Genomic DNA, 57,671 nt, shown 5'->3' with positions numbered 1-57,671 from the left:
AAAGGAGTTGGGTTTTGCCATGGTGTTTGTTACGCACAATCTTGCCGTAGCTGCTTCGATGTGCTCAAAGCTTTGCGTTATGAAAGAGGGAAGAATCATAGAGCGGGGAGACACTTTGCCCCTTTTACAAAACCCGCAAAATCCGTATACACAGTTGCTGATAAGCTCAGTGCTTCCTCTCCCGGATCTTGAAAGGAGCGCGGATTTATGAAAACAGCCTTGCGGATAGAAAATATAACGGTTGCTTATGGTAAGTTCACCGCGCTTGATCAAGTAAGCCTGGAGCTGCAGGAGCGTACCACGCTTGGTCTTGTGGGAGAATCGGGTTCAGGAAAGTCTACCCTCGCGCGGGTAATAGCCGGGCTGATCGCCCCGGATGAGGGCCGGATCATGCTGGGTTCTCAGGTTCTGGGCAAGCGACGGAGCCGGGAGCAGCATAAAAGAATACAAATGGTTTTTCAAAACCCGGATTCCTCGCTAAATCCAAAGCATACGATCAGGCAAATCCTTGCCGAAGCCTTACTTTTTCACAAGATTGTTGACCGAGCTCAAGTGGACAAGAAATGTAGGGAACTGCTTACACGTGTTCACATCGATGAAAGCGCCCTTGGCAGATTCCCTCACGAATTTTCCGGCGGTCAGCGTCAGCGAATAGCAATTGCCCGCGCATTAAGCGTTGAGCCAAGCATACTTATCGCAGATGAACCAACGAGCGCACTGGATGTTTCGGTACAACGGAGTATGCTTGAACTGTTGAGCACACTCAAATCGGAGCTTAATCTTACGATGCTTTTTATCTCTCATGACTTGGGAGTTATAAATGCCATAAGCGATATTGTTGCTGTAATGCGGCAGGGGAAGCTGGTTGAGATCAACCCCAAGGAGAAATTCTTTTCTCGTCCTGAAACGCCTTATAGCCGTGAGCTTTTGTCCGCTGTTCCTAAAATGCCAATATCCCATTCTGCAGGAGGTATTTATGAGTCAAAATAATAAAGGATTTGTACCTCTTACAATATCGGAGTTTGATACGCTAACTAACTTGCTCTCCAAACTCCTGTCCACCCAAGAATCCCCGGTAATCATACCGGGCGAGGCGATCCTGGGAATTGAAGCCATAGCAGCAGGCATATCTGCGCCCGACCGTAAAATTCTAAACATTGTGACAGGTCCATATGGAACGATTTTTGGTAACTGGCTTGCGCGTGGCGGAGCAGAAGTCATCGAACTCAAAACATCTTTTGATGATGTGGTAACTGTAGATGAAGTCGCCGCAGCGATTGAGCGATATAACCCATGTGCGCTTTCTTTTGTGCAGGCGGAAGTGGTCACAGGAGGCTCTAATCCAACAAGGGAAATCATGGAGCTTGCGCGTAGATCAAACATTATAACCGTGATAGATTCAGTTTCTGCAATCGGGGGCGAACCGGTGCTCATGGACGAGTGGGGAATTGATTTTGTAGCTGTAGGGGCGCAAAAAGCACTATCCGGGCCTAACGGGATCAGCGCTGTGGGGATTTCTCCCCGTGGCTGGGAGTTTCTGGCCTCCAACAAAAATGCGCCGCGCAATTCCATACTGTCTTTGCTTGACTTAAAGCGTTCCCCTAATCATGTGACGCCCGTGCGAGTTCCTGCCAACATCCCTGTTTTGGAAGCCCGTGCGCTTATAGAGTCATTAAAGCTTATTGAGAAAGAAGGTCTGGAAGCAGTCAACCGCCGCCATCGCTTAACTACATCTGCTGCAATTGCTGGCATTAAAGCCTTGGGCCTTGAACCGTGGCAGCGGAATAAAGATAGCTACTCAACGTTGACTACAACGGTTCGGATTCCTCAAGGCGGTAATTTCAATATCGAACAGCCCATAGGCATTGTCGCACCCGGAGATGGAGAATTGCATAATAAACTCTTACGCATTAACCATTTTGGGGCGAAGGCAAATCAACAAAGCGTTGAAGAAGCTATCCAAACGCTTGCTGAGCTTGTACATCAAGACCCTTATCATGCGCTTGCCGCCCAAAGGTTAATTTGGGGGAATGAAGATGGAAAATAAAATTCAAAAAGAGTTAACCTATAAAAATATATTTGTGGCGGGGATTGATGGGAAACGATTTGATATAACAATCACCAATGGTCGTTTTTCGTCCATTGCAGAGTCCTTATCCTCGCATACTCAACAAAATGGTCCAGATGGCGACTTATGGATTAGCCCCGGCGTAATTGATCTTCATACGCATTTGGCATGGACGGATTTTAATCATACTGACCAGGAGAAGCGCGATGAACTGGAGATCGAAGTGATGCAGGCGCAAGCCTTTGAGGCTACTTTCCAGGCTGGAGTGACTTCAGTGCGTGATGCAGGTGGGCTTTTGCCAAGTACGGTGAAGCATATAGGTCAGCATTATAGCCAGCCTTTAAGAGTTTATACCAGTGGTGATATGCTTGGAGCCGGAGACGCACGAGGTCTTAAGCATTTGGAACGGCGGGTAACAGGAATTATTGATTCCGGGGCAAGCTGGATTAAAATTCTTGCAACGGGGGGACTAGGCTCGTCGCCAGATACAGTGCTGGACCCGATTTTTTCTGAGGAAGAATTCTCTTTAATTGTGCATAGCGCTCATGCACGCAACATAAAAGTCATGGTTCATACCTGGGGCGGACCTACTGTGGATTGGTCTATTGACGCTGGAGTGGAATCTATAGAGCATGGAATGTATTTGACCGAGGATCAAGCCAACCGGCTTGCGCAATCCAGGACAGCCTTTGTGCCTACTGCTTCCATCTATCGTATTGCTGCAGACCCGTCTGGAGTTCTTTCACTCGACAGGGAAATTTGTGATCGTGCCGCCCGCGCCGCCGAAGCCCACCCTAAAGCCGTTAGCTATGCCAAAAGAGCAGGCGTACGAATTGCGTTCGGTACAGATTTTGCCACACCTTCGTTACATGGACGTAACCTTGAGGAATTAGACACACTCATAGACTGTGGATTAACTCGAAAAGAGGCCTGGCAGGCTGCCACGGAGTTCGCCGCTGAAATTTTGGGATATGGGGACAGATTGGGACGTATAAAAGAAAACTACACAGCAGATACAATCCTTTTTAATGCTGATCCGTATAAGTCACAAAACGCCAAAGCACTCCGTGAAAGTATCGTATCGGTAATTCAGGGACAATTTGAGTGAGACCAATACTCCAGAGAGCATCTTTAATATAGTTAGACAATCCCCTTAACATTCTCCTGACAAAGTATGATTAGACTTAGTTCTGATTGTACAATAAAGTGTCTGGGAGGAAATTGAATGCTAAAATGTTGGGGGATACATACGAAAAAATCGGTGGCAGCACTCGTAGCGACTATGATGCTAGCAGTAAGCGGTGGGACGGCGATGGCAGTCGAAAAAGACACGTCGATTAAAAACGTAATTATTTTGATTCCAGACGGTATGGCTAATGACGCCACTGCACTGGCTAGATGGTACAAAGGATCTTCCTTAACGTTAGACAGCATGGCAAGCGGCATGGTGCGTACGCATTCTGCGGATGCTCCAATTGCCGATTCTGCTCCAGCGGGTACTGCTTTTGCCACAGGACATAAATCTCATACTGGGTATGTAGGTGTCCTTCCTGATGAAGCGACAATGCCCGGACAACAACCCATTGCAGCGGGTGACGCCAAAAAGCCTGTAGCTTCCATTCTTGAGGCTTCCAAGCTGGCAGGGAAATCGACTGGAATTATTGCGACTTCGGAGATTATGCATGCGACACCAGCTGATTTTACCGCACATTATCCTGATCGTAAAAATTATGATGCACTCAGCATGCAGCAAGCCTACAACGGGGTTGATGTAGTGTTAGGTGGAGGCGGCAAGTTTTTGGAGGCAGCAGGGCGTAAAGATGGCCAGGATTTGGTAGCCCAAATTAAAGATCAGGGTTATGACTTTGTCACGACACCTGAAGGGTTGAAAAATTCGACCTCCAGCAAGCTCTGGGGCAGCTTTTCTCCCGAAGCCCTTGCGTATAACCTGGATCGCGATGCATCCAAGGAACCTAGTCTGGCGGAAATGACATCGAAAGCCATTGATGTGTTGTCCAAAAACGATAAAGGCTTCTTCTTAATGGTAGAAGGCAGTAAAGTGGATTGGGCCGCCCATGCAAATGATCCAACCGGAATTATCAGTGACGTGCTTTCATTTGACGATGCAGTGAGAGTTGCTGTGGATTACGCCAAACAAAACCAAAATACAGTCGTCGTAGCAGTGACAGACCACGGAAATGGTGGATTGACGATTGGTAGCAGCGATACAACTAGCAATTATGATAAAACACCTTTAGCTTCTTTTATAGACCCGCTGAAAAAAGCGAAGCTGACGGGTGAGGGCTTGGAAGCCAAGCTGAATGCAGATCGCAGCAATATTAAAGAGGTGCTTTCCACATATTTTGGCATCACCGATTTGACAGACGAAGAAGTAAAAACCATTAAGGATGCCAAAGAAGGAAGCATGAACTATGCTGTCGGACCGATCATTAGCAAACGTGCGAATATTGGCTGGACTACAGGCGGACATACAGGAGGCGATGTCGTGTTGTACACGTATGCGCCGAACGGAGACCGTCCAACCGGTGTAATCGACAATACAGATGTTAATAAATATATGACACGTGTACTTGAACTGGATTTGGATACGGTCAGCAAGCAGCTTTTTATTCCTGCAAAAGCCGCTTTTGAAGCTAAAGGAGCCAAGTTTTCTGCGGACACGAAAGTTATTACAGTGACCAAAGGCAGTAACAAGCTGGAGCTTCCGGTATACAAAAATGTCGCTACGCTGAATGGTAAAAATACCACGCTCAACGGTGTAGTTGTATTTAACGGCGTTGATTATTTTGTACCCCAGCAGGCGATTGATTTGATTCAGTAATAAGCAGAACCATCGACAAGGGCTGTTTCTTCCATTAGAGGAAGAGACAGCTTTTTTGTGTGTTGATATAAATGTGTATTTTTTGGGGCAGAAGTTGGAGGAGGTTTTTATAAAATGGGATTTTTTGTGAAACTAATCACGTTACATCCTCTCCGATATTGCTAGAATAATACATGTACGGTACAAGCCGCTGATGATGTGAAGTCCGGATGGACGAGGGAAGAAGGGATGAGTCACGGACGAATTATTACTGCGTCTGGCTGACGGCAAGGAATGGACGCATACGGAAATGATGGAGCTGCTGACACGTCTGGATGATGAGCCAACGCTTCGGGCTCAACTGCGCCACCTGGCAGCTCGCACCAAATTGGAGCGCTATGGCAAAGGTGTTTTTTTACGGGGATTAATTGAATTCTCCAGTATATGTCGTCAGGACTGCATGTACTGTGGGCTGCGCGCTTCGAATAAACAGGCAGATCGTTACCGTTTGCAGCCGGAAGAAATTCTGGCCTGTTGTGCGGAGGGGTATGAACTCGGTTATCGGACCTTTGTGCTGCAAAGTGGGGAAGATTACTGGTTTACAGCAGCACGGCTGACGAAATTGATTCGCGAAATTAAAAGCCGTTTTGCGGATGTGGCGGTTACACTGTCCATCGGTGAACGGGATGATGAAACTTATGAGCAATTATACGAGGCGGGCGCGGACCGTTTTTTGCTGCGGCATGAGACAGCTTCCCCCCGTTTGTACGCCAAGCTGCATCCGACGATGACGATGGAAAGCAGGCGCAGCCGTCTGCTGGCTTTGCAACGAATCGGCTTTCAGATCGGGGCCGGATGTATGGTGGGGTTACCAGGACAAACGAATAGTGAATTAGCAGACGATTTGGTCTATCTGCACAGCCTATCACCAGATATGATCGGGATTGGCCCCTTTTTACCGCATAGCAACACGCCGCTTCGGGATGCCAGTCAGGGGAGTATGGAAAAGGCACTCGATATTATTTCGTTATCCCGATTGGTCGTTCCAGATGCACTTATTCCGGCGTCCACGGCAATGGGAACGATTCATCCCCAAGGCAGGGAGAAGGCGCTTCAGGCAGGGGCAAATGTGGTGATGCCCAATTTGTCGCCACTAGCGGTGAGACCTAAGTATGCGATTTATGAGAATAAAATATGTTTGGGCGATGAGTCTGCCCAATGTCGACATTGCTTGGAGCTGCGGATCCGTGGAGCGGGATTTGAAGTCGATATGGGGCGTGGCGATAGTTTGAGGGTGCAACGACAGCTTATGAGACAGGAAACTTTGTGAGGCCATAACGGAAACATTGCAGTAACCATAAATAAGGAGATGGGTATACGTGAGTGGAGTACGGGAGAAAGTGTCGGCGGATTTTATTAATGAAGCAGAGATTATGGCAGCAGTGGAGCAGGGGAAACAAGAGGCAACAGATCGAAGCCGTATTTTAGAAATTTTAGAAAAGGGGAGAGCCTGCCGGGGACTGAGTGCGAGTGAAGCGGCGGCTCTTTTGCATGTGGATGATCCTGAATTATTGGAAGAGATGTTCAAATCTTCGAGGGCAGTCAAAGAACAAATTTATGGCAACCGAATTGTGCTGTTCGCCCCTTTATATGTAAGCAACCACTGCGTGAATAACTGTGAATATTGTGGTTATAAACATACCAATGACAGCTTTACTCGTAGCCGTCTGACACCGGAGGAATTGGTACAGGAGGTTAGAGTGCTTCAAGAACTGGGACACAAGCGGCTCGTGCTGGAAGCGGGGGAAGACCCAGTCCATTGTCCCATTGACTATATCGTCGATTGTCTGCGCCAGATCTATGAGGTCAAGGTAGATAACGGCAGCATTCGGCGGATCAATGTGAATATTGCATCCACAACCGAGGAGGACTATCGGAAGCTGGCAGAGGTGGGCATTGGTACGTATATTTTATTTCAGGAAACGTATCATCGGGAAAGCTATCGTAAATTCCACCTGCAGGGACCAAAGCGGGACTTTGATTGGCACACCACCGCAATGGACAGAGCCATGCGTGCGGGTATAGATGATGTGGGGATCGGTGTGTTGTACGGTCTGTATGATTTCCGTTATGAAACCGTAGCGATGCTGAAACATGCCGAGCACTTGGAAGAAGCCTTTGGGTGTGGCCCTCATACGGTTTCAGTTCCACGATTGCGTCCGGCTGAAAATGTAGACCTGGAGCGATATCCGTACCTGGTCAACGATGAGGATTTTATGAAAATTGTATCCGTTCTTCGACTGGCTGTCCCTTATGCTGGTATGATCCTGTCCACACGCGAGGAGCCGGAATATAGGGACCGCGTCATTGGTCTAGGCGTGTCGCAGATTAGTGCAGGTTCAGCTACAGGCGTAGGGGCATATGCAAAACAGGAAACTGATGATAAGCCTCAATTTGAGGTAGGGGATCATCGCTCACCATCGGAAATTATTAAAAGTTTGTGCCGTGGTGGATATATGCCGAGCTACTGCACAGCTTGCTACCGTGAGGGGCGAACTGGAGATCGTTTCATGGAGCTTGCCAAATCAGGACAAATTCATAATGTGTGCCAGCCGAATTCGCTGCTAACCTTCCAAGAATATCTGCTGGATTATGGGGATGAGGAGGCGCGTGAACTGGGAGCTGCCGCTCTGCGAGAGAATTTGGAGCGTATACCACGTGAATCGACGCGCCGTTTGACGCTTGACAGACTGGAGCGACTGGAAGCAGGCGAACGTGATTTGTATTTTTAGCAATTTATATTATTCGTAGTATCATTTCACACTATGAAAATTCTCATGATTTATAATAGAACTTGAAAATAAAAAGCAGTCGCGTTGGAATCAGCGCGACTGCTTTTGTGCGTCTGGAAAAAAATATTAATGATGAGATGAGGTCTTTTAGGAATAACTGCCGGCTTCTACAGCTTGCTCCCATGCCAGCATAGCAGATGGGAAGCATTCAATAGCACGGGGAAAGACCCCCTGTACATAAGCGATGAAAATACCATAGTTCACAATCGGCACTCCGGCAGCTTTCGTTTCCGACATTCGATGAAGCATCGTACGCCGATTGAGCATGCATGCACCGCAATGAATAACCAGTGCATATTCGCTCAGATCATCAGGGAAGCTGGAGCCGGATGCATGCTCGATGATGAGACGTTTGCCTATCGTTTGGCGGAGCCAGCGGGGAATTTTCACTCGACCAATATCGTCAGATTGGCATTGGTGAGTGCAGGCTTCGGCAATGAGTACACGGTCTCCATCCTTGAGGCGATCAATGGCTCTTGCACCTCGTACCAGTTCGTCCAGATCGCCTTTATGACGGGCAAACAGGATGGAAAAAGAGGTGAGAGGCACATCCTTGGGCGTGTCGGCCGCTACTTTCATAAAAACCTGTGAATCGGTAATGACCAAGCGAGGCTTGCGTCCCAATCTCTCCAGCGTCAATCGTAGTTCATGTTCTTTGGTCACTACGGCGATGGCATCGCTCTCTAGTGTATCGCGGATTGTTTGCTGCTGTGGCAGGATCAATCGGCCTTTTGGTGCAGCTTTGTCGATTGGGACGACCAGCACAACAACATCGCCGGGTGACAACAGGTCACCGACGATACGGAAACGATCCTCGTTTTGGGGGAGAGTATTCGTGATAGCCTTTTTCAGTTCCGTGTCTCCCCGGAGCAAAGATGCACTGAAAGGAATTAGGGTGAGATCCAATTCAGTTGCCAGCTTTGTAGCCGTTTTATCTGATTCAGTAAGGGTATCTACCTTATTCAATACCCCAATAACAGGAATCTTTTTGTTGCGGAGCTTTTCGAGTAGCTCATGCTCGAATGGTCCGACTCCAACGGTGGCGTCGATAACGAGCAAGGCCAAGTCTGTACTATTAAGTATTTCTAGCGTTTTGTTGCGGCGCAGCTCCCCGACCTCACCCTCATCGTCCAGTCCGGCGGTATCCACCAGAACAATGGGACCCGCTGGGAGCAGCTCCATCGGTTTGAAAACTGGGTCCGTGGTCGTTCCTCCTACAGGAGATACCACAGCGACGGGCTGACCCGTCAGGGTGTTCAGAATGCTGGATTTGCCTGCGTTGCGGCGACCGAGCAGGACAATATGTGGTCGGTTGCTACGAGGGGTATCATTCATTCCCATGGTGAGTTCCTTCTTCCTGCCCCGGAATTCCGGGTTTGGTTACTGTATAGGGATGGCATAATTGGTCAATCCTCGAACGGGTCAGTAGGCCGCGATCTTCTGCAATATCCTCTGGTGTGCGACCTTGCACAATGGCTGCAGATGCAATGGAGGCAGCTTCATCATAGCCAAGCTCCGCGACCAGCGCAGAAGCCATCACGGCTGAGTTACGCAGATTTGTAGTGCAGCGTTCCTCACGCACGATCAGGCCGCGTACGCATCTTTCCTCGAATAGTCGAACCGCGCTGTTCAGAATATGTAGCGATTCCAGCAGCGATTCGGCAATCAGCGGCAGGAATGCGTTTAGTTCCAACTGACCGGAGGCAGCGGCCATAGTGATAGCCGCATCTTCGGCTATCACACGCATGGCTGTTAGTCCTGCCATTTCAGCTATTACCGGATTGACCTTGCCAGGCATAATAGAGGATCCGGCCTGAACTGGAGGCAGCGTGTATTCGCCAATACCACCGAAAGGACCAGAGGCCAGTAGGCGAAAATCGCCAGATATTTTGTACAGATTCACGGCGGCTGATTTGAGTAGACCGGACACCTCCACAAAGACATCCATATTTTGAATCGGGTCCATCGGGTGGTCGCTGCGACTCAGTCCAAAACCAGTCTCATCCGCCAGCTTTTCGACCATCCGATAGCTGTAAGCGCGGGGCGCGTTCATACCTGTGCCAATCGCCGTGCCTCCAATAGGGATTTCCCGCAGCCGCTCTTCAGCTTTATAGAGACGCCAGCGGTCGCGCGCTATAGCCTTTGCGTAGGCACCAAAGCCCTGCCCGGCCATCATGGGCAGGGCATCCATTAGCTGAGTGCGGCCTAGTTTGAGCAGGTCAGCATATTCCGTTTCTTTGTGCTGTAAAGCATCCTGTAACGAAGACATCGTGTCACATAAAGGCCGAAGCAGCCGTATTGCTGCAATTCGTAGCGCTGTGGGATAGACATCATTCGTAGACTGGCAGCAGTTCACATCATCCAGAGGATGTATAATCTCATACTGCCCTGGTCTGCCTCCTAGCTGTACGATGGCCAAATTAGCAATGACCTCATTTACATTCATATGGGTACTGGTGCCTGCGCCGCCTTGCATGGCATCCACGGTAAACATATGTTGGTGCCTCCCGGCGAGTATTTCGTCGCAGGCATTTACAATGGCAGAGGCCCGTTGGGCAGGGAGCCGTTTCTGCTCACCATTCACTTGAGCGGCTACTTTTTTTACCAACACAAGAGCGTGGATCAGGTTTTGGTTCACGGGTCTGCCACTGACCGCAAAATTGTTCATCGCGCGTGCGGTGTGAATACCGTAAAAGGCATCTGCGGGAATTTCCATCTCTCCTAGCGCATCCCGTTCGGTTCGCGTATTTGTAGACAGAGGGAAACCTTCGGTCATAGACCCGTTGCCGGAATGCGTGTCATATGCAGTAGCTGACGTGCACTTGCAGCGCGTTTTTCTTCAACCCGGGCATGAACCAGATCTGGCTCGACCAGCTTGAGGGCTTGTGTTGGACATTTACCAATACAGGCCGGACCGCCGTCCACGCCTTCGCATAAATCACATTTGCTGGCAATCATGCGCTCTTTGGGTTGCAGGCGTCCTGACATATTGGTATACAATCCATCCTGCACGACAGGCTGCCCGTTTCGATACTCGGGTACCATGTTAATCGCGCCGTAAGGGCAGGCGATCATGCAGGTTTTACAGCCAATGCAGCTTTCGCTATTAATGAGAATGCAGCCATCTGCGTTCGTAATAGAGCCGTTCGGACAAGCGTTGGCGCATGGAGCATCCTCACAGTGACGACACTGAACGGGTGCAGTGACCCCAAATGATTTGATAACCTTCAGACGAGGGTGAAAATGAAACTCATCATCCGGCGAGATAAAAGGGTTCTCCGCTGAATGTGCGATGACACATGCGATTTCACAGGTACGACAGCCGATACATTGATCGGGATCAGCTAAAACAAAACGGTTCATACAATTCGACTCCTCTCTAACTTACGACAAAAATAATGTATACAGCATAAAAATAACTTAATGTATTAATGAATGGAGTAATCCGCATCCCCTTTGGTGGAAATAGTGTTGCTGCGGCTTTGCTTGCCGGGCCCCCGTTGTTGGAAGGTGGTGTGCAGCAGATGATGCGACACATGACCCAGCGGCTCACCTAGAAATTCATCATAAAGTTTGATGATGTGAGGGTTCTCATGCGATTTTCGTACCTGGTGTGCAGCATCATGTCCATAGATGGAGGATTTACGTGCCCGATAAGCTTCAATTCGTTGCTTTTCTAACATGAGCTTGGGTTGTCCCCCTCCGCTGATACATCCAGCAGGGCAGCCCATCACCTCAATAAAATGATAATCACATTCGCCCGCCTGGACACGATCCAGTAGCTGATAGGCATGTTGTAGCCCGGCGACGACCGCTACCTTGAGCTGCAGCTTTCCTACCTGAACCTCAGCTACTCGAATGCCTTCCTCACCACGTACAAAATCGAGCTGGAGCTTCGGCAGTTTTTCATTTGTCAGCAGCTCGTAACCTGTACGGATGGCAGCTTCCATGACTCCTCCAGTGACTCCAAAAATGGAGCCTGCACCTGAATATTGCCCTAACGGTGAATCGAATTCTTCATCAGGCAGGTTCGCAAAATCAATTCCGCGCTGCTTGATCCAGTATGCAAGTTCACGTGTGGTCAGTACCTCATCCACATCACGGTAACCGTCAGATTCCATTTCGGGACGATCGCACTCAAATTGTTTACAGGTACAGGGCATGATGGCAACGCTGTATATATTCGCAGGTTCCACCTCGTCCAGTTGTGCACCATAAGATTTGATTAGCGCTCCTAACATTTGCATCGGAGATTTGCAGCTGGATAGATGGTCTAGCAGATCGGGATATTCGATCTCTGCATATCGTACCCATGCTGGACAGCAGGATGTGAACATGGGTAAGGGACCGCCTTCGGTCACGCGACGAATTAACTCAGTGCCTTCCTCCATGATGGTCACGTCAGCTCCAAAGTTGGTGTCGTATACCCGGTCGAAGCCAAGGCGGCGCAAAGCAGCAGCCATTTTCCCAGGCGTCAAGGTGCCGAACGGCATTCCAAATTCCTCCGCGAGTGAAACACGAATGGCCGGAGCACATTGGACGATCCGAAACTGTCCAGGTTTGGTCATCATATCGGCTACCTTATTCAAGTTGTAGCTATAATAGGCAGCGAATAGCGGCTCTCTGATGTCGGAAGGCATATCGCGTTCTTGGATACGTTCCAGCCGTCTAGCGGCGCCTTCCTGTGGAGATGAACCTGCCCAGTCAGATGCGTATACGCTGCATATTTGTACACATTGACCGCAAATAACACATCGGTCTGCATTAACGGTTTGCGGTTCTCCGGGCAATCCCTCTATGGCATCTACTGGACAAACCCCAGCACAACGTCTGCATCCTGTGCAGAGCGTAGGGTCAATATGAATGACAGGGTCTGTGCAATCAGTCGTCTTCATACAAGGAGGCGAAGAGATCTTGTCTATTGTGGTTGACATGGTTTTCTACCTTTCTGCGGCTGATTTTGACCTTATAGGCGTGGGAAAAAGACTTCCCGCCGAGGCTCTGGAGGTGAGTCGGATATACCTTTGGCCAGCCGTAGGACATGATTCGGGCAGGCCTCTACACATGCAGGCTGTCCGTTCTCTGTTTCCGCGCACAGATCGCATTTGCTTGCTGCGGTGCGGGGAAGGGCGACTCGATTTGCACGGTGAGTCAGGCCGGACTGCGTTACAACGTGTCCTGCCCGGTAGACCGGAGACACCTCAATTGCCCCGAAGGGGCAGGCCAAAACACAGGAGGTACAGCCGATACATCGTTCCTCATCTATCATGACGACGCCGTCCTCCTGACGAATGGCCTGTACCGGACAAGCATGTGCGCAGGGGGCATTTTCGCAATGCCGGCATTGCACCGGCATATACATTTCCCCTGTACGTACAACATACACCTTGGGTACAACAGGTACGCTGACGGTTCCGACCGAAGCTCCTATGCCGTTAGCCTGACTGTGAACGGCGAAGCACGCCAGTTCACAGGCTTTGCAACCGATGCACTGTCCGGCGTCTGCGACTACAAAAGAAGAAGCAACAGCGCTTGTTCTACTGGCTGCTCCCATTCTACTCGTCGAAGCTGACCGGTTATCTGTCAGACGGTGTATCATATTCCCTGTGCCGCTCATCTCGTCACCTTATCAGCCAAAACAGCTTCCTGGACGTTCATCTGTCTGCGAATCCGTTGGTACGATTCATGTACATCACGTTCGGCCTGCGCTTGGTCGGCGATCCGTTCCAGACGGATGGCACAGTATTTTAATTCCGGGGTTTTGGATACCGGATCGAGAAAATCAGCGGTCAGCTCGTTGCATGCTCCAACCCACCAGTGATAGGTCATGTAGGTCGCACCTTGTTGCACACGGTCACTGATTTGTGCCCGTGCCATGATGCGTCCCCGGCGAGAGGATATAGCAACAATTTCGCCATCCAGAATATTCAGATCTGCTCCGTCTTCTGGGCTAATCTGAATAAAGCCAGGCTCATCAGACAACTGGCGCAGCGCGCGGCAATTGCCAGTCATGGTACGAACGGAATAGTGACCTACCTCACGGACTGTGGACAAGACAAGCGGGTATTTTGCATCCGGTTGTTCTTGTGGTGGACGCCATTCGCAGGCGAATAATCTGCCTTTGCCACTAGGTGTCGAAAATTGATTTCCTTTATATAAATACGGTGTACCTGGATGATCCTCAGTAGGGCAGGGCCATTGCACGCCGCCTTGCTGCTCCATTTTTTGGTAGCTGGCACCGGAGAATAATGGGCTGAGACTGCGCATTTCATCCCAAATTTCTTCTGTGTTTGCATAGGACATAGGATAGCCCATGGCGGTAGCAACCTCGCTAATAATAGCCCAGTCTGGCTTTACATCACCCTGTGGCTCAACGGCCTTACGGATGCGCTGAAAGCCCCGATCTGCCGAAGAATATACGCCGTCATGCTCACCCCAGGCAGTAGAAGGGAGGATGACATCGGCGTGCAGCGCTGTTTTGTTCATGAAAATATCCTGAACCACGACAAATTCCAATTGGTCTAGGGCTTCACGCAACTCGGCGGCGTTCGGATCACTTTGTACAGGGTCCTCGCCAAAAATGTAATAAGCTTTCAGCTTGTTCTCCTTCAGAATGAGGTGTGGTACCTCCGTAAGTGGATAGCCTTTTTTACGTGGCAGCTCAACACCCCATGCTTTTTCAAACTTTTTGCGAGCTGTGTTATCTGTTACATCCTGATAGCCAGGATACACATTCGGCAAAGCACCCATGTCGCAGGAACCCTGTACATTGTTTTGTCCCCGTACAGGTCCGATTCCCACATTCGGCTTGCCCAGATTTCCAGTCAACAGTGCAAGGGAAGCAAGCCCCTTTACCACATCAACGGCCTGTGAAAATTGACATACGCCCATTCCGTACAAAATTGTAGCGGTAGGGGCCTTTGCATATTCCCTCATAGCCGCCCGGATATCGGCTGCCTTGACCCCCGTAATGCCTTCCGCATATTCGGGAGTATATTTTTTAATGCTGTCTACGTATTCGGCAAAGCCTTCTGTGTTTGCTTCAACATATCGTTTGTCGTACAGTCCTTCATGCACAAGTACATGACCAAAAGCGTTCACCAAAGCCATGTTCGAACCGCCCTTTAAGGGTAGCCACATATTCGAAATACGAGCTGTTTCGGTCATGCGCGGATCGCATACAATAATTTTGGCGCCTCTTTGCTTGGCAGCTACAATGCGTCTTGCGACGATCGGATGTGTTTCGGGTGCATTATATCCAAACACGAAAATGAGATCAGAGTGTTCAATTTCAGGAATAGAGTTGGACATAGCTCCATCTCCGAGCGAGTAAGTCAAACCTGCTACAGAAGGGCCGTGGCATACACGAGCGCAATGGTCAATATTGTTCGTGCCAATGACCGCTCGCATGAACTTTTGCATGACATAATTGGCTTCATTACCCGGACCGCGTGCGGAGCCCGTTCCCATAATGGAGTCGGGTCCGTATTTTTCCTTAATTGCTGACAGCCGTTCGGCAGTATATTGAATGGCTTCCTTCCACTCGACTTCCTCCATAACTCCATTTTTGCGAATCATGGGCTTGCGCAAGCGTGCAGTCAGAATTTGCGGGTCATTCAAAAAATCCCATCCATAGTGTCCTTTCAGACACAGTGTTCCTTCATTCGTACGACCACCAGCCGGCTCTGCGCCAATTACCTGTCCTTTTTCCACCAGCAAATGAAGCTGACAACCGCTCCCGCAGTAGGGACATACGGTCAATACCTTGTCTGCCATAAGTGCAGCACCTCTTTTATATGAAATAGATGAAACTCGTAACATAAAAAAAGCCAATACAAAAATGCCGCTTTACGCTGCATCCTGTACTGGCTTATCCGCGAGCGAGGAGACAAGCTCCTTCCCGCTAATCCAACCGGTGTATGTGTTGTAGTTCTAGAGTAATGATAATGTGTCCGTCTCCATGGACGGAGGGGCAGACCTCCCAAGTATAAGTGAAGGGACTGCCGAGTGTTTTTTCGGCTTCGTTCATAAACTCCCTTTCTAGATAGGGACGAAGGACGTCCCAATATTCCCTGACCTTGTCCTCAGCCCCTTCATGAACGAGAATTTCGGACAAATTAGACAATGTACCTCGAATTTCTACCGTAATCCGGAGCGGCGAATCCAGTGAAACCTTGACGTTGTCCGGTCCTTTTCCCCGGTAGTGCTTGACAATACACACGGCCAACTTCCTGATGCGCTCACGGTATTCCAATTCGGTATTCAACATCTGGACACTCCGCTTCGAATCAAAATAAAGGCGTACTTGCCGCGCATGCCAGACAGCCTGTGTAGCTGGTTTAGAACAAGACGTAACCGTCCCGACCAAAGTGGTCTGCCCAGCACGGCGTATCACCCTTCTATGGTAGAACAGGTTGACCCGGAAAGATGTGAAATTCATTACACTGAACCAAAATTTTACATAGATTAGACCGCTCTTGAAGCAACTATACCTCTATGGTTTGTATGATGCTTCTCGTTCCATCGCGTTGTTTGTCCAGATCCAATACAAAAGCAGTTGAATGACAAACTATGGGCTGAGATTAGTAAATGTCATTCTCAAAGCCCTCTATACTAAAATAGCACAGTGCGAATCTCAGAGATTTATAGTAAATTATTCATTTATATGATTTGCAATATCAATTTATTATTATTACATTGGACGGAAATGCTAGTCGAACTCCAGAAGGCATAGATATGTTATCCAAAATGGTGGAAAAGTACGGGTTCAAGATGTAGAATCTATGCGATATTCAGTTTGTAGAAGGGCACGTCAAGGTCGTCAAATGAAGACTTAGTAGGAATTACTGCAACGTGTGGCTGAACATGAAGCCGCAAGTCAAGCCACGTTAGAATAAAGAGAAGAGGTTCGTGCTAAAATGCATGGACCTCTTCAAACTTGTAATAATTGATTTTTTATGAAACTTTACTGTTTAACCAGAACGGATAAATCGCCTTCAAAAACTTGCTCCTCTTTGTTGTTGAAAGTCGACAGCAATACAGTAACGAGTCCTGTTCCATTCCTCATCTCTTTTACTCCAATCACTTCAACAATGGTGTACAATTCGTCGCCTGGATATACTGGTTTAATAAATTTAATATTATTCATAGCAGTTCCAGCAATAACCTCATCACCGTAACTGCCTGTTTCAACCCAAAGCTTAAAAGAAACAGCTAATGTTTGAATTCCTGAAGCGATAATTCCATTAAATCTACCTTGTAATGCTTTCTCTTCATCTAAATGCATATATTGCGGGTCAAACTCCCTTGCAAATCTGGTAATATCCTCTTTAGTTAATTTTAAAGACTTGGTTTTAAATACTTGTCCGATATAAAATTCATGAAACCGCATTATTACACCTCTTGATTAAATTATTTGCTTATTTATAGAGTAGCATAATATCACCAATCATTTGTAGTCCCACTCAGCAAGTAACCCTCCGTACTTTTGTACAGTCAGATCAATGTAAGTGTCTGCTTTTTGAAGGATTATATTTCCATTAACATAAGTCTCACCGGTAACAGTGGCAGGGTTATTTGACTTCAATGCAGAGTGACTCTTTGGAACTGCTTATTTTATATACTTCGACATTCGATGCAAATAAATAAAAATTATTGACAACTGTTAAATTATGGACAACAATAGAATGCAATAATATATAAATATTGGTACTTCTGTATGGAGGGTGGTTTATCTATGAAAGTTACACCCACGATTAGAGCAGAATTGGAACAATATCTAAAACAAGAAGGTTTGAGCATGATGGAGTTTGGGCATATAGCGGGCATGAATAGGGGGATAGTAAGTAGCATAGTGTCAGGCAATAAATCTATGTCTGTTAACCAGATAGATCGCATTACCGAGGCTATGGGGTTACCGGAAGGTCACTTTTATGTCTTGTTCATAGAAAACTACATCATCGACCATCCTCCGAATATGAGACGAATCGAGCCATTTTTGTTTCGCTGTGCGGAGTTGGACAAGTTGGATGCAATCCGTCGAGTGGTGGGAGCCATCATGGACAATCTACTGTATTCACCCAAGCTATTTGAAATTGCAGAAGAATTGTTGGCGCAGGGAAGACATGCGGCTGCATTGCTGCTCTATGAGGGGGTAGCTGAAGCGGAGAAATATCAACATTCAGAACGATTGGCAGTCTGTCAATATCGTATATTCACGATTCAGATTGGTGACGACCAAAGCCGCAACCACAAGGCAGCTATACTATTTGAGCCTTATGTCGAGCGCCTAGATGATTTAGAACAACTTGATGCGTTAAAGGATTTGGCTAATGTGTACAGGTCTTTGCGTAAGTGGGACAAGGTTGAGGAAATGGCAAGGCAAATGAGAGGGAAAGCTGAAGTACAATATTCCATAAAGCATCAGCAGAAGAATCGAAAGAACAGGGAGCATGAAAAGGAAACCAGAAATCCGTTATTTGGATACATTGCTTACGCCGATTTGTTGTGTGCTAGTGTTTGTGAAGCCCAAGGCGATTATCAACAAGCTCTACAATATACATACGCCTATGCGGATTTAGACTGGGTTAAAGAGGATGACGAGGATACAAAACACTGGGTAAACCTGTTCAGTCAGTGGGCGGTAGGAAATACTTACGTATATAAGCTGTTGTCAGGAGAAATAAGCCTGCTGAACGATTATGTTGAATATATTGCTACAACATCAGCCGCTAACGAGAATGAAAAGCTTTCAAAACTGCTGAATGTTATAATCGCAGCAAACCAGTTTAGCATAGATGTAGACAATATACTCAAACGATTTGAAACGCTAATTGCGACTTTTTCACAGCAACCATCATCAGATGATATGTATACCCGACAAGTGATACCGGATTATATCGCGTGGTTTGGTTACGAATTAGGTTTTTATTATTTATACCGAGGGAAGTACATTGATGGCTTTAAATATTTGATGAATGCAATGGTAAAGTCACATATAATAAATAATGAAACTTACTTTATAAACTGTATGGGGTTGTTTGTTCGTTTTCAAGCCCATGCAGTTCCTGAAACTAAAGCTGAGTATTTCAATTTTATTGAAAGGGTGTGGGAAAACAATGTTCAAAAAAATGGTATTTTTAGTCATCGCGGCTAGCTTTTTGTTTATTGTTACTATGCCGGACCAAGCCTTTAACCACCACCATAGTATTCAGCCTAACGTTACCATTGGAGGATTTTAAAGAAAAAGCTCTGCTAACCTGATGGTCGGCAGAGCTTTCTTTAGTGCAGGAATTACCACACACGGCAGAATAACTATCTGAGGTGATCAGCTTGAACCATACATATAAAGTGTTAAAGTCGGATATAGAACTATTTGCTGCTGCATTAAGCCAGGTAAGAGTATATGTAGTAAAACCGTTGGGTGATGATATGATGTAAGTTTTAGACCATCTGTTTGCCGCAACTGCGGCCCCACGACTTATTATTTTTGCGTTATAAGGGGGAGTGCCAGCGTCGCTGTCACCAGGCACAAACACATGTGGAATATAGCAAATATATTTGGGTTTGACAGCACATTTAGACAGCAGTATGCTTGCTAAGGAAATATTGATGTCCTCGTTAGGTGAGGCTCCTATATGAACATAAGCCACTGCCCGGAAACATCGAAAGATGCCAATGGGTATAACAGGAATTGCCGGATTAAGGCTCTTCTTAATGTGGCTAAAGAACTTTGGTTCTTTTACGTCGTATAGTGCTAAAGCTCGACTTGGGGGAATCGGATATTTGTATGCTTTATCCTGCATGCAGAACGACGCCCTTCAGTTAGCTGAGGGGCGTTTTTATTTCAATGTTGTAGTATTGGCAATGATTTGGTTCCAGTGTGATCAGTAAAATATGGAGCCCACAACATGTTAAGGGGAGAGGGGTTGAACCATTCAATGAGTAGTCGAAGTTCGTCTGAACCGGATCCAGAACCAGGGAGTCTATTGGCAGTCGGGTTAAAACTAGATACCATAATTGAGTATGGTTGCTATTCCTCCCCTACGGGTTAGTATTGGGCCCGACTGCCTTAAAACAAGGAGGCAGTTGACATGTCAAAAATGAATTTTTTTCAAAAAAAACAGCAAAATAAAAGTGCTGCTCATATTCAAGGCTTTGATATTGAATTGAATCAGGAAAATACCCGTCGTATTGATCGGCTAGTCGATAGTTACGAGAATAGCATTCTTTCTCATTTAGATGAAGCGTACCAAAGAACGACAAGCTGGCAAGATCGTCTTGCAGATCGGATTGCATCATTCGGCGGTAGCTGGAGATTTATTACTTATTTCGCTATCTTTCTGACCCTCTGGATACTCTTGAACAGCTTGCCGTTTACTCGCTTTCATTTCGATGAACCTCCATTTATCTTGTTGAACTTGTGTTTGTCCTTTATTGCAGCATTTCAGGCTCCGGTCATTATGATGAGTCAGAACCGCCAAGCTGCAAGGGATAAGCATGAATCGATCATTGACTTCGCGATCAACTACAAAGCCGAACAAGAGATTGACGATATGCAGAGCCACCTTCATCGGATCGAAGGCGAACTGATTGAGATTAAAAAACTCTTACTTGTTCTAAAACAACCGAATGAAGAACATAAATGACACTTTAGATTATATAGAGGCCCCGTAGAGAAGTTTTTACCTGAATCGATTCCGATTAACGAATCTTATTTCTTCCGAATCAATTTGAATTTAGAGTAGATGTGAAAAAGGACTCCGCTGGTATGTAACCAGTATGAAGTCCTTTGTTGTTTATTATTTTGTTGAATACTCGCTTACTTCAAATGTGAGTATTTTATTGAATATTACATAGTCCTTACGGTTGCTGAATGGACCTTTGTTGTTATTGTGTTTATCGATAGCAAAGAATGAAGGGCCTCTACCAGCATCTTTAGCGTCATACCAAGCAATGAATGCACTGAGTTCTTTTTTACTTAGATCGAATTCCTTATCAAATCCATTGTCCATTGTTACAGTCAGAATAGCTCGGTCGCCAGTTGGTTGTGCTGGTTCGGTCGGCTCAGTAGGTTCAGACGGATTAGGCTCAGGACTTGGTGTTGGATTTGGCGTCGGTGTTGGTTCAGGTGTCGGTTTAGGATCTGGTGTTGGAGAAGGTTCCGGTGCTGGTACTGTATCTTTACTGTTGAAAAAGTCAAGTTCGCTTATATTTATGTCTTCACCACTAAGTGAATAAAGAGTGACGAATCTAACGCGTTCTACTTTTTTTTCATTTGGAAGCTTCTTCAGTTCTCCATTTCCTACGTTGGTTTCAAATATGCCTATATAACCTGTGTCTCGGTCGTAGAAACTATTTCTTAAATTTTTAGAATCACTTTTAAGCTTGTAAGAATCAATAGTTCTATCTGTACCTAAATCAATCATAACCATCTTATCTTTAGGAAGTAAATAGTTTGTTTCTTCATTGTTATCTGTTATAAGTGTTGTACTTGCTTTGCTTGCATGGGGTCTTCCTATAAAATATATGTCAGGTATCATTGCATCAACACTTTTTCCGTTGGCATAACCTCCCGTATAGGCACTCACTGATGACAATGGGAGGAAAATAGTAATAAGTAAAGTGAAGCATAAAATTAAATTGAGCTTTCTTTTCATGTATAAATCCCCTTTTTGTTTATTTGCTCAGTAATCATACAAAATTGAAAAAGGGAGTCTAAACATTAATGTCTATATATTCAAAAATAAGTTTAAATGTGGTTTTTAATTTCTGGAGTAATGAGCTCTGCCCGAAAACTGGTATGAGTCCTTTTTATTATGTGACAATATACGCGATACTTCGACATGTCTCCCAATATAGTATTGAGAAGATTAAATACTATGGAGGGTCGTATGATAAAAGGAATCGCAAAAGGATTAATCGTATTGTTACTGGCAGCTATCTTTTCCGTACAGGGTGTTTATGCTGAACCGGCAGCAATCAACCAACAAGCAGCAGTTGGGTATACGCTGGAGTTCCCAAGCTCACGTTATCCAGAAACAGGGGATGCAATAGCAGCCGGACATTCTGCGGTGTGTACAATTGATCGGGATGGAGCCGAAGAAAACAGGAAGGAATCGCTCAAGGGCTATCCGACGAAAAAGGGATATGATCGCGATGAATCGCCAATGGCAATGTGTGCAGAAGGTGGCGCAGGTGCTGATATCAGATACATAAAGCCTAGTGATAACCGGGGAGCAGGATCATGGGTAAGTCATCAGTTAGATGAGTATGAAGATCGGGACTAAAGTGAGGTTTATTGTAAAAAAAACAAGGACTCAACCAGTATAGAAGCTGGCATGAGTCCTTTTTAATACCCAATAAAAAATAAATATGCAAATATATTGATTATATTTATAGATTAGCAAGTTTATGTTTAGACACATTCTAAAGAATGTATTACCGTAGTATCTGTTATACAGCACTTCAAAATATACGACCCAATCGGGAGCGCAGATTAAGTTCTCATTCTATGGAACAAAACTGAGACTGATTGGTACAAGATACCTAGATAGACCAACTAATGTGCAAATTACAATAGATAATATTGATGAAGTATTTTCTCAAAATGGAACGCTTTTAAGACAAAATCTATCATATGAAAAAACAGGACTACCAGAAGGAAGACATAATGTAACAATTACTGTACCACAGCTTACCGGGGGTCACTATGATTTGGATGCAATTGATATTGATAAAAATGGTAAATTAGTAGATGTTAATACTGCCGCTAATCTTACAGCAAAAGCTGGAGACGGCAAGGTTACTTTAAAATGGGATCAAATAGAGAATGCAGAAAGCTATACAGTTAAATACGGAACGGAGTCAGGTAAATACACTGAAACTGCTACAGCAACAAAAGATGCCTATGGAAACTTCATCATTCCAAGTCTGACCAATGGAACGAAATACTACTTTGTTGTGAGTGCTAAAGTAAATGGTGTGGATTCAGAATACTCCAATGAAGCTTCAGCAACTCCACTAGGAGGAGGAGGCAGTCAACCTGATCCAGAGCCAACTACTGGAGATCGTGCAATATTGGTGGTCACTATGACAACAGGCTTGGAAAAAGAGTTTGACCTAAGCATGAAAGAGGTTAATGACTTTATCTCGTGGTACGAAAACAAACAGGCTGGTTCTGGATCAGCTTCATACGCAATCAATAAGCACGATAACAATAAAGGCCCATTCAGCAGCCGCAAGGACTACATGCTGTTTGATCGTATCCTTACGTTCGATGTAAGTGAATACTCTAAATAAATCAAAAAGCTCAGCTGACCTTAATTGGTCGGCGGAGCTTTTTTTTGTTAAGAAGCCCTTCCTTTAACCAAGACCTCGCATAGCCTATGGAGTATAGTACCCTAAAGTAAAGGAGGCGTTACGTGTGGGGGAAATGAAAAGAGACTACGAGGGAATCACCGGAAGAGTTTGGACATCGATAGCTGCTGTATTGGCATTGTTCATTTTGCTGGTAATCATCTTAAAATTAATTCATTTATAAAGATTCTTAAGCTCCCACCGGCATTTTTTCGAATTGCTGTTTAGCCCTGTGCTTTTTATCCTTTTGGTCATAATGACTAAAGCGTGTTGAATTTAATTTCTTGAGCATAGCCACATTAGTTCCCGAGGAATCTATAAGGTTCGCCGTTCGGCCCTAGGCTAATCCATGAGGGTCGCCTCTTTTTGGAATGGTTGGGTGGTACTTTCCATTAGCCAAAAAGGCGACTCTTTTTATCCTATTTTTGGATACTCAACAAGCCTGACTTTGCTTCAAGATCTTCTATAATTTCCATTGCAACAAAATATCCAAAAGACAATGTTAAAATATCCTCGTATCGTTTTCCTGATCCTCTTGCTCTACTTAATATGATGTTTTGACTTTCTTGTATTTTTTTTCTAAGGAATGAAAGAGAAACCACAGGTGGATTGGAAGCGATCAAATCCATCATCAGAGTTGACAACTTTTTCTGAAACTCTTCAATCGGAAAGTCATTATTTTCTTTTGAATACAGATGCATCGTTTCAGGTGGATCTTTAAATGAAGTTTGATATTGAGTATTGAAAACACCTTCATTAGCTATTTTGTCCGCAATTAATTTACCAAAAACGATCCCCGATGCGAATGCTTGCCCAGGGATTCTTCCTATACCAAGATCACCATTAAATTGAGCTTCTCCAGTAGCAAAAACACGATTCAAGTTTATAGCCTCAGCATTAGCATTGATTTCGATTCCTCCTGAAGAATAGTGCATCGTTGGTGTAATTTTAATTCTTTTATTTTTAACTACCTTAGGACTAAATCCATATTTTTTGAATTTTTCATTTAAAACATTTTCATCAGCATGGCTCATATCCAAGTACATGTCTTTTTTTTGTTTGATACATTCAAGTTGGAATTTTAAAATCTCATCAATCATTTCGTGGTAATCATCTCGAGCAATTGCATCACAAATATACTTATCTTTTAATAATTGAACTCCATCCTCATCTATTATTTTCCCTTGACTCAAAGATACAACCCCGCCCAATAAAATTTGCCTTCCGTTATATATAGACCAAGGATGACACATTACTGTAGACATTCCCTTTAATCTTGCACCTATTTTTTTAGCTAAGATAAGCGTTTCACCAGTTGAACCCGGCGAATTATCATTGAAACAGAATTGTCCTGCATATCCTCCCGTAGCTAATACCAAATAATTTGTAAATATTCTGATAAATTGATCTGATTGTGTGTCATAAAATATTGCGATAATTCCTTGATCGTACTTTTCCAAATGAATCAAAATTTTATTACACATCGGTTGTTCAATATGTTGTAACAAACAATTGATTAATTTCTTTCCCCCATGTGATTTAATCAAACATTCAGGCATGATACCAAAGGATGTTTTCTCATAAGGAATTCCTAATTCTTTGAAGAAATTTATAATTATGTTGGAATTCCTATATAGCGCTTCAATTACTGATCGATCTGCTCCACATTTATCAATAGTAAGATTAATAATATTGTTAACTTCATTCTCTGATGGAACCCGAGTATTTGCGGCTGAAAGAAAGGAGTTGCTTTGTTTGGGTGCATTCTTTTTTGTTACAATCGTGTACTTAATATTATTTTTCGACAAATAATAAGCAGCAGTAAGCCCTGAAATCCCCGTACCGACAATCAAAATTGGAGTGTAGTTTTCAACGGATATTCCATTTTGTTTCATCATTCCAACTCCCTTTTAGGATGTGAATGTTATCTTCGGCTGAATCTCGTAGTCAGTTTTCTATTTGTTGCAACAAAACGCATCATGATGATATTCATAAAATTCTTGCTCCGTTGTTAATTGCCTGTAATTTATATCAAATTATATAACTATATTTCGTTTTATACTTTATATAGTTATTGAGAGCTAACAAAATCAAATACGAACAGTTTTGCAAAAGTAGAGGAAAAAAAGAACCATTATAGCAATCGCTAAGATGATTCTTATTACGATTTCCAATATCCTTGTTACCAACGAAGAATGGAATCCAAACAAAATATTTTCCTAATTGTACAAGTTTATTCCTTATATTGTCAACATTATCTGAGAATATATAATTGACTCAGCTTTCGCAGTATGAATATTCAAACAAATCCTTAATGTAATAACTGGCAGTACCTTAGAAAAGGCGACAGAGTTCATAGTATCCATCCTTATAGCCTTAACCTATCACTTCTATAGATATCATATCTTAGACCAATCAAACATCCCGTGGTATATTATTGACATTCAAGAGAGAGCCGTTAGCTTCTCTCCACTAGGTTCGAAAAACACAGGGGTGAATAATGATGAGTAAAAAGACCATGTTCGAGAAAATTTGGGATAACCATGTCATCTATCAGGAAGCGGGAAAGCCGAGTATTTTGTACATTGATCTTCACCTCGTACATGAGGTAACATCGCCGCAGGCGTTTGAAGGATTACGTCTTAGCGGTCGTCAGGTGCGTCGTCCAGAGCTTACGTTTGCAACGATGGATCATAACGTGCCGACTAAGGACCGTTACAATATTACGGACCCGATTTCCAAGCAGCAGATTGATACATTAACTCAAAATTGCCGTGATTTCGGTGTTACACTGTATGATCTGGATACGGTGGATCAAGGTGTCGTTCACGTTATGGGGCCTGAACTTGGTCTGACTCATCCGGGCAAAACGATTGTTTGTGGTGATAGCCATACCTCCACACACGGGGCGTTCGGAGCACTCGCTTTTGGTATCGGAACCAGTGAGGTAGAGCACGTAATGGCAACACAATGTCTCCAGCAAGCTAAAGCCAAAACGATGGAAGTTCGCTTTGTAGGCCGCCGCAAACCTGGTGTGACAGCAAAGGACATGATTTTGGGTGTCATTGCCAAATACGGTACAGATTTCGCCACAGGTTATGTTATTGAGTACACAGGTGAATCTATCCGCGAATTGAGCATGGAAGAGCGCATGACTGTGTGTAACATGTCCATTGAAGGCGGAGCCAGAGCAGGAATGATTGCACCGGACGAAACCACCTTCAATTACTTGCGTGGACGTCAACATGTAGCACAAGGAGCTGCTTTCGAGCAAGCGGTTGCTGAGTGGAAAGAGCTTGTCACAGATGAAGGCGCTGAGTTTGATGTCGTGCTGGAGTTTGACGTAGATGCTTTGATTCCGCAAGTAACCTGGGGCACCAGCCCGGGGATGGGTACAGATATTTCCTCAACTGTACCGATTCCGGCAGAACTGCCAACCGAAAACGAACGTAAAGCAGCTGAAAAAGCGCTTGAATATATGGATTTGAAGCCAGGTACTCCGATTACGGATATTGCGATTGATTATGTGTTTATCGGCTCCTGCACCAATGGGCGGATTGAAGATTTGCGTGCAGCCGCTGAGGTTGCCAAAGGTTACAAGGTTTCTGACAAAGTAACGGCCATCGTCGTACCAGGTTCGGGGCGTGTGAAAATTCAGGCTGAAGAAGAAGGGCTGGACGTCATTTTTACAGAAGCAGGATTTGAGTGGCGTGAAGCGGGATGCAGTATGTGTCTTGCGATGAATCCAGACGTACTGCAACCGGGACAGCGTTGTGCATCGACTTCTAATCGTAACTTTGAAGGTCGTCAGGGACGCGGAGGACGGACTCATCTGGTATCTCCAGCAATGGCAGCCGCTGCGGCGATTCATGGACATTTTGTTGATGTACGGGATTGGAAATTCAAGCAGGAAGAAGTAGTCCGCTAGGATACAGAGGAGGAATTACGATGGAAGCTTTCACAACATTAAAAGGAATTGTAGCACCTGTGGATCGGGTGAACGTGGATACAGATGCTATTATTCCTAAGCAGTTTTTGAAACGAATTGAACGTACGGGCTTTGGACAGTTTCTGTTCTACGAGTGGCGGTTTGATGAAGCGGGCAATATCAATCCTGAATTTGAACCGAACAAGCCTCGTTATGCAGGGGCGTCTGTGCTGATCTCTCGCGCTAACTTTGGCTGTGGCTCCTCACGTGAGCATGCGCCGTGGGCGATTATGGACTATGGGTTTCGTTGCGTAATTGCTCCGTCTTATGCGGATATCTTCTATAATAACTGTTTTAAAAACGGTATATTGCCGATCAAGCTGTCTGAAGAGCAAGTAGAGGAATTGTTTCAGCGCACGGCGCAGCATGATAACTACCAATTAAACATCGACCTGAATGATAAAACGATCACTGACGATTATGGTCTGAAAATTGAATTCGATTTGGATGAACATCGCCGCCAGTTCCTGCTGCAAGGCTTGGACGATATTGGCCTGACACTCCAGCATGAATCTGAAATTCTGGCTTATGAACAAAAACGTGCTGCGAAACAAGGCGCATAGGGTTAATTCCCAGTTCAGTTTCAATACGTAGTCATATAGCTAGCTCATTTGTTAGACAGAAAGCCCGTACTGGCATTACTTTTGCCTGCGGGCTTTTATCATGCTCAAAAAATAAATTGGAAAATAAGGGGTTGACGGTTCGACTCAGCATGGTATTGTAAATGTAAAATGATTGAAGGACTGTGTCTGTGAGAAATACCAAAAAATACATATATAAGTTAGGGGAATGAGAATGAAGAAATATGGTTGGGTGATACTAGCGGCTATCTTGATTTGGTTGTGGCCGTCCTCCCCTCATGCGAATGCGGCTGGAGCAGATTTGTTTTTAGATGGCAAAAGGGTGGAAGCGCCTGCAGATGCCAAGCCTGAAATGGTCAATGGAAAAATCATGGTACCGCTAAGGGTGGTTGGGGAGCAGCTTGGATATCAATTCAAGTGGGAACCACAATCCTATAAAATCTCAATTCAAAAAAATAGTACCGATATGTCCATGTATGTAGGCCGTACATCGGCTGATGTGAATGGAAAAACAGTTAGTCTGGATGCACCTCCTGTGCTTCGGGGAAGCTCGACCATGGTCCCATTGCGTTTTGTTGGGGAGCAAATGGGGCTAAAAGTAGATTGGAATAATAAAAGTAAATCCGTAAATCTCAGTCAAAAGGCTGTAACTCAACAAGCGAGTAAACAGTCTCAATCCCAACCATCGTCGCAAACGTCAACACAGAGTACAACAAGCACCAATAAAACGTCTTCAGCAACAGCGACGACAATAAATCCAGTTGAAGCAGACAAGCATACTGAAGCCGCATCTTCACCAGCCAAGCAGCAAAATACAGAACAGACCACAGCAAATGCGTTGCTTGTACAAAATATTACTTTTGAGGGTGAAACGTTAAAGATTTCTCTGAACAAAGATGTTACCCCTAAAGTATCCAAAATGACGGGGAATGATCGTATTGTTGTAGATTTACCCGGGGCTTCACTGGCGACTGATTTTCTTCAACCGTTCCCGATTCGCACCGATGGCACGCGGGCGTTGACGAATAGTGACGGCGAGGATGTGCAGGAAATTAGATTTGCTCCCACAGATGGACAAAATGGGGGTGTACGCATTGTCATTGCTTTAAATCAAGCACGTGATTACGATCTTTCAACCAATGGCCTAGGCGATATCACCCTTCAATTGCGTGAGCGTAGTGTGAATCCGGTAGTGGTAACACCAACGAATGTCGAAGGACGGCGAATCGTCGTCATTGATCCCGGACATGGTGGCAAGGACCCTGGGGCAGGTAGTGTGACTGGGCGACATGAAAAGGAATTTACATTGGCGGTAGCGTTAAAGGTCGAGCAGCTTCTACAAAATGATCCTGACATTCAAATCGTATTGACTCGCAATGGAGATACGTATCCCACGCTGGATGAACGACCACAACTGGCTAATAGTCAACAGGCAAGCGTGTTTGTATCCATTCATGGTAATAGTATGCTAGCTTCAGATAAAGGAAAAACCAATGGCTCTGAAACCTATTATGCACGCCAGGACAGTTTGGCACTGGCAAAGGCGATGCATAAATATCTTGTAGCGGCTACCGGATTTAAGGATAATGGCATCAGGGTGGCAAACCATGTGGTGACGAGAAAATCACAAATGCCCGCTGTATTGCTGGAATGTGGCTACCTTAGTAATCTATCAAATGAAGCAGCCATGTTCACAGAAGAAACACAGGAAAAGATCGCCGAAGGTATTGTCGATGGGTTGAAGGAGTATCTTGGAACAGGCACAGGAGCAACTGAATCACTTAACTAAGGATGTTTACAATAAAAGCTACTTTCCACCTTTTAATGAAAATTCATGGGGTGAAAAGTAGCTTTTTTAGTTTTTTTGGCTGTGACTTTTGACGGAAAGCGAATGATCTATATTTTTAGTCAAAATTCGACAAAAATAGTTCTTTGGCACGTATATTTCTGTTATGATGGAATATATTCGCAACTTTTGGTGTGAGATAACGTCTATAAGGTTGTCTGATATTACATAAGCGCGTATATCAGGTCGCCGCACCGGAGCATGTGGCAAAAAAATTATGAATGGAAGGGTGACGAATGAAGAAATTTGGTTTTTTGTTGTTATTATTTGTCTTCATGTGGGCGGTTCCGGGTTATGGACATGCGGCTTCGAGTGGAACACAAATCTATCTCGACGATCAACAGTTAAGTGTCCCTAGTGGTGCTAAGGCACAAGTAATTGGCGGAAGTACAATGGTCCCGCTACGCGTAATTTCTGAAAATTTGGGATATGACGTGACATGGAAGCAGCAGGCGCGAACCATAACGATTGAGAAAGACAGTACCTCGATCCGAATGATAATCGGAAGTAAGACGGCGACTGTCAATGGAAGCGACATTAGTCTGGATGCTTCGCCTCTGCTGCGTTCCAATTATGCCCTTGTACCGCTTCGTTTTATCGGCGAGCAAATGGGACTGGACGTAAAATGGGACAGCGGCTCCAAGTCCGTAAAATTATATACCCGCAGTAGCGGGTCTGGAAACGGGGAATTTACACCTCCCAAGTCCGGAAATAACAGTACAGGTACTGGTAGTGTTACTGCACCAACGAATAATGCGAACTCAGGTGTTACACAGGTGCAGGGAGTTAGTTTCAGCCAAAACCGTTTAACCATCACAACAGCCAGTGCCGTCAAGCCGAAAGCGTTTACGATGGCAGGCCCTGATCGGGTAGTGGTGGATTTGCCAGCGACTGCGTTTGCTGACAATTTCGGAGAGCAGCAAAAGCTGGATAGCAACTTAAATGGTTCGCTGGACATTGAGAATGAAGCGGATGTGTCCGGTATCCGTTATGCTTTATTCCAAAAGGAACCTTCAACGGTGCGCGTTGTTATTGATTTGAAGCATGCCATGAATTATACCGCATATAATGATGGTTCGAATCGTGTTATCGTCGATCTGGCTTCCAAAGATTCTGTGAATACCACGCCAGACGCAACGTTACCAGATGGCTCACAGCCGGATGACACGCAGACATCACCAACTAACAGCAATGGTAAAAAGGTCGTTGTTATTGATGCTGGCCATGGAGCAAAAGATTCTGGAGCAGTTGGTGTTTCAAGAAAAAATTATGAAAAGACCTTCAACTTAGCTATGGCTCTGAAAGTAGAAAGCATATTAAAGCAGAACCCCAAGCTTGAGGTTGTGCTGACACGCAGTGATGATACATTCTTGGAGCTTAAACAGCGCGTAAAAGTAGCTGAAAACCTTAATGCTAACGTGTTCGTGTCCATTCATGCTAACAGCAGCGGTAGCTCAGCTTCCAACGGTACAGAGACGTATTACCAGCGTAGTGCAAGCAAAGCGTTCGCTAACGTTATGCATAAGTACTTTGCTCCTGCGACGGGTCTGACAGACCGAGGCATTCGTTATGGCAATTTCCATGTAATTCGGGAAACGACTATGCCAGCCGTATTGCTTGAAGTAGGATATCTGAGTAATGCAAAAGAGGAAGCCACACTGTTTGATGAAGATTTTCAAAACCGGGTAGCTCAAGGGATTGCAGATGGAATCACAGAGTATCTCGACGTAAAATAGATCTTCAACAAATCGCTTGTCAACGTCAAGCAAGGAGGGGGACATATGAACAAGAAAATCGTAATTGCAGGTCTGCTGGCACTGTTTGCCATTGCAGGTGCAGGGTGTGCCTCTAAGCAAACAACGGCTCCTGCGACTCCATCTCAGGAAACACAAACTTCGAATGCACAAAATAGTACACCTGAACAGACGACCCCTGAACCTTCGGCTCAATCTGCTGAAAATAATGGGGCGAGTCAAACACCTGCATCTCCGTCAACAGAGCCTACAAAGACCAAGACGGACACGGAAAATTCAGGAGATCGACAAACACAGCAGATTACGGTGTACTATACGGATACACAAGAGAACGGCTTGAAAGAACAGAAAAAGGAAATTACCTATCCAAGCGAGCTGGAAAAATTGCAAAAAGCGTTTGAAGCTCTGCAAAAGAGTGGGGATTCTGCTCTTATCCCGTTGTGGTCCGAGAAAATTTCCGTGCATAAGATCAAATTAGATAACGGTGCATTGACTTTTGATATTTCTCTGCCGGACGAGGCTCGATTGGGAGCTGGCGGCGAGGAATTAGCTATCGATGCCTTGAAGAAAACGATGTTCCAATTCAAGGAAGTCAAAACGCTGGATTTGCTCGTAGATGGTCAATCTTTAGAGTCCTTAATGGGACATGTAGATTTGGATCATCCCATGAGCCGCTAACCGATCAGACGGTATGAAAATTTCTTGGAGATTTACACACTTTTCACGTGCAATCTGTGACAGATAATGATAATATAGGAGTGTATTTCTCGCCTATGCAGGCAGTCATGCACAAATAGTATTCGTTTCTTTCCGGATGATTATTTAGAGTGACCGTCTTGATGCGGGCTATCCCGTATCAAGACGTTTTTTTTGGTAGGAGGTAGGATTTCCGTGAATGCAGCAACCGCACGTCATATATTGGACACCATCGGTACGATGTTTCCGGATGCCCATTGTGAGTTGAACCATGACAATGCTTTTGAATTAACGATCGCCGTGTTATTGTCTGCTCAATGCTCCGATCAGATGGTCAATAAAGTAACGGCAGACCTGTTTCAAAAATACAAGTCACCTGAGGATTATTTGGCTGTTCCTCTTGAGGAACTGGAGCAGGATATTCGCAGAATCGGCTTGTACCGAAACAAGGCCAAGCATATTCATAACCTCTGTCGTATTTTAATAGACCAGTACGGGGGAGAGATACCTTCGGAGCACGATCAACTGGTTAAGCTACCGGGTGTTGGCCGTAAGACGGCTAACGTCGTAGTATCTACTGCTTTTAATGTACCAGCTATTGCGGTAGATACGCATGTAGAGCGTATTTCCAAACGGCTCGGTTTTGCAGGGTGGGATGATTCAGTGCTTGAGGTGGAAAAAAAGCTGATGAAGAGGGTACCTAGGGATGAATGGTCTTTGACCCACCACAGGCTTATTTTTTTCGGACGCTACCATTGTAAAGCTCAAAATCCTCAATGTCAGGTATGTCCGTTACTTGATGTGTGCAGGGAAGGCAAGAAACGTATGAAAACGTCTCTTATCAGAAAAGATAAGGAACGTAGAGCTTAAAGACCCACAGAGTAACAGAGGGTTTAACCATTTATGTGTAGAAAAGGATGAAGAGTATGAAGTGCATTTCGGTATATACAGACAATTTTGAAGCGTTCTCTGATATTTTTGAGCAAATTGTAACAACAGAATTTGCTGAAAACGAAGAGCGCGAGCTTGAGGGAATCACAGTTAGTCATTCCGGTGATGTACCTGAACATTATCTGGAGCGTATGTCACAAAAGCCAGAAGTGGTCGTAATGAAGGACAAATCCCGTGGGATTACGATTTTACAGCATGGTCAAGTATTTGAAATTTTGCTGCCAGTGCTTGAGACTGCAGCCAATTAAGTTCAATTCGCGGACGACATGCGTTGCATGTTCCGGTGTAGGCGGCTCGGCTGGTTTAACCAGCCCGAAGGCGCATATATACACGAACCTTGCAGACCATCCTGATATGGATAGAGCCTCGTTCCAATGAAGTGTGCATACATTTTGACCCTGAATTATGGTGTCGCGTTCCCCATGTTCTAAAAGGTGAATGTACGTGATGAGCAGGCTCACCCGTTGTATACATATCTTGCTTCGTCGGTGCTCTTTGAGGGCTTTGATGAATTGCATTCGGTTGCCTAAATATTTATTTTTAATGATCCGTTTTGAACAGAATAAAATGAACTTATTATTATCATGTACGAAAACAGCGTTCCCTAATGCCAAGTACTGGCGGGGAGCGCTGTTTAGTTTTTTTGATGTGATGATTCTCACAACGGCTTAGGAATGCTACAATATAGCTATTTGGTGCAGACAAGTGATAAGGAGTGGAACCGTAGCTTATGATGCAAACGATTACAGGAGATGCGGGAAAGTGGTTGGATACGATAGAACAGATACAGAGTACATTGCGTAAAGCCGGGGATGAAGCGGGAGCGAAGGCGATAGGTGATCTGCTGGAAAAAGCATATGCGCAGGAGCTGACCATTGCCTTTTGTGGACATTTTTCAGCGGGTAAATCGAGCTTGATTAACAGCCTGTGTGGTAAAACTGTGCTGCCGTCTGGACCGGTGCCTACGAGCGCTAATGTAGTGTCCATCCGTTATGGACGTCCGAGAGCGCTCATTCATCCAGCCAAATCAGCGGAAAATCCAGAGCCGGAAAGCATGGAAGCGTCCCTGTCCGAGCTTGCTGAGTATTGTAAAAATGGTGGAGCCTATGAATCGGTTCAAGTGTGGGAGGATGTTCCGATATTATCTAGCGGAGGAGTGCTGCTGGATACACCAGGCGTAGATTCCACAGACCACGGACATGCGCTGGCGACACATTCTGCTTTACATTGGGCAGATATTGTTTTTTATGTGATGGATTACAATCATGTCCAATCTGAAAATAATTTGTCCTTTGCCAAAAGTTTGTCGGATTGGGGCAAGCCATTATATTTGATCATCAATCAAATCGATAAACACCGGGAGCGAGAGCTTTCATTTACACGTTATCGTAATGAGGTGGAGACCAGCTTTCATGCCTGGCAGGTTCATTATACGGATATCCTCTTTACTTCCTTGAAGGAGCAGAATCATCCATGGAACCAGTGGAAACAGTTGACGTACCTGATTCCGAATTTGCTGGAGCGAAAAACAGAGCTTTTGGCATACAGTTTAGTGTCCTCTATGCATCATTTGGTAGAGCAACATGTGGAGACTGTGCAGGCAGCTGAAGAAGAGGAACTGAACACACTGTTAAAAGAAGCAGGTGGAGAAGAAGCCATTTTGCGCCTGGATATAGAGCAGAAAACCTTGCAGCAAGAAGATGAACACTGGAAGGTGCTTCCGGAGCAGGAGCGTAAACGACTGCGTCAAGAGCTGGATCATTTACTGGAACACGCACATTTGACGCCAGCGGAGCTACGTGAAGCCGCAGGCGAATACTTAGAGAGCCGCAAGCCGGGCTTCAAAACAGGAATATGGTTTGCAGGAGGAAAGACTGAGCGAGAAAAGGAAAGCCGCTTGGAACGGCTGGCAGGAATGCTGACTGATCAGGTGGAGGGACAATTGCTTCCCCATGTACGGGAGCTACTGAGGTCTTGGGGTGACAGTCAGGGTTTGTGGTCCGCTGCGATGGAGCAGGAGCTGGATGACATCCGCCCTGTGACGGACCGGCAACTGGTAGAGCAGACGGTGAAGGAAAATGCGTTGTCGCCGGAGTATACGTTGAACTATTGCAAGGATCTACGCGCTGCTGTGACCGCCGATTGTCGCCGTAAGGCGCTAACGCTGGTAGACCAGCTGCTGGCCCAGCTTGCAGTGCGAGCCGAAGCCCGCCGCGCGGCTCTCGCGGATGCACGCACTGCGCTGCTGGCGCAGGCGGACGCGGCGAGCCGCTACAGCACCCGCGTGCAGGCCTCGGCTTCGCACGCCAGCCTGCTGCGCAGCTTGCTGCCGCAGGCGTCCGCGCCAGGCGGCTTGCCCCGTGCGGACGCGCTTGCACCGGCGTCCGATACCGCCGCTGCTGCCCCGCCAGCTGCGGCACCAACGGGCGTTGCGCGTTCTGACATCGCTGGCTCGCGCAACGCATCGGCGCAGCCGCTAGCAGGAACGGCGTCAGCACAGCCTGCCGCCGGAGGCCGCCGCACGCGGCTGGATGCAGCAGCGGCCCGATTGAAGGCTGCCGCTGCCCTGGTAAGCCCGTACCCTGCCATGCAAGCGGCGGTACGGGATTTACATGCCCGCGCCGCTGCGCTGGAGGGCGGGCAGTTTACGTTGGCGCTGTTCGGAGCGTTCAGCGCTGGGAAATCCAGCTTCGCCAACGCTTTGCTGGGTGAAGCTGTGTTGCCCGTATCGCCGCATCCGACGACAGCGGCGATTAACCGCATAATGGCGCCTGCAAGTGCTGAGCGCCATGCCACGGCTGACGTCCATATGAAACCAGTGGACGCGTTGCGGGAAGATCTTAAATACTCATTTCGGTTATTAGGATTGGGGGAACCCGCGGCAGCGGGCTGGCAAGAAGCCGTTCATGCTTTATCTCCGGAAGGCATCCATCCTGCGGGTAGGCCTCATTATAGTTTTTTGAAGGCTGCCGCAGCCGGATGGGAAGAAGCTGAAAGCTTGCTGGGACAACAGCTTCAGGTGGATTTAGAGCAGTATCGGGATTTTGTTGCGTCTGAGCACAAATCATGCTTTGTGGAGCATATCGACCTTTATTATGATTGCGCTCTGACCCGTCAGGGCATCGTGCTAGTGGATACGCCAGGAGCGGATTCTGTGAATGCACGACACACAGGCGTGACTTTCAACTATATGAAGCATGCGGACGCTCTTGTATTTGTCACCTATTATAACCATGCGTTTACGCAAGGTGATCGCCAGTTCCTGAACCAACTAGGTCGAGTTAAAGAGACCTTGGCGCTGGATCAGACGTTTTTTATAGTTAATGCATCAGATCTGGCTTCTTCTGAAGAAGAACTGCATTCTGTTACCCGGCATGTACAGGAACAACTACAGGCGAATGGAATCCGAAAACCACGTATTTATCCGCTTTCCAGTATGCTGGCGTTGGAAGCTGCCGAACAGGGAGAGGCTTCGCTGCGTTCAGCTTCACGTTTTGATGCATTTGAAGATGATTTTTCAGCATTTGCAGCCGAAGAGCTGGCAGGTTTGTCCATTGCTTCTGCTATGCAGGAACTGGGTCGGCTGCGGAACCGCATAGAGCAACATGCAACCGATGCCCGGTATAGCGAGGAAGAACGTGAGATTCGATTAGAGCGATTAACTCGCATCCGTGGAGAATTGGAGCATACGCTCCTAGGCCTGACTGACAGCAACGGTGCATCTGTGTTATCGGGTGAAACCGATGAATTGCTGTATCATGTACGTCAAAGGCTGTCCTATCGGACTGGAGAATTTATGGCAGAGGCTTTTCATCCATCTGTTCTGCGTGAAGGAGTAGGTGATCTTCGTTCGGCTTTTGCATCTTGTGGTCGTGAGCTGATGCGTTTAATCGAACTGGAGCTGTCTCAGGAATTGCTGGCAACCACACTCCGGCTGGAAAAAACGGGCCAAATTTTGGTACACAAGACTATACAACAGTGCGTAGAACACATGAACCACCAGTTGCAAGGACTAGATTGTACGATTCCTGAATCCAGAAACTGGGCTGTTCCCGAGCTGAATGAAATTTCCCTGCAGGAGTCTATTCATTGGAAGGACTATTGGAATAGCTTTAAAAATCCAAAGCTATTTTTTGAAGGAACTGGGCGAGCGAATCTACAAACCAAACTGGAGCCGATATTACGCCAGCGAATCGGGGAAGCTGTGGATCAGCAACGAGAACGAATGTCTTCTTTTTACGTTACGCTGATGCAGGAGGAACAAATGTGGCAGAAAGCTCAGCTTCGAGAGCAAATGCTGGAGACGACTCGTGGCATGGAGCATGCCCTTATGGGCGGTGAGCAGCCACAGGTTTGGGAAGAGCTTGCTGGCAAGATTGCGGCTTTGGAGTAAAGATAAATAAGTACACCATTTATTTAAGTTCAGGACACCGGGTTGTGGGACAACCCGGTGTTTTATGCATGCTCCAAAAAGAAAGCAATACTGAGTAAATAGCCATATTCAATAATAAGAAAGCGATTTAATTTGTCTAATCACCCACCAATTGATAACCTGCCTGAATACGGCTTGTTATCCTCTTTGCCCCCTTGGAAAGCGAATGGTAAACTTCACTAAGCCATATAACAACGTCGTGCAACTAATGGAGGGACATTGACATGGAAGTGCTCAGGCAACTGCAAGTTTTTTTTCGCGAGAGGAGACACTATCTGTTTCTTTCTATTTTATGCCTTGCGATAGCGACGGCCCTGGGACTGGTGTATCCGAACCTGCTCCAAAGGCTAATTGATAACGCTATCATCCCCGGTGACTTCGGGAAAGTCCCGGCGCTGGCTCTGACTGTGCTGGGAGTAGTCATCATCAAAGGGTTCATGCAATTTTTACATGGTTTTTTTGGTGGACGGCTAGGTAACTACTTGGCGTACCGACTCCGCAATGCTTGTTACGAAAAGCTGCAATTTCTGTCCTTCAGATATTATGACACTGCCAAAACGGGGGATCTCATGTCCCGACTGACTGGTGATTTGGAGGCAATTCGTAACTTTATCGGGTTTGGTTTTGCCCAACTCCTCAATGTGCTACTGATGGTCGTATTCGGCTCTATGATGATGCTGTATATTAACTGGCAGCTCACCCTCATTACGATGATCAGCATGCCATTGCTACTCTTCGTCACATTCAAGTTTGAATCCCGGATTCATCCCACCTTTCAGGAAATGCGGATTGCCCTTAGCGCCTTGACGACAGCGGTCCAAGAAAATATAACAGGTGTGCGAACCGTCAAATCTTTTGCCCGCGAATCTTATGAAGTTGAGAAATTTTCAGTACGTAATGAGCAATACAAAAGTAATCAAATTCAGGCTGCTTCCCTATGGAGTCGGTTTTTCCCCGCAATGGAACTGATAGCTTCTGTCAGTGTGGTCCTGCTGTTGGGCATGGGGGGGTATCTGGTCATTCAGAAGTCAATGACCTTGGGGCAGCTCGTCGCTTTCTTTAGCTTAATTTGGTATATTATCGGCCCCATCTGGAGCATTGGCTTTCATATCAATAACTATACGCAGTCCAAAGCTTCTGGTGAAAGGGTCTTGGAACTGCTAAATCAGTCCATAGATGTAACCGATGAAGCCGGAGCACTTAAACTCGATGCCGATCAGGTGGAAGGACATGTTACGTTTGAACATGTTACCTTTGCTTACGGAAATAAGCTCCCTGCTGTTGTTGACATCAATTTAGACGCACCTCCGGGATCAGTCATTGGAATTTTAGGCGGAACGGGGTCAGGGAAGTCTACCATTATTCAATTACTCATGCGCGCTTATAATGTGAATGCAGGAAGTATCAAGTTGGATGGCAAGGATATACGTCACTTGAAGATTCGCGATTTACGTGCTCAAATTTCTTCCGTGTTTCAGGAGACGTTTTTGTTTTCGTCCTCTATACGCAACAATATTTCATATGGATTAAGTCATGTCAGTATGGATGACATCATACGCGTTTCCAAACTGGCTCAGGCACATGAATTCATAACTGAACTACCGCTGGGATATGACACTGTCGTCGGAGAACGTGGATTGGGACTGTCCGGAGGGCAGAAACAACGGATCGCCATCGCGCGCGCACTACTCAAAAATCCGAAAATTCTGGTACTGGATGATGCTACCAGTGCGGTTGATATGGAGACAGAGCATGAAATACAGACCGGTTTTCAAGAGGTTATGCGTGGTCGAACAACATTTATAATTGCTCATCGAATCTCTTCACTTCGTCATGCCAATGAGATTGTGGTGCTTGAGGAAGGACGAATCGTCCAGCGTGGAACACATGAACAGCTCATTGCTACTCCAGGTCCATATCAGGATGTGTATCATATTCAATACGCCGATTACATAGCTCAGGCTCCAGACGGTGTATCCGAAGGGCAGGTGAGACCATGAATATACCCGCAGAAAAAGTCAAACCGTTAAAAAAGCCAACGAATGAACGCTTTGTCTATCAAGATGATGATGTCATTGACAAACCGTTTAACTGGTCAGAATTCAAACGTTTGCTGGCATACATGAAGCCTTATGCCCGTCAGATTCTGCCGATCCTTCTGGTCATGATGATTCTCGGCACCATTACCAAGCTGACCGTTCCTTATTTGATCAGTCTGGCCATTGATAAGGCAATTGCTCCCGCATGGCCTGCACTGCCCAGCGTAAAGTTACTGCTGCTCATCACGGGTGCCGTGCTCTTGTTATATTTAATTCAATGGGCAGCCAGCACATACCGCATTAAATTCACCAATATTATCGGTCAACGGGTTATTTACGATTTGCGTGAAGATTTATTCAAGCATATTCAAAAGCTATCCTTTAACTTTTTTGATAAGAGACCAGCAGGTTCTGTATTAGTGCGCGTGACAAATGACATTAACTCGCTACAGGATCTTTTTACGAACGGTGCAGTGAATGTCCTGATTGACTGCGTACAGCTTATCGGAATTATTGTCATTTTGCTGCTTATTAACTGGAAGCTCGGTTTGGCGGTAATTGTGACCGTTCCGATCATGTTTTTGATCTCGACCAAGCTGCGCGTACGCATCCGCCGTGCTTGGCAAGAAGTGCGTATGAAGAACTCACGTATCAACTCTCATTTGAATGAGTCCATTCAGGGGATTCGTGTGACACAAGCGTATACGCAGGAGCAGGAAAACATGGCTTATTTCGACGATATGAACAGCTCTAGCAAAAAATCGTGGGATAAGGCTTCTGCCATGAATCAGGTCTTTGGCCCACTTATTGATATTACCGGAGGATTTGGTACGCTTGTGCTGTTCTGGTTTGGAGCGCATTTAATTCAGACAGATCAGCTTACGGTGGGATTACTGGTTGCGTTTGCTAACTATGTTGGGAACTTTTGGGAACCGATTAATCGACTGGGCCAAATGTATAATCAGTTACTGGTTGCGATGGCTTCGTCAGAACGAATTTTTGAGTTTATGGATGAACAGCCGAATATTGCAAACAAACCGGGAGCAAAAGCCTTGCCGTCCATTCGGGGCGATATCCAATTTGAAAAGGTCATTTTTGAATATGAAAAGGGACGTCAGGCGCTTAAAGGTATTAATCTTTCTGTCGAGGCGGGCCAATCTATAGCGCTTGTGGGTCATACCGGATCAGGTAAAAGTACAATTATTAATCTGCTCAGCCGTTTTTATGACATTACGTCAGGGCGGCTTACGATTGATGGCCATGATGTGCGCGATGTCACGGTGGAGAGCTTGCGAAGCCAGATAAGCATTGTGCTTCAGGATACATTTATTTTTTCGGGGACGATACGCGATAATATCCGATTTGGCCGATTGGATGCAACGGATGAGGAAATTGAAGCGGCTGCGAAGGCGGTCAATGCTCATGAATTCATTGTTCACTTGCCAGCTGGCTATGAAACAGAGGTAGAGGAGCGGGGGGGAATGTTGTCCATGGGCCAGCGACAGCTCTTATCCTTTGCTCGTGCCTTGCTGGCAAATCCGAGAATTCTTATCCTGGATGAAGCAACAGCCAGTATTGATACGGAAACGGAGTTGAAAATTCAGGAGGCTCTTCAGGTTTTACTGGAAGGCAGAACTTCGTTTATGGTCGCTCACCGTTTGTCCACCATCCGGAATGCTGATCATATCGTTGTACTGGATCATGGGGAAATCCAAGAAAGTGGTAATCATGAACAATTGATGAAAAAACATGGAATATATCGGGGGCTGGTGGAAGCACAGTTCAGATTTTTGTAAAAAAAAGATCAAAAAATCGCGTTTTTTGTAAATTTAAATGCCGAGCACTATTGCATTCTTGGAGCTAAACCCTGAAAATAAAGATGAAAAGAGATCAGAGCAATTTCGTCAGAGGGGGAAGAGTTCAAGATGTGGGGTGCTCCTTTTTCTGCCAAAGCTAAGAAGATGCTGCTGCTGGGTAGCGGCGAATTGGGAAAAGAAGTCATTATTGAAGCTCAGCGGCTTGGCGTGGAATGTATTGCTGTTGATCGCTATGAACTGGCTCCAGCAATGCAGGTGGCCCATCGCTCTCACTGTCTGGATATGCAGGATGCTGAGGCGTTGAAGGCACTAATTCGTGAGGAAAAGCCCGACATAATTGTACCTGAAATCGAAGCTATTGCTACGGGTGCTTTGGAAGAATTAGAGCAAGAAGGATTTTACGTAGTACCAACGGCCCGTGCCGCCCGTCTTACGATGGACCGGGAAGGTATCCGCAGGCTGGCTGCCGAGAAATTACAGCTTCCGACTGCTGCCTATCGTTTTGCAGATAATTTTGACCAGTTGCGGTCGGCGGTTCATGAGCTGGGCACGCCATGTGTGGTCAAGCCTTTGATGAGTTCGTCGGGTAAAGGGCAGTCTGTATGCCGGGCACTCGAAGATGCAGAATCCTGCTGGAATACGGCGCTGGAAGGCGCGCGTGCCAAAACAACACGTGTCATTGTTGAAGCTTTTGTCCCGTTTGAGAGCGAAATTACCTTATTGACCGTCAGATCGGTTTCGGGTACGACTTTTTGCCCACCGATTGGCCACATTCAGAAAGATGGGGATTATGTCGAATCCTGGCAGCCTCATGGCATGACGGACAAGCAGCTTTCGGAGGCGGAGAACATTGCCCGTACGATTACGGATGAACTGGGTGGTTACGGATTGTTTGGCGTAGAGCTGTTTTTAACAGCTGATGGCGTCATATTCAGTGAAGTATCCCCTCGTCCGCATGATACAGGAATGGTGACCATGATCACGCAGGATTTGTCGGAATTTGCGCTTCATGTGCGGGCCATTCTCGGATTCCCGGTGCCATCCGTCACGCTGCTTACACCAGGAGCTTCAGCTACTTTGAAGGCAGAAGTGGCTACGCGGGATTTTGTAATAAGCGGTCTGCATGATGCATTATTGCTACCCCGGACACAGGTGCGAGTGTTCGGGAAGCCTGAAACCAAGCCGGGACGCCGGATGGCTGTAGCGCTTAGCGCTGCAGAAGATGTGGAAACAGCACGGAAGACGGCCAAAGAAGCTGCTAATATGCTGAAAGTGGAGGTAAATCATGTCTAACAATGTGATGATTCCAGTACTGACAATTCGTTCCGTAGAGCTTGGCGATTGCGAAGCCGTAACTGGACTACTAAGAGAAGTCGGGTACCCGATGACTTGTGGTGTAATGAAAGAAGTTATGGGAACAACGCGGGAGGACAGTCAAGCGAATATGATGGTTGCAGAAATGGATGGTCGTGTTGTCGGAGTAATCGGCATGCATACGGCTCAAAGCTTGGCTTATCCTGATCCTGCCGTACAAATCACCATGCTGGTCGTGAGCGGGGAGTATCGCGGCGAGGGCATTGGCAAGCGCCTGGTGGCTTGTGGTGAGGAGTGGGGACGTGCGCAAGGATGCTATCATTTATTCATTACCGGAGCGAATAACCGCATCAAACAAGTAGAGGCCCGAGCATTCTACAATCGAATCGGCTTTGAAAAGCAAGGCTACCGTTTCAGCAAAAAGCTTAGATAATCAGCCTATAACAAGACAATCTAATACTTAAAGCCTCACTACTTTTAACTTAGTTCCGCATGGGTCAATTCCGAGCGGGGCTATTTTTTTTCCAACTTTTATACCATTGATCCTTCTATAAAACATGATATACTGCTAGAGTAAAGATTACAAAGTTGTAACCAGACGCGTTCACACCAAGGCATTTATACAACAAGGAGATGACGAAATGAAGAATATGTTGAAAAAAACACTGGTGATGGGAAGTCTAAGCGCCATTTTATCCGCAGGATTCATCGTTCCGGCATCAGCTTCACCAGCTGACGATTTGACTGCCCAACTGCAACAATGGTTTCAAAATAACGGATATACCGTCAATATGTCCAACGGGACGACTACGATAACAAAGACCGTAATTAAGGATGTTTCTGAAAAGGACAAGGCTAAAAACAAAACAGCAAATCCTTCATCCGGTAAACAAGCAACAACCAAACAGGGTAGCCAAAAGGCTTCGCAGTCTAGTAACAAGCAACAGACCCAAAAACAAAGCACAAACTCAGGCGCGGGTCAGTCAGCAGGATCGGATGCACAACTGAGCAAGTCCCAATTTGCAGCTGAGGTTGTAAAGCTTGTAAATAACGAGCGCAGCCAAAAAGGTCTGAAGCCCCTCGCATCGAATGCGAAGCTTACAGAAGTAGCCTTAGTCAAGGCGAAGGATATGAGTACGAACAATTACTTTTCCCATACATCTCCGACCTATGGTTCACCATTTGATATGATGAAAAAATTCGGTGTAACTTATACGTATGCGGGTGAGAATATTGCCATGGGACAACAAACACCACAAGAAGTGATGAAAGCCTGGATGAACAGCCAGGGACACCGTGAGAATATTTTGAAGGCAGAATATACACAAATTGGTGTAGCTTACTACAATGGATATTGGGTACAAGAGTTCACACGTAACTAAGATGATCGTAAATACGTTCCCAACGTCATGTCGCTGCTACGAAAAGATAGTGACGTGACGTTAATCTGGAGACCCGCTGACACGTTCAGCGGGTCTTTTGGTGTCTCTTATTCCTCCAGTGGCATAACCATTGCTTTATACCAGAAAAGACATAAGGGACGTATTTATAGTATGATAGCAGCAAGTTGAATGGATTGCAGACTACTTATGGAAAGCCAGGTGAACAAATGAGCTACGAAATCGTGCATGAAGGTGCCTTTGCTATGCTCAAGGTGCAGTTGAACCCCGGGGAAATGATTAAAGCGGAAATGGGAGCGATGGTTTCCATGTCTTCCAGTGTAGATATAAAGGGGACGGTAGACGGTGGACTGTTACGTGGTTTAGGCAGAATGCTGAGCGGAGAAAAATTCTTTTTTCAAGAACTGAGGGCAGCCCGGGGACCGGCTGAGGTGTTGTTAGCCCCTGCCAGTATAGGTGATGTACAAGCGGTGGAACTGGATGGCACGTATAGACTGTTGGTCCAAAAGGACGGTTTTCTGGCTTGTACGGAAGGCATTGAGGTAAGCACCAAAATGCAAAACCTGATGAAAGGTTTATTCTCCGGTGAAGGTTTTTTTATCGTAGAAATCAGTGGTCGAGGTACGGTATTCCTGTCCTCTTATGGAGCCATTCATCCCATTTACATCGCGCCAGGAGAGGAGCGTATTATTGATAATGCTCATCTGGTGGCATGGCCGGATTATATGGATTATAAAATTGAAAAAGCATCTAAAGGCTGGTTGTCCAGCGTAACGAGTGGAGAAGCGCTTGTATGCCGCTTTCGCGGTGAAGGGACGGTACTGATTCAAAGTCGAAATCCGGGCAGTTTTGGACAATGGATCAAAAGTTTCATCCCTGATAGTAAATAGTTTGGTTCGTCTGATTAGAGTTGTGAGGATAAACTATTCGCACAAGAAAGTATAATATAAGGGTGGCCATTTGCCATCCTTTTTTTGCATGTTCATGGGAAATTATGTGTGACTCTAAGCGTTTATTGCGCTTTTATTCCGAACGGTTTATTTGCAAAATGATATGAGAAGCCTTATGTTTATTTCACTAAGCTATCAGGAGGGAACACGAGTGAATTCATCAAAATGGATTTGGCGGTCTGTCGGTTCCGTTTCCATTGCCGCCACATTGCTATTATTGTACGGATTTATTACAGCAGTACAAAGTATCACGGCTCCAGAGCCAATGGTTAGCACTCAACCTGTGCATTCCGGTTCATCGCAGACACAAACTGCGCCATCCGCTACAAATCAGACGGGAGAGTTTCGGGTAGCTGCCATTGGAGATTCGCTAGCCAAAGGCACAGGGGATGACTCCGGAAGTGGTTTTGTGCGTCGGTCGGTGAGCTTGTTAAATAATCAGGAAGGCCATAAGGCTCAGCTCATAAATAATCTGGGGATTAATGGACTGACGACTCAAGGACTATTGACCAAGCTGGATGAGCCTGGTGTTTCTTATGTGTTGAAAAAGGCTAACGTCATTATTGTCTCGATTGGCGGAAATGATTTATTTCAGGGGGCTCAGGCTGCCCAAACTGGCAAAGAGCCACCTACACTCAGTGGTTTGCGTAAAGCTGTGCCTGATGCCGCCAAACGTCTGCAAAAAGTGCTGACAAAGGTAGGGAAAATCAATCCGAATGCTAAAATTATCTATGTCGGATTATATAATCCATTCAGTGATCTGCAGGAAATGAAAATTCCTGGTAATCTTGTGGTCACAGAATGGAATCTGGCTGCCATGGCAATTACCAACCAAAACAGCAATATGACTCTGGTTCCAACTTTCGATTTGTTCCAGCAAAATTTGCCCGTCTATTTATCTTCCGATCATTTTCATCCAAACGGACAGGGCTATCAGGCAATCGCTGAACGTATCGCGCAAGGGTTTGCAGTTGCAACCACGAAGGATGCCGATAAAGTGGATAATGAACAACAGTCTACAAGTAGCCAACCCGCTGAAGTGAAAAAGGGAGGGAACAAGTAATGAGCATCCAATCTGCTGACAAGGCCGGGGCTGGAATAACCCAAAATCCGACATCAAGGGATGCAGTGTCCAGTTTCCATTCCGCCAATCAGGTTGGCAGCGCAGGCAGAGACAGAAGCAATAACGAAACAGTTCTCTCTGTTCAGCGCGTTAAGAAACGTATCAAACGCAAAATGATCATTCATGATGTAACATTCGACGTTCGTGCGGGTGAAATTTTCGGATTTCTCGGTCCTAATGGGGCTGGAAAAACGACGACTATTCGTATGCTGGTCGATTTAATTAAGCCTACGGAAGGGACGATTACTGTCTGTGGACATAATGTAAATCGTGACCCTGAGCAGGCTTTGCGGCATATTGGTTCTATTGTGGAAAATCCAGAGGTGTACAGCTACCTGACAGGGTGGGAGAATTTAGAGCATTTTGCCCGTATGCAGCCTGGTGTAGACGAGCCGCGTATCCGCGAAGTCGTTGAGCTTGTTCGGCTCGATCGCCGTATCCATGATAAAGTAAGTACGTATTCTCTCGGAATGCGCCAGCGTCTTGGTATAGCCCAAGCCTTGCTTGGTAGACCGAAATTGCTCATTTTGGATGAACCGACGAACGGGTTAGACCCCAAGGGGATCAAGGAAATGAGAGCTTTTATCCGTTTGCTAGCGGCAGAAGGCATGGCTGTATTTGTTTCCAGCCATTTGCTCAGCGAAATCCAGCTGCTATGTGATCGGGTGGCAATTATAAGTCGGGGAAAGGTGCTAGCTGTAGGTGGTGTACGGGAATTGGTTGATACGCACTCGCACATGGCCGTATGGCAACTGGAGCCTCGTGATCAGGGTCTTGCCATATTGCAAAATTCTCCGCATGTGCAAATAATTACGAACGCCGATGAATTAATTGATGACAGCATTGTGGCAGGCAGCGGAGCCGATGCAATTTTTACAGAAATGGATGAAGAGCATATTGCGGAGCTGGTGACACAAATGACGGCTTCCGGTATTTCCGTTAAAGGTGTAACCAAAATCAATCCTACACTGGAGCAGCTATTCCTGAAAATGACGGAAGGTGAGATACTTGAATAACATTTTACCGCTCGTACAAAATGAAACGCTCAAAATTATCAAGAAGAAACGATTTTATGTCATTTTACTTGTTTTACTTGTGCTTGTGCCGATTTTTACGTACGCTCAGATGAAAGTGGCAGAAAACAATCGCGAAAAATTCGGCAATGATTGGCGACTCGAACTGCGTCAGGCGATTACCGATAATCAAAACTCGCTGGGAAGTGACCGGGTTCCCGAGGAATGGAAGACCTACCGTCGGGTCTTTGTGCAGCAGATGCAATATTATTTGGAAAATGATGTGAATCCTAATGAGCCGAGTGGTGTCACCTTTACCAGAGAGTTTATGGATAATTCCATTAATCTGTTCGTTCCGCTGTTGATTATGGCCATTGCCTCCGACTTGGTTTCTGGAGAACGGACGACAGGCACGATAAAAATGTTGCTGACTCGCCCAGTCAGGCGGTGGAAAATACTGCTGAGCAAGCTGCTGACATTGTATATGTTCGTCTCGCTCATCATTTTAGCTGTATTTGTAATTAGCTATCTGATATCAGGCTTGTTTTTTGGTTTTCGCGGTTTTAATGTTCCGGTATTTACCGGATTTCAAATTGTTGGATCGACGGTGGATTTGTCTGCTGTACACGCGATTCCACAATGGCATTATCTGATGCTGCAAGCCGGATTGATCTGGTTCGTCAGTCTTGTGGTAGCTTCGTTAGCCTTCATGGTATCTGTCCTGGTACGAAGTACGGCGGCAAGTATCGTGGTCATGATGGCTGCACTTATTTCGGGCACTATTTTGACAAACATGGCTTCATCTTGGCAGAGTGCTAAATATTTATTTATGGTTAACCTCGAATTAACCGATTATTTATCTGGAAGCCCCGCCCCCATTGAGGGAATGACCTTACCCTTTTCTTTAGCTGTACTGGGCATTTGGGGGGCTGCGGCATTGATTGTTTCATTCGCCGTCTTTACGAAACGGGATATATTGAATTAAAATGGACAAGGTAAAAGAAAACATCTGTTTGCATTTTTGGTGAAAATCATCAAGAATAAGGCAAAACACGGTTACGATTAGACAAAGGGGGAGCATGAATGGTCGACAAAATCGACTTGTCTGCGGGAGTGTCCGGCACACAAAGCGGAGCTTCGGAATATGGCGCGGACGACATTCAAGTGCTCGAAGGGCTTGTGGCAGTTCGCAAACGGCCGGGCATGTACATCGGGAGCACCAGTTCTTCGGGGCTGCATCATTTGGTATGGGAAATTGTAGACAACGCGGTGGATGAACATCTCGCCAAGTTTTGCTCTCGCATTGATATTACAATGCATAAGGACGGTTCCGTTACAGTATCAGACAACGGGCGCGGTATTCCTACGGGAATGCACAAAACGGGAATTCCTACGCCTCAGGTTGTATTCACCATTTTGCACGCCGGAGGTAAGTTTGGCGGTTCGGGATATAAAAAATCCGGGGGTCTGCACGGTGTAGGTGCGTCTGTAACGAACGCTCTTTCGGAATGGCTTGAAGTAGAAATTTACCGGGACGGCAAGATTCACCGTCAGCGGTTTGAATATTGGCAGGACAAGAAGGGCGTGGAGCATGTCGGGGAACCGACCACAGGCCTTGAAGTGCTGGGCAATACTAACAAGACGGGCTCGAAAATTACATTTAAACCGGATATTCGTGTTTTTCAGGCAGGCATTCATTTTAACTACGATACGTTGGCTGAGCGCCTTCAGGAAATTGCTTTTCTAAATTCGGGCCTTCGTATTCAACTTAAAGACGAACGCAGCGGAAAGTCAGATGAGTATTTTTATGAGGGTGGCGCAAGTCAGTTTGTTGCTTTTCTGAATGAGGGCAAGGATGTGCTGCATGACGTTATTCACTTTAATGCCGAGAAAGAAGACATTGAAGTAGAGATTGCCATCCAGTACAATGCTGGTTATACAGAGACGATTGCTTCGTTCGTTAACTCCATTCCGACACGTGGAGGAGGTACGCATGAAACGGGATTCAAAACCGCTTACACTCGTGTCATGAACGACTATGCCCGGAAAACGGTGATGTTGAAAGAAAAGGATAAAAACTTGGAGGGCAACGATCTACGTGAGGGCATGATGGCTGTAATCAGTGTCAAGATGGCTGAGGTTGAATTTGTCGGCCAGACAAAGGATCAGCTGGGAAGCGCTTCGGCACGGAGTACAGTGGATGCCATCGTATCTGAGCAGATGCAGCGTTTTTTGGAAGAAAATCCGCAGATAGCACAAACTTTGATCAAGAAGGCAGTTCAAGCATCCAGAGCGCGTGAAGCTGCACGTAAAGCTCGGGATGAAATGCGTTCCGGCAAAAAACGCAGTGAAAGTTCCAATTTGAATGGTAAATTGTCGCCTGCGCAGTCCAAGGATTTTACACGTAATGAGTTGTTTATTGTGGAAGGCGATTCGGCTGGAGGATCAGCCAAGCAGGGACGGGATTCCAAAATTCAGGCCATATTGCCGCTAAAGGGCAAGCCGATGAATCCGGAAAAATCCAAACTGGCGGATATTATGAAGAATGATGAGTACCGTGCTATTACAGCAGCTATTGGTGCGGGAGTAGGAACAGAGTTTTCGCTGGAAGACAGCAATTATTCCAAAATCATCATTATGACCGATGCAGATACAGATGGTGCGCACATTCAAGTGCTGTTGTTGACGTTCTTTTATCGGTACATGAAAGAGCTTATTGATGCAGGACGCATATTTATTGCTCAACCGCCATTGTATAAAATAACTCGAAAGTCGGGTAAGCTCGAAACGGTGCGTTATGCTTGGACTGACGAGCAGCTTGATAATTATTTAAAAGAATTTGGACGAAATTTTGAGCTTCAGCGCTATAAAGGACTTGGGGAAATGAACCCTGATCAGTTATGGGAAACAACGATGAATCCCGATTCACGCACCTTGCTACGCGTTCAGATAGAGGATGCAGCCAAGGCTGAACGCAGGGTGTCCACTTTGATGGGTGATAAGGTGGATCCGCGCAAGCGCTGGATCGTGGAAAACGTAGATTTTACGGAATACGTAGAGTAGTGCTATCAAAAGAGGTGTATACATGAGCTTATCGGAGCAGTTTTTGCCAGCTTTTCTGGAGGAAGTGGTCGGTGACCGCTTTGGCCGATATTCCAAATATATTATTCAGGATCGGGCGATACCCGACGTACGGGACGGATTAAAACCCGTACAACGTCGTATTCTTTATGCAATGTACGATTCGGGCAATACGCCGGATAAAGCATATCGTAAATCGGCCAAAACCGTTGGGGACGTTATGGGTAATTACCACCCCCACGGTGACTCGTCGATATACGACGGCATGGTACGGATGGCGCAGCCTTGGAAAATGAGTCACGTGCTGGTGGACGGTCACGGTAACTGGGGCTCCCAGGATGATGATCCGGCGGCAGCTATGCGTTATACGGAGGCTCGCTTGTCTCCGATCGCAATGGAAATGCTGCGCGATATTGAAAAGCGTACGGTTTTGTTCAAGGACAATTTTGATAACTCGGCCAAAGAGCCCGTTGTGTTGCCGTCTCGTTATCCAAATTTGTTGGTGAACGGTTCCAGTGGGATCTCGGCGGGATTTGCGACAGAGATCCCTACACATAGTTTACGCGAAGTTATTGATGCCAGCATTGCGGTGATGGAAAAGCCAGAGATTGAGCTGGAAGAGATTATGACCTTTATCAAAGGTCCTGATTTCCCGACTGGCGGACTCATTATGGGTGGCGAAGGCATCAAGGACGCTTACCGCACGGGAAAAGGACGTATTTATATTCGTTCCAAAACGGAAATTCAGTCCTTGCGCGGAGGTAAGCAGCAGCTAGTCATTACCGAAATCCCATACCAGATCGTCAAATCAAGGCTCGTAACCGCCATGGAGAATATCCGTCTGGAGAAAAAGGTGGAAGGGATTGCCGAGGTTCGTGACGAAAGCGGACGAAATGGTTTGCGCATTGTTGTGGAGCTGAAGAAGGAAGCCGATGCGGAAGGGATTTTAGCTTATTTGCTGAAAAAAACCGACCTACAGGTGGCATATAACTTCAACATGGTAGCTATTGTGAACAAAGCGCCACATCAGCTTGGGCTAAAGTCCATTTTGGAAGCGTATATCGCCCATCAACGCGAAGTTGTCACTCACCGTATCCAGTATGAACTGGAAAAGGCAGAGGATCGTGCCCATGTGCTGGAAGGTTTGGTCAAGGCGCTGAACATTCTGGATGAGGTCATCGCAGCCATTAAAGCTTCCAAAAATCGCCAGGACGCGCAAAATAATTTGCAATGGATGTTTGGTTTTAGCGAACGTCAGGCAGATTCTATTTTGACTTTGCAGTTGTATCGTCTCACCAATCTGGAAATCACCACGCTTGAAAAAGAACTGGGTGACATCCAGAAAAAAATCGCACAATATCGTTCTATTCTGGAAAGTGATCGCAAGCTGATCAGCCTGATTCGCAAGGAACTGTTGGAAATTCGTGAAAAGTACGGCATTGACCGTCGTTCAGATATCCAGGGCGAGGTAGAAGAGATTAAGGTGAACCTGGAAGTCATGGTGGGAGCAGAGGATGTGCTGCTGACACTCTCAAAAGATGGCTATGTGAAACGTACAAGTATGTTGTCATTCACTCGTTCAGGCGGGGAACGTTCAAGTTCTGGTGTTAAAGAAGGGGATTACGTTACCCAATTGCTTGATGTGAATACGCTGGACATATTGCTCGTCTTCACCCAGCGCGGACAATACTTTTTATTACCTGTACATCAGGTGCCAGAGTATAAGTGGAAAGAGCCGGGCACTCCAATTGTCAACGTCATTCCGTTATCGAAGGAAGATCGTATCGTAAGTGTCATCCCGCTCAAAAACATCGAGGAAATTGGCAAAAGCCTGGTATTTGTAACAAAGAAGGGCCAAGTAAAGCGTACAGAATTGAAAGAATATGCTACAAAACGTTCCAGTGCCGTAGCCGCCTGCAAAGTAGCAGGGGACGATGAGGTGTTATCGGTAACGTTAAGCGAGGGTACCCGGGATATTATGCTGATTACCCGCGCGGGTATGAGTATACGCTTCAAGGAGCAAGAGGTTAATGCGATGGGGCGCGTCTCGGCTGGTGTCAAAGGTATACAGCTAGCCGAAGGCGATGAAATTATCGCGGCGTTGTGGGTAGAAGAGGATGAAGGAGAAGTGTTGGTGCTGACCGAGTCCGGTTATGGTAAGCGTACGCTTCTGCTGGATTATCCTACACAGGGAAGAGGCGGCAAAGGTATCACCACCTTTGAGTTCAAGGAAGGCAAACGAGTACGTTCGAATGGAACTCGAATCGTGGCTGCCTTCTATTGCCGTGAAGCTGTTCAATTATTTGCAATCACAGCAGAAGGACAAACGATGTCCTTCCTTTCGGAAAAGGCTCCTTTGACCGACCGAAAGGATACAGGCAAGCTGCTAGCTCCAGTGGAGAAGAAGGACGAAATTGTGAATGTGCTGCTGCGTAGTGAGCCGCAAGCTTCTCAGTCCATAGAATAATAGGAAAGTCAAGCGCTTTTTAGCTCGAAAAAGAGAGGTCCTCTCGTGCCATTCCGGCACGAATGAGGACCTTTTTGCCGTCATGCTGTCGAACCCTGACCAGCCTTCAAAACGGAGGTGAGACTTCCTTCCCCTTTTCATTTCGTGCTCCAAAAACGGCAGGAAACCGGGGCTGAATGGCGAAAATTTAATGTGATGAAATACAATCCGGACGGTGGCCCATACGGTAACTTTGATGCTTTTACTGACCCTGTTATTTAAAGGAGTGAGGCAAAATGCAAACGACCGAATTTGCGAAAATCTGGTCCAGAATGGCTAAGGATTATAAGGTTCATATGGAGCAGCAGCTGGCTCCATCACTAACGGAAGCTCAACTTACGGTGCTGGAGGTTTTGAACGAATACGGCCGTATGAAACCGTCTCAACTAATCCCATATCTCGCCACCACACCAGCCGCGGTTACGATGCTGCTGGATCGGATGGAGCGGAATCGACTGGTCACCCGTTTCAGAGACGTAAAGGACCGTAGAATTGTATGGATTGTCATTTCGGATCAAGGGAGAGAAGAAGTAGAGCGTGGATTGCGAATCCGGGATGATTTTCTGGGTTCTGCACTAAACCGAATTTCTCAGCACAATCAAAATTTGCTGGTTTATTTGTTGGGGAAAATTACAACGAAGGCGAAAACTTCAGTAATGACAAGTGAGGCTGAGGGAGTAAAGGAACCAATAGAGCGAGCAGAATAACTAGAATGGCGGCTACATGAAAAGTAGCTGTACGCAGCAGATTATCATTTTAAGGTAAGTAGGAGTGCGCGGATGTAAATACCTATCGTGGTATTCATACCGCGCTTTTTTGTGTTGAAGTATAGGTGATATTTGGGTGAATGTTGACATTTACATAAGAGATGATAAAATAATAGTTATGAATAAATAACATTTCGTATGCAAATAGTTTCTAGTATATGTATATGTATATGTATATGTATATGGATTGTCAATTGGATATTAGAAAGAAGGATGGTTCCAGTGAGTGATAAAGAGGAAGACAGACTTGAGGTGTACCGGATTATTCAATCGGTAAGGGAGGTTAACAAAACGATATTTTATTCCTTCTGGAATGAGGAGCAGCATTTGGATCTGACGGCCATTCAGCATATGGCTTTGGCAATTCTGAATAAACGCCCCAACATCGGATTATCCGAGCTGGCAGACATAGCGCATGTGGGAAGCAGCTCTATGAGTGGGGTAGTTGACCGCTTGACCAAGGCGGGATATATTGCTCGCGGACGGCATGAGCATGACCGTAGATCCTTAGTGCTGACGCTTACGCCGGAAGGAAAAGATATCATGCAAAAAGTAGACGCCATGTGGATGGAGCGCGTCTTGCCCATTCTGGACATCCCGAAGGAGCAGCTAGAGATGGTTCTGGATATCCATAAACAAATGATCATGAAATTAACACCGAAGGGAATGAATCAACTTGAGCAGTCCTCAAATGACACTACCAGGTAATGTACGCAGAGCACCCATTGTGGCCGCTCTGTTGATTGGCGCGATTGTAGCGATATTAAATCAGACGTTGATCAGTGTGGCTTTACCGAAAATGATGAGTGATTTGAATATAGATGCCAATATAGCTCAGTGGCTTAGTACGGGCTTTATGCTCGTGAATGGGGTATTGATCCCGGTGACCGCGTTCTTGATTGCCCGTTTCTCCACTCGTAAATTGTTTATTAGCGCGATGACTATTTTTTCAATAGGCACGCTGTTATGTGCTGTAGCTCCAAGCTTCAGCATATTGCTGATCGGTCGGCTTATTCAGGCCGCGGGAGCAGGTATCATGATGCCCTTAATGATGGTGGTTATCTTGAACATCTACCCAATAGAGCGTCGTGGCCGGGCGATGGGAACCTTGGGGATTGCGATGGGTTTTGCTCCAGCCATTGGGCCAACCTTATCCGGTTATATAGTACAGCATTATGACTGGCGGGTTTTGTTCTGGATCATCCTGCCGATTTCAGTGATTTCGATTGTGATCGGATTTATTTTTCTGAAAAATGTAACGGAGCAGTCCAAGCCAAAGCTGGACATTCCCGGCATCATTTTGTCTACGCTCGGTTTCGGTGGAATATTATACGGCTTTAGTGATGCAGGAACATCGGGTTGGGGAAGTATTCCGGTCCTGTCTACGCTTATCGTTGGGACTATTGCGCTTATTTTGTTTATTGTTCGCCAACTGAAGGCAGATGAGCCTATGCTGGAGTTCCGTATCTTTAAATACGATGTGTACAGCTTGACGACAATCATTAACGTGATTGTGACGATGGCTTTGTACGCCGGTATGATATTGCTTCCGATTTATTTGCAAAATATTCGGGGTTTTACACCGCTCCAGTCCGGTATGCTAATGTTACCGGGAGCGATTCTGATGGGGCTCATGTCTCCTGTAACGGGGGCAATTTTTGACCGAATCGGAGCACGCTGGTTGTCTGTAATTGGCTTGCTGATCATGGCTATAACGACTTGGGAATTTACACGGTTGACCGAAACAACCACCTATATGACACTGTTAATCAATTATACGGTGCGGATGTTCGGGATGTCGTTGCTGATGATGCCGATCCAAACAGCCGGGTTGAATCAGCTTCCGCAACGATTGAATGCACATGGTACGGCGATGAGTAACACGCTGCGTATGATTTCTGGCTCGATTGGGACGGCAATTCTGGTGACAGTGATGTCAACACAGAGCAGCAACCGTTTGACATCGATTGTTACATCTGAGGGACTGACCGTGACGGATAAAGCGGGGATGCTGGCTGCAGGCAACCAAGCTACAATTTATGGGATTAACTCGGCTTTTATCATTGCAACAGTGTTGAGTGTGGCCGCTCTGATTTTAGCGTTTTTCATCAAAAATACGAATGCACAAAACGCCCATCCCCGTCAACAGCTGGTAAACAGCAAGAAGGGACAGTCCGTGGCTTCCTCGTCATAAAAGGATGAGATGACGCATTAATTTAATTTTCTGCAAAAAAAGAACCTGCAATGCATGTTTGTTTACATGCGTTGCAGGTTCTTTGTGCAAATGGGGTTGAAGATGTTGATATCCAGATAGGGCAGGGCTTTCCGGTTCAAATTTCAGACGTAATCATGTTCTCATAAAGCGACCGGGGCCATTCATTCCATGGAAATTGGACTGGAGGTAACGAGTGAAATCTCATATCGTCCTTGCTAACTGGATGCGGTGCTCCAGCGAGTAAGGACCAGAGCGCGAGCTGTTGACCGGGCCGGCTCAGATTACCGCCATATTTTTGGTCACCGTAGAGGGGACAGCCGATCGCCTGCATTTGCACACGAATTTGGTGTGAGCGTCCGGTGTGCAACTTAATCTGCACGAGACTGAGTCCATCTGCTTGTCCGATCATGCGGTACTCCAAAATGGCTTCCTTCGCACCAGCCGTGCCAGGCCGAACCGCTTGAACCGTGTTGGTACGGCTATCCTTTAGCAGATAATGGGTTAGACGGCCCTGTGGGGCCGTAGGAACGCCATTCAGAACTGCTGTATACAGTTTGTGAAAATGACGACTTCGAACCGACTCAGACAGGCGAGAAGCAGCTTTGGACGTCTTAGCAAAAATCATGGCTCCACCTACAGGCCGATCCAGTCTGTGAACTAAACCCAAAAAAACGTTACCAGGCTTATTGTGTCTAATTTTTAGATCTTCCTTGAGTAAAGACAACAGATCAGGATCACCACTGGCATCCTCTTGCGTTGGAACATTGACAGGCTTTACAACCGCCAAAACATGATTGTCCTCATAGAGGACAGGAATATTCGGCTGTGCATGCTCATGCCGGGTAAGTTCATTTTGAGTCATAAGAGGAATTTAAGCCTCCCAGCGTCCGAGAATACCACAAGGCAAATTCAATCCCGAGCGTGTGATCGGCAATCCAATTTCACCAGCGCAAATTAGGCCGCCGTACTTTTGTTGCATGGTCATGCTCAGCATGTTGCGCAATACAGTAGGCGAAATACCTGTAGTATAAGAGTTAATCAGCATGAACAGCGGTTGATCTGAAATAATGCTCATGCAGGATTCGAGAAACGGGTATAAGCTTTCTTCAAGCTTCCAAGTTTCTCCGTTTGGTCCGCGTCCGTAAGAAGGAGGGTCCATAATAATGGCATCATAACGGTTGCCCCGACGTTGTTCTCGTTGCACGAACTTGAATACGTCGTCCGTAATGAAGCGTACCGGACGGTCAGCCAGACCGGACAATTGAACGTTTTCCTTTGCCCACTGCACCATGCCTTTGGCGGCATCCACGTGAACTACACTAGCTCCAGCATACGCAGCAGCAGTCGTGGCTCCTCCCGTGTATGCAAACAGGTTCAGTACGGAAATTGGTCTGCCTGCGCCTTTGATTTTATCCATCATCCAGCTCCAGTTCGCTGCTTGCTCTGGAAAAAGACCGGTATGCTTGAAGCTGGTCGGTTTAATGTGGAATTTAAGCGGTCCATAGCTAATTGTCCAGCGCTCGGGGATAGGTTTTTTCATATCCCAGTTGCCACCACCGGAGGAACTACGGTGGTAATGTCCATGAACATTACGCCATTCGGCTGTTTCCTGGGCCAAAGGCCATATGATTTGCGGATCGGGACGACGCAGGACAATATCACCCCAACGTTCCAGTTTTTCACCACCGCCTGTATCCATTACTTCATAGTCTTTCCATTCTTGTGCTACATACATGTACAATCCATCCTTCAGCAGTCAATTCAGGATTCAGGCAGCAAGCTGCACAGAAATCCCCATATGGAGTCTATTGTACAACAAACCTCAGCAACAATCGAATGATTACATAAATAAGTAAGTAGTCAAATGGTCCAAAATATTTTTTCTAGGATGCACTTGTAATTATAGCGCTTCCATATTAAAATGAAATCAATCCCACTTGTACGTACAACCATCCGTTTTTTATCATAATAATGAAAGACGGAATGGATTGTACGTACATAATATTTTTTATCAACACAGCTGAAGTTCCACTTAATTAAACACAAACTGCCTAAACTGCCTGTAGCCAGCGTTTTGTGGTAGACGAAGCCTTCGTTCGA

Annotated in this window: 44 protein-coding genes, 1 pseudogene and 1 riboswitch (1 of these 46 running past the window's edge); of the genes and pseudogenes, 33 read left to right on the top strand and 12 right to left on the bottom strand. The window is 46.0% G+C overall.

What is annotated here, in order from left to right; translation table 11 throughout:
• The 7 genes from MKX30_RS02920 to hydG all read left to right on the top strand — a co-directional run.
• Positions 1–211, top strand: the 3' end of a protein-coding gene (locus tag MKX30_RS02920) for an ABC transporter ATP-binding protein (RefSeq protein ID WP_048481509.1). The gene continues 563 nt to the left of window position 1, outside the view; 211 of the gene's 774 nt are visible here — the last part of the coding sequence; its start codon lies off the left edge, out of view; it ends in the stop codon at positions 209–211.
• Complete coding sequence (locus tag MKX30_RS02915) at positions 208–990, top strand: ABC transporter ATP-binding protein (RefSeq protein ID WP_053325649.1); 783 nt, start codon at positions 208–210, stop codon at positions 988–990. Before MKX30_RS02920 ends, MKX30_RS02915 begins: the two co-directional genes overlap by 4 nt.
• On the top strand, positions 977–2,047 hold the full coding sequence (locus MKX30_RS02910) for a pyridoxal-phosphate-dependent aminotransferase family protein (RefSeq protein WP_071558566.1): 1,071 nt from the start codon (positions 977–979) through the stop codon (positions 2,045–2,047). Before MKX30_RS02915 ends, MKX30_RS02910 begins: the two co-directional genes overlap by 14 nt.
• Complete coding sequence (locus MKX30_RS02905; protein WP_071558567.1) at positions 2,037–3,176, top strand: amidohydrolase family protein; 1,140 nt, start codon at positions 2,037–2,039, stop codon at positions 3,174–3,176. Before MKX30_RS02910 ends, MKX30_RS02905 begins: the two co-directional genes overlap by 11 nt.
• A 117-nt stretch (positions 3,177–3,293) precedes the next feature.
• Positions 3,294–4,910: an alkaline phosphatase gene (locus tag MKX30_RS02900; protein WP_071558568.1), complete on the top strand. Its 1,617-nt coding sequence runs from the start codon at positions 3,294–3,296 to the stop codon at positions 4,908–4,910.
• A gap of 256 nt (positions 4,911–5,166) precedes the next feature.
• The gene (gene hydE, locus MKX30_RS02895) at positions 5,167–6,219 is read left to right on the top strand and encodes a [FeFe] hydrogenase H-cluster radical SAM maturase HydE (protein ID WP_257791715.1); all 1,053 of its coding nucleotides are present in this window, start codon (positions 5,167–5,169) and stop codon (positions 6,217–6,219) included.
• 49 nt (positions 6,220–6,268) lie between these two features.
• The gene (gene hydG, locus MKX30_RS02890) at positions 6,269–7,681 is read left to right on the top strand and encodes a [FeFe] hydrogenase H-cluster radical SAM maturase HydG (protein WP_069079746.1); all 1,413 of its coding nucleotides are present in this window, start codon (positions 6,269–6,271) and stop codon (positions 7,679–7,681) included.
• 147 nt (positions 7,682–7,828) lie between these two features.
• Here the strand turns inward: hydG and hydF are convergent, their stop codons facing one another.
• The 8 genes from hydF to MKX30_RS02850 form a co-directional block, all read right to left on the bottom strand.
• Positions 7,829–9,082 (bottom strand): [FeFe] hydrogenase H-cluster maturation GTPase HydF, encoded by a 1,254-nt coding sequence (hydF, locus tag MKX30_RS02885; protein WP_053325645.1) that lies wholly within the window; start codon positions 9,080–9,082, stop codon positions 7,829–7,831.
• The gene (locus tag MKX30_RS02880; RefSeq protein WP_076159271.1) at positions 9,069–10,517 is read right to left on the bottom strand and encodes an aspartate ammonia-lyase; all 1,449 of its coding nucleotides are present in this window, start codon (positions 10,515–10,517) and stop codon (positions 9,069–9,071) included. The genes hydF and MKX30_RS02880 overlap by 14 nt, the downstream gene beginning before the upstream one ends.
• Positions 10,514–11,104 carry a 4Fe-4S dicluster domain-containing protein gene (locus tag MKX30_RS02875; protein WP_028540676.1) on the bottom strand — a complete coding sequence of 197 codons (591 nt, stop codon included), beginning with the start codon at positions 11,102–11,104 and terminating at the stop codon, positions 10,514–10,516. The genes MKX30_RS02880 and MKX30_RS02875 overlap by 4 nt, the downstream gene beginning before the upstream one ends.
• 65 nt (positions 11,105–11,169) lie before the next feature.
• Entirely contained in the window at positions 11,170–12,675 is a 1,506-nt protein-coding gene (locus MKX30_RS02870; RefSeq protein ID WP_254664471.1) for a [FeFe] hydrogenase, group A, read from the bottom strand.
• A 32-nt stretch (positions 12,676–12,707) separates the two neighbouring features.
• On the bottom strand, positions 12,708–13,358 hold the full coding sequence (locus MKX30_RS02865; RefSeq protein ID WP_053325642.1) for a 4Fe-4S dicluster domain-containing protein: 651 nt from the start codon (positions 13,356–13,358) through the stop codon (positions 12,708–12,710).
• On the bottom strand, positions 13,355–15,517 hold the full coding sequence (gene fdhF, locus MKX30_RS02860) for a formate dehydrogenase subunit alpha (RefSeq protein WP_028540678.1): 2,163 nt from the start codon (positions 15,515–15,517) through the stop codon (positions 13,355–13,357). The genes MKX30_RS02865 and fdhF overlap by 4 nt, the downstream gene beginning before the upstream one ends.
• 127 nt (positions 15,518–15,644) lie before the next feature.
• Positions 15,645–16,010 (bottom strand): DUF2294 domain-containing protein, encoded by a 366-nt coding sequence (locus MKX30_RS02855; RefSeq protein ID WP_341062432.1) that lies wholly within the window; start codon positions 16,008–16,010, stop codon positions 15,645–15,647.
• A 696-nt stretch (positions 16,011–16,706) separates the two neighbouring features.
• Positions 16,707–17,132, bottom strand: coding sequence for a MaoC family dehydratase (locus MKX30_RS02850; RefSeq protein WP_028540679.1), 426 nt, complete (start codon positions 17,130–17,132; stop codon positions 16,707–16,709).
• Positions 17,133–17,477: 345 nt separating this feature from the next.
• On the opposite strand from MKX30_RS02850, the gene MKX30_RS02845 reads away from it, so the two are divergent.
• Positions 17,478–18,896 carry a helix-turn-helix domain-containing protein gene (locus MKX30_RS02845; protein WP_068941642.1) on the top strand — a complete coding sequence of 473 codons (1,419 nt, stop codon included), beginning with the start codon at positions 17,478–17,480 and terminating at the stop codon, positions 18,894–18,896.
• A 453-nt stretch (positions 18,897–19,349) separates the two neighbouring features.
• A riboswitch (M-box (ykoK) riboswitch) is annotated at positions 19,350–19,522 on the top strand.
• A 311-nt stretch (positions 19,523–19,833) separates the two neighbouring features.
• Positions 19,834–20,388 carry a DUF1003 domain-containing protein gene (locus tag MKX30_RS02840; protein ID WP_049828342.1) on the top strand — a complete coding sequence of 185 codons (555 nt, stop codon included), beginning with the start codon at positions 19,834–19,836 and terminating at the stop codon, positions 20,386–20,388.
• A gap of 153 nt (positions 20,389–20,541) precedes the next feature.
• On the opposite strand, the gene MKX30_RS02835 is transcribed toward MKX30_RS02840, so the two are convergent.
• Positions 20,542–21,399, bottom strand: a complete 858-nt coding sequence (locus MKX30_RS02835) for a hypothetical protein (RefSeq protein ID WP_254347433.1) — start codon at positions 21,397–21,399, stop codon at positions 20,542–20,544.
• Between the two features lie 234 nt (positions 21,400–21,633).
• Here MKX30_RS02835 and MKX30_RS02830 point away from each other — a divergent pair.
• Both MKX30_RS02830 and MKX30_RS02825 read left to right on the top strand, forming a co-directional pair.
• Positions 21,634–22,072, top strand: a pseudogene (locus MKX30_RS02830) (NucA/NucB deoxyribonuclease domain-containing protein).
• Positions 22,073–22,306: 234 nt separating this feature from the next.
• On the top strand, positions 22,307–23,041 hold the full coding sequence (locus MKX30_RS02825) for a fibronectin type III domain-containing protein (RefSeq protein WP_226887760.1): 735 nt from the start codon (positions 22,307–22,309) through the stop codon (positions 23,039–23,041).
• Between the two features lie 476 nt (positions 23,042–23,517).
• Here the strand turns inward: MKX30_RS02825 and MKX30_RS02815 are convergent, their stop codons facing one another.
• Positions 23,518–24,996, bottom strand: a complete 1,479-nt coding sequence (locus MKX30_RS02815; RefSeq protein WP_226887761.1) for an FAD-binding protein — start codon at positions 24,994–24,996, stop codon at positions 23,518–23,520.
• Between the two features lie 605 nt (positions 24,997–25,601).
• Between MKX30_RS02815 and leuC the strand changes: the two genes are divergently transcribed.
• From leuC to MKX30_RS02700, 22 genes are all read left to right on the top strand, one after another.
• Positions 25,602–27,026, top strand: coding sequence for a 3-isopropylmalate dehydratase large subunit (gene leuC, locus MKX30_RS02810; RefSeq protein ID WP_013310634.1), 1,425 nt, complete (start codon positions 25,602–25,604; stop codon positions 27,024–27,026).
• A 20-nt stretch (positions 27,027–27,046) separates the two neighbouring features.
• Positions 27,047–27,649 (top strand): 3-isopropylmalate dehydratase small subunit, encoded by a 603-nt coding sequence (leuD, locus tag MKX30_RS02805; protein WP_013310633.1) that lies wholly within the window; start codon positions 27,047–27,049, stop codon positions 27,647–27,649.
• Positions 27,650–27,881: 232 nt separating this feature from the next.
• Positions 27,882–29,456 carry an N-acetylmuramoyl-L-alanine amidase gene (locus MKX30_RS02800; RefSeq protein WP_075154373.1) on the top strand — a complete coding sequence of 525 codons (1,575 nt, stop codon included), beginning with the start codon at positions 27,882–27,884 and terminating at the stop codon, positions 29,454–29,456.
• 293 nt (positions 29,457–29,749) lie between these two features.
• On the top strand, positions 29,750–31,249 hold the full coding sequence (locus tag MKX30_RS02795; RefSeq protein WP_069079740.1) for an N-acetylmuramoyl-L-alanine amidase family protein: 1,500 nt from the start codon (positions 29,750–29,752) through the stop codon (positions 31,247–31,249).
• Positions 31,250–31,294: 45 nt separating this feature from the next.
• Complete coding sequence (locus tag MKX30_RS02790; protein WP_023989082.1) at positions 31,295–31,945, top strand: GerMN domain-containing protein; 651 nt, start codon at positions 31,295–31,297, stop codon at positions 31,943–31,945.
• Positions 31,946–32,158: 213 nt separating this feature from the next.
• On the top strand, positions 32,159–32,833 hold the full coding sequence (gene nth / locus MKX30_RS02785; RefSeq protein WP_023989081.1) for an endonuclease III: 675 nt from the start codon (positions 32,159–32,161) through the stop codon (positions 32,831–32,833).
• 56 nt (positions 32,834–32,889) lie between these two features.
• Entirely contained in the window at positions 32,890–33,162 is a 273-nt protein-coding gene (locus MKX30_RS02780; RefSeq protein ID WP_013310628.1) for a hypothetical protein, read from the top strand.
• Positions 33,163–33,644: 482 nt separating this feature from the next.
• Positions 33,645–37,307: a dynamin family protein gene (locus MKX30_RS02770; RefSeq protein ID WP_341062431.1), complete on the top strand. Its 3,663-nt coding sequence runs from the start codon at positions 33,645–33,647 to the stop codon at positions 37,305–37,307.
• Between the two features lie 263 nt (positions 37,308–37,570).
• Complete coding sequence (locus MKX30_RS02765; RefSeq protein ID WP_023989079.1) at positions 37,571–39,346, top strand: ABC transporter ATP-binding protein; 1,776 nt, start codon at positions 37,571–37,573, stop codon at positions 39,344–39,346.
• Positions 39,343–41,181 carry an ABC transporter ATP-binding protein gene (locus MKX30_RS02760; protein WP_068942685.1) on the top strand — a complete coding sequence of 613 codons (1,839 nt, stop codon included), beginning with the start codon at positions 39,343–39,345 and terminating at the stop codon, positions 41,179–41,181. Before MKX30_RS02765 ends, MKX30_RS02760 begins: the two co-directional genes overlap by 4 nt.
• Positions 41,182–41,310: 129 nt before the next feature.
• Entirely contained in the window at positions 41,311–42,495 is a 1,185-nt protein-coding gene (gene purT, locus MKX30_RS02755; protein ID WP_071558575.1) for a formate-dependent phosphoribosylglycinamide formyltransferase, read from the top strand.
• Entirely contained in the window at positions 42,488–42,949 is a 462-nt protein-coding gene (locus MKX30_RS02750) for a GNAT family N-acetyltransferase (protein WP_013310623.1), read from the top strand. The genes purT and MKX30_RS02750 overlap by 8 nt, the downstream gene beginning before the upstream one ends.
• Positions 42,950–43,157: 208 nt before the next feature.
• Complete coding sequence (locus MKX30_RS02745) at positions 43,158–43,898, top strand: CAP domain-containing protein (protein WP_076159247.1); 741 nt, start codon at positions 43,158–43,160, stop codon at positions 43,896–43,898.
• A gap of 227 nt (positions 43,899–44,125) precedes the next feature.
• Positions 44,126–44,806 (top strand): TIGR00266 family protein, encoded by a 681-nt coding sequence (locus tag MKX30_RS02740; protein ID WP_076159244.1) that lies wholly within the window; start codon positions 44,126–44,128, stop codon positions 44,804–44,806.
• 175 nt (positions 44,807–44,981) lie between these two features.
• Positions 44,982–45,929 (top strand): GDSL-type esterase/lipase family protein, encoded by a 948-nt coding sequence (locus MKX30_RS02735; RefSeq protein WP_053325635.1) that lies wholly within the window; start codon positions 44,982–44,984, stop codon positions 45,927–45,929.
• Complete coding sequence (locus MKX30_RS02730; protein WP_341062429.1) at positions 45,929–47,005, top strand: ABC transporter ATP-binding protein; 1,077 nt, start codon at positions 45,929–45,931, stop codon at positions 47,003–47,005. Before MKX30_RS02735 ends, MKX30_RS02730 begins: the two co-directional genes overlap by 1 nt.
• Positions 46,998–47,987 (top strand): ABC transporter permease, encoded by a 990-nt coding sequence (locus tag MKX30_RS02725; RefSeq protein WP_023989072.1) that lies wholly within the window; start codon positions 46,998–47,000, stop codon positions 47,985–47,987. The genes MKX30_RS02730 and MKX30_RS02725 overlap by 8 nt, the downstream gene beginning before the upstream one ends.
• Before the next feature lie 98 nt (positions 47,988–48,085).
• Positions 48,086–50,065: a DNA topoisomerase IV subunit B gene (gene parE, locus MKX30_RS02720; RefSeq protein WP_028540692.1), complete on the top strand. Its 1,980-nt coding sequence runs from the start codon at positions 48,086–48,088 to the stop codon at positions 50,063–50,065.
• Between the two features lie 22 nt (positions 50,066–50,087).
• Entirely contained in the window at positions 50,088–52,550 is a 2,463-nt protein-coding gene (gyrA, locus tag MKX30_RS02715; protein WP_013310616.1) for a DNA gyrase subunit A, read from the top strand.
• A 275-nt stretch (positions 52,551–52,825) separates the two neighbouring features.
• Positions 52,826–53,296 carry a MarR family winged helix-turn-helix transcriptional regulator gene (locus MKX30_RS02710; protein ID WP_013310615.1) on the top strand — a complete coding sequence of 157 codons (471 nt, stop codon included), beginning with the start codon at positions 52,826–52,828 and terminating at the stop codon, positions 53,294–53,296.
• Positions 53,297–53,578: 282 nt separating this feature from the next.
• The gene (locus MKX30_RS02705) at positions 53,579–54,064 is read left to right on the top strand and encodes a MarR family winged helix-turn-helix transcriptional regulator (protein ID WP_341062427.1); all 486 of its coding nucleotides are present in this window, start codon (positions 53,579–53,581) and stop codon (positions 54,062–54,064) included.
• Positions 54,048–55,550, top strand: a complete 1,503-nt coding sequence (locus MKX30_RS02700; RefSeq protein WP_028540693.1) for a DHA2 family efflux MFS transporter permease subunit — start codon at positions 54,048–54,050, stop codon at positions 55,548–55,550. Before MKX30_RS02705 ends, MKX30_RS02700 begins: the two co-directional genes overlap by 17 nt.
• A gap of 136 nt (positions 55,551–55,686) precedes the next feature.
• On the opposite strand, the gene MKX30_RS02695 is transcribed toward MKX30_RS02700, so the two are convergent.
• A complete protein-coding gene (locus tag MKX30_RS02695) occupies positions 55,687–56,433 on the bottom strand; it encodes an RluA family pseudouridine synthase (RefSeq protein WP_023989069.1) in 747 nt (248 codons plus the stop codon).
• Between the two features lie 9 nt (positions 56,434–56,442).
• The gene (locus MKX30_RS02690) at positions 56,443–57,306 is read right to left on the bottom strand and encodes a class I SAM-dependent methyltransferase (protein ID WP_341062426.1); all 864 of its coding nucleotides are present in this window, start codon (positions 57,304–57,306) and stop codon (positions 56,443–56,445) included.
• Between the last annotated feature and the right edge of the window lie 365 nt (positions 57,307–57,671).

The sequence above is a fragment of the Paenibacillus sp. FSL P2-0173 genome, assembly GCF_038008045.1.
GTDB classification, from domain to species: domain Bacteria; phylum Bacillota; class Bacilli; order Paenibacillales; family Paenibacillaceae; genus Paenibacillus; species Paenibacillus polymyxa_B.
The sequence above is the reverse complement of the archived record's forward strand: the minus strand, read 5'-3'. Positions and strand labels throughout refer to the sequence as shown.

Excerpts from the sequence above, each read along its gene's own strand:
- MKX30_RS02915 (WP_053325649.1), top strand. The coding sequence starts at position 208 with ATGAAAACAGCCTTGCGGATAGAAAATATAACGGTTGCTTATGGTAAG.
- MKX30_RS02910 (WP_071558566.1), top strand. The coding sequence starts at position 977 with ATGAGTCAAAATAATAAAGGATTTGTACCTCTTACAATATCGGAGTTT.
- MKX30_RS02905 (WP_071558567.1), top strand. The coding sequence starts at position 2,037 with ATGGAAAATAAAATTCAAAAAGAGTTAACCTATAAAAATATATTTGTG.
- MKX30_RS02900 (WP_071558568.1), top strand. The coding sequence starts at position 3,294 with ATGCTAAAATGTTGGGGGATACATACGAAAAAATCGGTGGCAGCACTC.
- hydF (WP_053325645.1), bottom strand. The coding sequence starts at position 9,082 with ATGGGAATGAATGATACCCCTCGTAGCAACCGACCACATATTGTCCTG.
- MKX30_RS02880 (WP_076159271.1), bottom strand. The coding sequence starts at position 10,517 with ATGACCGAAGGTTTCCCTCTGTCTACAAATACGCGAACCGAACGGGAT.
- MKX30_RS02875 (WP_028540676.1), bottom strand. The coding sequence starts at position 11,104 with ATGAACCGTTTTGTTTTAGCTGATCCCGATCAATGTATCGGCTGTCGT.
- MKX30_RS02870 (WP_254664471.1), bottom strand. The coding sequence starts at position 12,675 with ATGTCAACCACAATAGACAAGATCTCTTCGCCTCCTTGTATGAAGACG.
- MKX30_RS02865 (WP_053325642.1), bottom strand. The coding sequence starts at position 13,358 with ATGAGCGGCACAGGGAATATGATACACCGTCTGACAGATAACCGGTCA.
- fdhF (WP_028540678.1), bottom strand. The coding sequence starts at position 15,517 with ATGGCAGACAAGGTATTGACCGTATGTCCCTACTGCGGGAGCGGTTGT.
- MKX30_RS02855 (WP_341062432.1), bottom strand. The coding sequence starts at position 16,010 with ATGTTGAATACCGAATTGGAATACCGTGAGCGCATCAGGAAGTTGGCC.
- MKX30_RS02850 (WP_028540679.1), bottom strand. The coding sequence starts at position 17,132 with ATGCGGTTTCATGAATTTTATATCGGACAAGTATTTAAAACCAAGTCT.
- MKX30_RS02845 (WP_068941642.1), top strand. The coding sequence starts at position 17,478 with ATGAAAGTTACACCCACGATTAGAGCAGAATTGGAACAATATCTAAAA.
- MKX30_RS02840 (WP_049828342.1), top strand. The coding sequence starts at position 19,834 with ATGTCAAAAATGAATTTTTTTCAAAAAAAACAGCAAAATAAAAGTGCT.
- MKX30_RS02835 (WP_254347433.1), bottom strand. The coding sequence starts at position 21,399 with ATGAAAAGAAAGCTCAATTTAATTTTATGCTTCACTTTACTTATTACT.
- MKX30_RS02815 (WP_226887761.1), bottom strand. The coding sequence starts at position 24,996 with ATGATGAAACAAAATGGAATATCCGTTGAAAACTACACTCCAATTTTG.
- leuC (WP_013310634.1), top strand. The coding sequence starts at position 25,602 with ATGAGTAAAAAGACCATGTTCGAGAAAATTTGGGATAACCATGTCATC.
- leuD (WP_013310633.1), top strand. The coding sequence starts at position 27,047 with ATGGAAGCTTTCACAACATTAAAAGGAATTGTAGCACCTGTGGATCGG.
- MKX30_RS02800 (WP_075154373.1), top strand. The coding sequence starts at position 27,882 with ATGAAGAAATATGGTTGGGTGATACTAGCGGCTATCTTGATTTGGTTG.
- MKX30_RS02795 (WP_069079740.1), top strand. The coding sequence starts at position 29,750 with ATGAAGAAATTTGGTTTTTTGTTGTTATTATTTGTCTTCATGTGGGCG.
- MKX30_RS02790 (WP_023989082.1), top strand. The coding sequence starts at position 31,295 with ATGAACAAGAAAATCGTAATTGCAGGTCTGCTGGCACTGTTTGCCATT.
- MKX30_RS02780 (WP_013310628.1), top strand. The coding sequence starts at position 32,890 with ATGAAGTGCATTTCGGTATATACAGACAATTTTGAAGCGTTCTCTGAT.
- MKX30_RS02770 (WP_341062431.1), top strand. The coding sequence starts at position 33,645 with ATGATGCAAACGATTACAGGAGATGCGGGAAAGTGGTTGGATACGATA.
- MKX30_RS02765 (WP_023989079.1), top strand. The coding sequence starts at position 37,571 with ATGGAAGTGCTCAGGCAACTGCAAGTTTTTTTTCGCGAGAGGAGACAC.
- MKX30_RS02760 (WP_068942685.1), top strand. The coding sequence starts at position 39,343 with ATGAATATACCCGCAGAAAAAGTCAAACCGTTAAAAAAGCCAACGAAT.
- purT (WP_071558575.1), top strand. The coding sequence starts at position 41,311 with ATGTGGGGTGCTCCTTTTTCTGCCAAAGCTAAGAAGATGCTGCTGCTG.
- MKX30_RS02750 (WP_013310623.1), top strand. The coding sequence starts at position 42,488 with ATGTCTAACAATGTGATGATTCCAGTACTGACAATTCGTTCCGTAGAG.
- MKX30_RS02745 (WP_076159247.1), top strand. The coding sequence starts at position 43,158 with ATGAAGAATATGTTGAAAAAAACACTGGTGATGGGAAGTCTAAGCGCC.
- MKX30_RS02740 (WP_076159244.1), top strand. The coding sequence starts at position 44,126 with ATGAGCTACGAAATCGTGCATGAAGGTGCCTTTGCTATGCTCAAGGTG.
- MKX30_RS02735 (WP_053325635.1), top strand. The coding sequence starts at position 44,982 with ATGTTTATTTCACTAAGCTATCAGGAGGGAACACGAGTGAATTCATCA.
- MKX30_RS02730 (WP_341062429.1), top strand. The coding sequence starts at position 45,929 with ATGAGCATCCAATCTGCTGACAAGGCCGGGGCTGGAATAACCCAAAAT.
- parE (WP_028540692.1), top strand. The coding sequence starts at position 48,086 with ATGGTCGACAAAATCGACTTGTCTGCGGGAGTGTCCGGCACACAAAGC.
- gyrA (WP_013310616.1), top strand. The coding sequence starts at position 50,088 with ATGAGCTTATCGGAGCAGTTTTTGCCAGCTTTTCTGGAGGAAGTGGTC.
- MKX30_RS02710 (WP_013310615.1), top strand. The coding sequence starts at position 52,826 with ATGCAAACGACCGAATTTGCGAAAATCTGGTCCAGAATGGCTAAGGAT.
- MKX30_RS02700 (WP_028540693.1), top strand. The coding sequence starts at position 54,048 with ATGACACTACCAGGTAATGTACGCAGAGCACCCATTGTGGCCGCTCTG.
- MKX30_RS02695 (WP_023989069.1), bottom strand. The coding sequence starts at position 56,433 with ATGACTCAAAATGAACTTACCCGGCATGAGCATGCACAGCCGAATATT.
- MKX30_RS02690 (WP_341062426.1), bottom strand. The coding sequence starts at position 57,306 with ATGTATGTAGCACAAGAATGGAAAGACTATGAAGTAATGGATACAGGC.